The organism is Halalkalicoccus sp. CG83 (genome assembly GCF_037081715.1).
GTDB classification, from domain to species: domain Archaea; phylum Halobacteriota; class Halobacteria; order Halobacteriales; family Halalkalicoccaceae; genus Halalkalicoccus; species Halalkalicoccus ordinarius.
Genome location: NZ_JAZDDH010000001.1, coordinates 1 through 56,433, shown reverse-complemented (window position 1 = coordinate 56,433; position 56,433 = coordinate 1). Strand labels below are relative to the sequence as shown.

48 protein-coding genes, 3 tRNA genes and 3 rRNA genes (1 of these 54 only partly in view) are annotated in these 56,433 nt (G+C 66.4%); 31 read left to right on the top strand and 23 right to left on the bottom strand.

What is annotated here, in order from left to right; all coding sequences use genetic code 11:
• The 4 genes in view from V0Z78_RS00270 to V0Z78_RS00255 are tightly spaced (at most 23 nt apart) and all read left to right on the top strand, a layout consistent with a single transcriptional unit that may run on beyond the window.
• On the top strand, positions 1-680 hold the 3' portion of the coding sequence (locus V0Z78_RS00270; protein ID WP_336342616.1) for an ABC transporter permease. Its footprint begins 154 nt before the window's first position; the window shows 680 of its 834 coding nt (coding positions 155-834); the start codon falls outside the window, past its left edge; the stop codon is at positions 678-680.
• A 23-nt stretch (positions 681-703) separates the two neighbouring features.
• Positions 704-1,558, top strand: a complete 855-nt coding sequence (locus V0Z78_RS00265) for an ABC transporter ATP-binding protein (RefSeq protein WP_336342615.1) — start codon at positions 704-706, stop codon at positions 1,556-1,558.
• Complete coding sequence (locus V0Z78_RS00260; protein WP_336342614.1) at positions 1,558-2,313, top strand: ABC transporter permease; 756 nt, start codon at positions 1,558-1,560, stop codon at positions 2,311-2,313. Before V0Z78_RS00265 ends, V0Z78_RS00260 begins: the two co-directional genes overlap by 1 nt.
• A complete protein-coding gene (locus V0Z78_RS00255) occupies positions 2,310-2,720 on the top strand; it encodes a hypothetical protein (RefSeq protein WP_336342613.1) in 411 nt (136 codons plus the stop codon). Before V0Z78_RS00260 ends, V0Z78_RS00255 begins: the two co-directional genes overlap by 4 nt.
• Before the next feature lie 11 nt (positions 2,721-2,731).
• Here V0Z78_RS00255 and treF read toward each other — a convergent pair whose 3' ends face one another.
• A complete protein-coding gene (treF, locus tag V0Z78_RS00250) occupies positions 2,732-4,228 on the bottom strand; it encodes an alpha,alpha-trehalase TreF (protein WP_336342612.1) in 1,497 nt (498 codons plus the stop codon).
• Between the two features lie 99 nt (positions 4,229-4,327).
• Positions 4,328-5,179: a prephenate dehydratase gene (locus tag V0Z78_RS00245; protein ID WP_336342611.1), complete on the bottom strand. Its 852-nt coding sequence runs from the start codon at positions 5,177-5,179 to the stop codon at positions 4,328-4,330.
• A gap of 161 nt (positions 5,180-5,340) precedes the next feature.
• Between V0Z78_RS00245 and V0Z78_RS00240 the strand changes: the two genes are divergently transcribed.
• Positions 5,341-5,625, top strand: coding sequence for a DUF7577 domain-containing protein (locus V0Z78_RS00240; RefSeq protein WP_336342610.1), 285 nt, complete (start codon positions 5,341-5,343; stop codon positions 5,623-5,625).
• Here the strand turns inward: V0Z78_RS00240 and lpdA are convergent.
• The 4 genes from lpdA to pdhA are packed head-to-tail and all read right to left on the bottom strand — an operon-like array spanning position 5,622 to position 10,733.
• Positions 5,622-7,046 (bottom strand): dihydrolipoyl dehydrogenase, encoded by a 1,425-nt coding sequence (lpdA, locus tag V0Z78_RS00235; protein WP_336342609.1) that lies wholly within the window; start codon positions 7,044-7,046, stop codon positions 5,622-5,624. The two genes, V0Z78_RS00240 and lpdA, sit on opposite strands and share 4 nt — an antisense overlap.
• 2 nt (positions 7,047-7,048) lie before the next feature.
• Complete coding sequence (locus V0Z78_RS00230; protein ID WP_336342608.1) at positions 7,049-8,614, bottom strand: dihydrolipoamide acetyltransferase family protein; 1,566 nt, start codon at positions 8,612-8,614, stop codon at positions 7,049-7,051.
• A gap of 2 nt (positions 8,615-8,616) precedes the next feature.
• Positions 8,617-9,621 carry an alpha-ketoacid dehydrogenase subunit beta gene (locus V0Z78_RS00225; RefSeq protein ID WP_336342607.1) on the bottom strand — a complete coding sequence of 335 codons (1,005 nt, stop codon included), beginning with the start codon at positions 9,619-9,621 and terminating at the stop codon, positions 8,617-8,619.
• Positions 9,621-10,733, bottom strand: coding sequence for a pyruvate dehydrogenase (acetyl-transferring) E1 component subunit alpha (gene pdhA, locus V0Z78_RS00220; RefSeq protein ID WP_336342606.1), 1,113 nt, complete (start codon positions 10,731-10,733; stop codon positions 9,621-9,623). The genes V0Z78_RS00225 and pdhA overlap by 1 nt, the downstream gene beginning before the upstream one ends.
• A gap of 272 nt (positions 10,734-11,005) precedes the next feature.
• Here pdhA and V0Z78_RS00215 point away from each other — a divergent pair, with 272 nt between their 5' ends.
• Together V0Z78_RS00215 and V0Z78_RS00210 are read left to right on the top strand one after the other, a co-directional pair.
• Positions 11,006-11,431 (top strand): hypothetical protein, encoded by a 426-nt coding sequence (locus V0Z78_RS00215; protein WP_336342605.1) that lies wholly within the window; start codon positions 11,006-11,008, stop codon positions 11,429-11,431.
• Between the two features lie 219 nt (positions 11,432-11,650).
• Complete coding sequence (locus V0Z78_RS00210; RefSeq protein ID WP_336342604.1) at positions 11,651-13,837, top strand: alkaline phosphatase PhoX; 2,187 nt, start codon at positions 11,651-11,653, stop codon at positions 13,835-13,837.
• Positions 13,838-13,858: 21 nt separating this feature from the next.
• On the opposite strand, the gene lipA is transcribed toward V0Z78_RS00210, so the two are convergent.
• Positions 13,859-14,794 (bottom strand): lipoyl synthase, encoded by a 936-nt coding sequence (lipA, locus tag V0Z78_RS00205; protein WP_336342603.1) that lies wholly within the window; start codon positions 14,792-14,794, stop codon positions 13,859-13,861.
• A gap of 101 nt (positions 14,795-14,895) precedes the next feature.
• Between lipA and V0Z78_RS00200 the strand changes: the two genes are divergently transcribed.
• Together V0Z78_RS00200 and V0Z78_RS00195 are read left to right on the top strand one after the other, a co-directional pair.
• Complete coding sequence (locus tag V0Z78_RS00200; RefSeq protein WP_336342602.1) at positions 14,896-16,521, top strand: TrkH family potassium uptake protein; 1,626 nt, start codon at positions 14,896-14,898, stop codon at positions 16,519-16,521.
• Between the two features lie 36 nt (positions 16,522-16,557).
• Entirely contained in the window at positions 16,558-18,894 is a 2,337-nt protein-coding gene (locus V0Z78_RS00195; RefSeq protein WP_336342601.1) for a DEAD/DEAH box helicase, read from the top strand.
• Between the two features lie 18 nt (positions 18,895-18,912).
• Here V0Z78_RS00195 and V0Z78_RS00190 read toward each other — a convergent pair whose 3' ends face one another.
• Positions 18,913-19,563, bottom strand: coding sequence for an HAD family hydrolase (locus V0Z78_RS00190; RefSeq protein WP_336342600.1), 651 nt, complete (start codon positions 19,561-19,563; stop codon positions 18,913-18,915).
• 90 nt (positions 19,564-19,653) lie between these two features.
• On the opposite strand from V0Z78_RS00190, the gene V0Z78_RS00185 reads away from it, so the two are divergent.
• The 3 genes from V0Z78_RS00185 (at position 19,654) to V0Z78_RS00175 (ending at position 23,153) form a co-directional block, all read left to right on the top strand.
• Positions 19,654-20,382: a DUF91 domain-containing protein gene (locus V0Z78_RS00185; protein ID WP_336342599.1), complete on the top strand. Its 729-nt coding sequence runs from the start codon at positions 19,654-19,656 to the stop codon at positions 20,380-20,382.
• A 30-nt stretch (positions 20,383-20,412) separates the two neighbouring features.
• A complete protein-coding gene (endA, locus tag V0Z78_RS00180) occupies positions 20,413-21,450 on the top strand; it encodes a tRNA-intron lyase (RefSeq protein WP_336342598.1) in 1,038 nt (345 codons plus the stop codon).
• A 110-nt stretch (positions 21,451-21,560) separates the two neighbouring features.
• Positions 21,561-23,153 carry a tryptophan--tRNA ligase gene (locus V0Z78_RS00175; RefSeq protein ID WP_336342597.1) on the top strand — a complete coding sequence of 531 codons (1,593 nt, stop codon included), beginning with the start codon at positions 21,561-21,563 and terminating at the stop codon, positions 23,151-23,153.
• Here the strand turns inward: V0Z78_RS00175 and V0Z78_RS00170 are convergent, their stop codons facing one another.
• Together V0Z78_RS00170 and V0Z78_RS00165 are read right to left on the bottom strand one after the other, a co-directional pair.
• A complete protein-coding gene (locus tag V0Z78_RS00170) occupies positions 23,154-24,212 on the bottom strand; it encodes a quinone-dependent dihydroorotate dehydrogenase (protein ID WP_336342596.1) in 1,059 nt (352 codons plus the stop codon).
• A 27-nt stretch (positions 24,213-24,239) separates the two neighbouring features.
• Entirely contained in the window at positions 24,240-24,437 is a 198-nt protein-coding gene (locus V0Z78_RS00165) for a hypothetical protein (RefSeq protein ID WP_008419196.1), read from the bottom strand.
• Between the two features lie 173 nt (positions 24,438-24,610).
• On the opposite strand from V0Z78_RS00165, the gene V0Z78_RS00160 reads away from it, so the two are divergent.
• The 6 genes from V0Z78_RS00160 to V0Z78_RS00135 all read left to right on the top strand — a co-directional run bounded on the left by V0Z78_RS00160 (position 24,611) and on the right by V0Z78_RS00135 (position 31,175).
• Positions 24,611-24,919 (top strand): non-histone chromosomal MC1 family protein, encoded by a 309-nt coding sequence (locus V0Z78_RS00160; RefSeq protein WP_336342595.1) that lies wholly within the window; start codon positions 24,611-24,613, stop codon positions 24,917-24,919.
• Positions 24,920-25,824: 905 nt separating this feature from the next.
• Positions 25,825-27,298 (top strand): 16S ribosomal RNA (locus tag V0Z78_RS00155).
• A gap of 124 nt (positions 27,299-27,422) precedes the next feature.
• Positions 27,423-27,494 (top strand) — tRNA-Ala (locus V0Z78_RS00150).
• 204 nt (positions 27,495-27,698) lie between these two features.
• A 23S ribosomal RNA gene (locus V0Z78_RS00145) occupies positions 27,699-30,618 on the top strand.
• A 131-nt stretch (positions 30,619-30,749) separates the two neighbouring features.
• Positions 30,750-30,868 (top strand): 5S ribosomal RNA (gene rrf, locus V0Z78_RS00140).
• The 16S, 23S and 5S rRNA genes sit together here with 2 tRNA genes alongside, the layout of an rRNA operon.
• 231 nt (positions 30,869-31,099) lie before the next feature.
• Positions 31,100-31,175: transfer RNA gene (locus V0Z78_RS00135), tRNA-Cys, on the top strand.
• 283 nt (positions 31,176-31,458) lie between these two features.
• Here the strand turns inward: V0Z78_RS00135 and V0Z78_RS00130 are convergent.
• A complete protein-coding gene (locus V0Z78_RS00130) occupies positions 31,459-33,516 on the bottom strand; it encodes a carboxypeptidase-like regulatory domain-containing protein (protein ID WP_336342594.1) in 2,058 nt (685 codons plus the stop codon).
• Positions 33,517-33,905: 389 nt separating this feature from the next.
• On the opposite strand from V0Z78_RS00130, the gene V0Z78_RS00125 reads away from it, so the two are divergent.
• On the top strand, positions 33,906-35,303 hold the full coding sequence (locus tag V0Z78_RS00125; protein ID WP_409338705.1) for an arylsulfotransferase family protein: 1,398 nt from the start codon (positions 33,906-33,908) through the stop codon (positions 35,301-35,303).
• 86 nt (positions 35,304-35,389) lie between these two features.
• Here V0Z78_RS00125 and V0Z78_RS00120 read toward each other — a convergent pair whose 3' ends face one another.
• Together V0Z78_RS00120 and V0Z78_RS00115 are read right to left on the bottom strand one after the other, a co-directional pair.
• Positions 35,390-35,911, bottom strand: a complete 522-nt coding sequence (locus V0Z78_RS00120; protein ID WP_336342592.1) for a DedA family protein — start codon at positions 35,909-35,911, stop codon at positions 35,390-35,392.
• Positions 35,912-36,030: 119 nt separating this feature from the next.
• Positions 36,031-37,050: a lysylphosphatidylglycerol synthase transmembrane domain-containing protein gene (locus V0Z78_RS00115; protein WP_336342591.1), complete on the bottom strand. Its 1,020-nt coding sequence runs from the start codon at positions 37,048-37,050 to the stop codon at positions 36,031-36,033.
• Between the two features lie 107 nt (positions 37,051-37,157).
• Between V0Z78_RS00115 and V0Z78_RS00110 the strand changes: the two genes are divergently transcribed.
• From V0Z78_RS00110 to V0Z78_RS00090, 5 genes are all read left to right on the top strand, one after another.
• A complete protein-coding gene (locus tag V0Z78_RS00110) occupies positions 37,158-38,714 on the top strand; it encodes a sulfatase (protein WP_336345147.1) in 1,557 nt (518 codons plus the stop codon).
• 144 nt (positions 38,715-38,858) lie between these two features.
• Entirely contained in the window at positions 38,859-39,719 is an 861-nt protein-coding gene (locus tag V0Z78_RS00105; RefSeq protein ID WP_336342590.1) for a hypothetical protein, read from the top strand.
• Positions 39,720-39,850: 131 nt separating this feature from the next.
• On the top strand, positions 39,851-40,822 hold the full coding sequence (locus V0Z78_RS00100) for a glycosyltransferase family 4 protein (protein WP_336342589.1): 972 nt from the start codon (positions 39,851-39,853) through the stop codon (positions 40,820-40,822).
• Positions 40,823-41,923, top strand: coding sequence for a glycosyltransferase (locus V0Z78_RS00095; RefSeq protein WP_336342588.1), 1,101 nt, complete (start codon positions 40,823-40,825; stop codon positions 41,921-41,923).
• Between the two features lie 232 nt (positions 41,924-42,155).
• On the top strand, positions 42,156-43,436 hold the full coding sequence (locus V0Z78_RS00090; RefSeq protein ID WP_336342587.1) for a hypothetical protein: 1,281 nt from the start codon (positions 42,156-42,158) through the stop codon (positions 43,434-43,436).
• Positions 43,437-43,515: 79 nt separating this feature from the next.
• On the opposite strand, the gene V0Z78_RS00085 is transcribed toward V0Z78_RS00090, so the two are convergent.
• Complete coding sequence (locus V0Z78_RS00085) at positions 43,516-44,298, bottom strand: alpha/beta hydrolase (RefSeq protein WP_336342586.1); 783 nt, start codon at positions 44,296-44,298, stop codon at positions 43,516-43,518.
• 166 nt (positions 44,299-44,464) lie between these two features.
• Between V0Z78_RS00085 and V0Z78_RS00080 the strand changes: the two genes are divergently transcribed.
• The gene (locus V0Z78_RS00080; RefSeq protein ID WP_336342585.1) at positions 44,465-44,644 is read left to right on the top strand and encodes a hypothetical protein; all 180 of its coding nucleotides are present in this window, start codon (positions 44,465-44,467) and stop codon (positions 44,642-44,644) included.
• A gap of 280 nt (positions 44,645-44,924) precedes the next feature.
• Here the strand turns inward: V0Z78_RS00080 and V0Z78_RS00075 are convergent.
• A tRNA-Lys gene (locus V0Z78_RS00075) sits at positions 44,925-44,998 on the bottom strand.
• 85 nt (positions 44,999-45,083) lie between these two features.
• On the opposite strand from V0Z78_RS00075, the gene V0Z78_RS00070 reads away from it, so the two are divergent.
• Complete coding sequence (locus V0Z78_RS00070; protein WP_336342584.1) at positions 45,084-46,337, top strand: ArgE/DapE family deacylase; 1,254 nt, start codon at positions 45,084-45,086, stop codon at positions 46,335-46,337.
• Here V0Z78_RS00070 and V0Z78_RS00065 read toward each other — a convergent pair.
• Positions 46,318-46,986 carry a DUF7119 family protein gene (locus tag V0Z78_RS00065; RefSeq protein ID WP_336342583.1) on the bottom strand — a complete coding sequence of 223 codons (669 nt, stop codon included), beginning with the start codon at positions 46,984-46,986 and terminating at the stop codon, positions 46,318-46,320. The genes V0Z78_RS00070 and V0Z78_RS00065 overlap by 20 nt on opposite strands.
• 38 nt (positions 46,987-47,024) lie before the next feature.
• A complete protein-coding gene (locus tag V0Z78_RS00060) occupies positions 47,025-47,147 on the bottom strand; it encodes a hypothetical protein (protein WP_336342582.1) in 123 nt (40 codons plus the stop codon).
• 297 nt (positions 47,148-47,444) lie between these two features.
• On the opposite strand from V0Z78_RS00060, the gene V0Z78_RS00055 reads away from it, so the two are divergent.
• Both V0Z78_RS00055 and V0Z78_RS00050 read left to right on the top strand, forming a co-directional pair.
• Positions 47,445-47,753, top strand: coding sequence for a hypothetical protein (locus V0Z78_RS00055; RefSeq protein ID WP_409338704.1), 309 nt, complete (start codon positions 47,445-47,447; stop codon positions 47,751-47,753).
• An 89-nt stretch (positions 47,754-47,842) separates the two neighbouring features.
• Positions 47,843-49,618: a nitrite/sulfite reductase gene (locus V0Z78_RS00050; protein WP_336342580.1), complete on the top strand. Its 1,776-nt coding sequence runs from the start codon at positions 47,843-47,845 to the stop codon at positions 49,616-49,618.
• Positions 49,619-49,631: 13 nt separating this feature from the next.
• Here the strand turns inward: V0Z78_RS00050 and arsM are convergent, their stop codons facing one another.
• On the bottom strand, positions 49,632-50,417 hold the full coding sequence (gene arsM / locus V0Z78_RS00045) for an arsenite methyltransferase (RefSeq protein ID WP_336342579.1): 786 nt from the start codon (positions 50,415-50,417) through the stop codon (positions 49,632-49,634).
• Positions 50,418-50,419: 2 nt separating this feature from the next.
• Positions 50,420-50,758, bottom strand: coding sequence for an ArsR/SmtB family transcription factor (locus V0Z78_RS00040; protein ID WP_336342578.1), 339 nt, complete (start codon positions 50,756-50,758; stop codon positions 50,420-50,422).
• Between the two features lie 131 nt (positions 50,759-50,889).
• Here V0Z78_RS00040 and V0Z78_RS00035 point away from each other — a divergent pair, with 131 nt between their 5' ends.
• Both V0Z78_RS00035 and V0Z78_RS00030 read left to right on the top strand, forming a co-directional pair.
• Complete coding sequence (locus tag V0Z78_RS00035) at positions 50,890-51,177, top strand: DUF6360 family protein (protein WP_336342577.1); 288 nt, start codon at positions 50,890-50,892, stop codon at positions 51,175-51,177.
• 128 nt (positions 51,178-51,305) lie between these two features.
• Positions 51,306-51,935: a DUF502 domain-containing protein gene (locus V0Z78_RS00030; RefSeq protein ID WP_336342576.1), complete on the top strand. Its 630-nt coding sequence runs from the start codon at positions 51,306-51,308 to the stop codon at positions 51,933-51,935.
• Here V0Z78_RS00030 and V0Z78_RS00025 read toward each other — a convergent pair.
• From V0Z78_RS00025 to V0Z78_RS00015, 3 genes are all read right to left on the bottom strand, one after another.
• Positions 51,932-52,777: a fumarylacetoacetate hydrolase family protein gene (locus tag V0Z78_RS00025; RefSeq protein ID WP_336342575.1), complete on the bottom strand. Its 846-nt coding sequence runs from the start codon at positions 52,775-52,777 to the stop codon at positions 51,932-51,934. The genes V0Z78_RS00030 and V0Z78_RS00025 overlap by 4 nt on opposite strands.
• Positions 52,774-53,118: a cupin domain-containing protein gene (locus tag V0Z78_RS00020; protein WP_336342574.1), complete on the bottom strand. Its 345-nt coding sequence runs from the start codon at positions 53,116-53,118 to the stop codon at positions 52,774-52,776. Before V0Z78_RS00020 ends, V0Z78_RS00025 begins: the two co-directional genes overlap by 4 nt.
• Before the next feature lie 590 nt (positions 53,119-53,708).
• Positions 53,709-54,500: an SDR family oxidoreductase gene (locus tag V0Z78_RS00015; protein ID WP_336342573.1), complete on the bottom strand. Its 792-nt coding sequence runs from the start codon at positions 54,498-54,500 to the stop codon at positions 53,709-53,711.
• A gap of 82 nt (positions 54,501-54,582) precedes the next feature.
• On the opposite strand from V0Z78_RS00015, the gene V0Z78_RS00010 reads away from it, so the two are divergent.
• A complete protein-coding gene (locus V0Z78_RS00010) occupies positions 54,583-54,957 on the top strand; it encodes a DUF7522 family protein (RefSeq protein ID WP_336342572.1) in 375 nt (124 codons plus the stop codon).
• A gap of 36 nt (positions 54,958-54,993) precedes the next feature.
• On the opposite strand, the gene trpB is transcribed toward V0Z78_RS00010, so the two are convergent.
• Positions 54,994-56,145, bottom strand: a complete 1,152-nt coding sequence (trpB, locus tag V0Z78_RS00005; protein ID WP_336342571.1) for a tryptophan synthase subunit beta — start codon at positions 56,143-56,145, stop codon at positions 54,994-54,996.
• Between the last annotated feature and the right edge of the window lie 288 nt (positions 56,146-56,433).

The window sequence follows — 56,433 nt, the reverse complement described above, 5'->3', positions numbered from 1 at the left end:
TCGTCGGCCCCGAGGTGGCGCTCGCGGCGCTGTTCGAGGCGCTCGGCGGCGCGCCGATGACCGAGAGCGGGGAGACGATCTACGAACACGCCGCGTTCTCGGCGCTTCGGGTCGTCGTCGCGATCACCCTCGCGATGGCGATCGCCATCCCGCTGGGGCTGACGATCGGAACGAGCCGGCCCTGGGAGGACGCCCTGTTCCCGGCGCTCGAGGTCTTTCGACCGGTGCCGCCGGTCGCCTGGGTACCGATCGCCCTGCTGCTGATGCCGACGTTCCGAAGCGGCGTGATCTTCGTCGTGTTCGTCGGGGCGTTCTTCCCGATCCTGATCAACACGATCGAGGGCGTCAAGGGCGTCGAGGAGGAATACGTCCAGGCGGCATCGAGCCTGGGCGCCGAGTCCCGACAGATCTTCCGCCACGTGATCATCCCGGCGACGATGCCCTCGATCATCACTGGCGTCTCGCTAGGTGTCGGCCTGGCGTGGATCACCGTCGTCGCCGCCGAGATGATCGCCGGCGGCGTCGGCATCGGCTACATCATCTTCCAGGCCTACCGGCTGCTCGACACCCCGACCGTCGCCGTCGGCATGATCGCGATCGGCGTCCTCGGCTACGTCTCGGCGTCGCTGGTCCACCGGATCGGACACCGTCTCACCCGCTGGCAGGACGTCTCGGGCTGACGACCAAACCACCCACCCTACTCATGAGCAAACCAGACTCTCTCACGAACGAAGCGACGACGAACGAAGCGACGACGGACGAATCGACGGCCGGAAAGACCGGCGAGATAGACATCAACGACCTCACGAAGATCTACGACCCCGAGGGCGAGCACGTCCTCGCCGTCGACGACATGGACCTCCACATCGAGGCCGAGGAGTTCGTCGCGCTGCTCGGCCCCTCCGGCTGCGGGAAGAGCACCGTCATGGACTGCATTGCCGGCTATCTCGAGCCGACCGAGGGCGACGTGATCGTCGACGGAGAACGGGTCACCGGTCCCGATCCCAAGCGCGGCGTCGTCTTCCAGGAGAACCGCCTGTTCCCCTGGAAGACGATACAGGAGAACGTCGAGTTCGGCCCACAGATGCGCGACGGCGTCGAGGAGGGTCGCGCCCAGAGCATCCTCGGCGAGATGGGACTCGAGGGGTTCGAGGACGCCTACCCCTCGGGGCTCTCCGGCGGGATGCAACAGCGCGCCGAGCTCGCCCGACTGCTCGCGAACGACCCGGACATCATGCTGATGGACGAGCCGTTCAGCGCGCTCGACGCGCTGACCAAGGAGATCATGCAGGAGAAGCTGATCGAGGTGTGGGAACGCGACAACCGGACGGTGCTGTTCATCACCCACGACGTCGAGGAGGCGATCTTCCTCGCGGACCGCGTCGTCATCATGACCGCCCGTCCCGGCGGGGTCAAGGACGTCATCGACGTCGACATCGAACGGCCGCGTAGCTCCGAGGTCCTCACCACGGACCGGTTCACCGAGCTGCGCGAACGCGCGCTCTCGGTCATCCGGGAGGAGGCCCAGCGCGCGCTCGAACAGGAGGAAGGCGCCTGATGGAGTCGCGCCGGCGCCTCGTTCGAATCGGCTCGATCCTCGCGGTACCGCTGCTGTGGCTCCTCGTGAGCCGGCTCGGCATCGCTCCCGGACTGCCGACTCCGGTGGAGGTCGCGACCGCGCTGGTCGCCGAACTCTACCGCGAGGACTTCTGGATCTCGACGGTCCAGAGCACGATCCGCGTGCTGGGTTCGTTCGTGATCGCGGCGGCGGTCGGCATCCCGCTGGGACTGTTGATCGGCCGGTACACCGTCTTCGCCGACCTGACGTTTCCCGCCCTCGAGATGCTGCGGCCGATCCCGCCGATCGCGTGGATCCCCTTCACGATCCTCGTCCTCCCGGCAGCGGAGCTCTCGATCATGTTCATCACCTTCCTCGGCGCGTTCTTCCCCATCCTGCTCAACACGATCCAGGGCGCACGCGGCGTCGAGGTCGAGTACTCGCGGGCCGCCCAGTCGCTCGGTGCGACCTCGTTCCAGACGTTCCGTCACGTCATCTACCCGAGCGCGCTGCCGGCGATCCACGCCGGCATGATCGTCGGCATGGGGCTCGCGTGGGTCAACCTGATCGCCGCAGAGATGGTCGCCGGTGGCACCGGCCTCGGATTCCTCACCTGGTCGGCCTACACGAGCGGCTCCTACCCGGCCATCATCGTCGGGATCATCGTCATCGGCCTGCTCGGCGCCGCCTCCTCGACGCTGGTTCGCTGGTTCGCGAACTGGCAGATCGGGTGGCAGGAGGTCGAGGCCGCGTGAGCTACGCCCGGGATCGATCGCTTCCGCACCCCCCGACGAGAGCGCTCGCGCCGCTGGCATCGATCACGGGATTCCTCGTCGGCACCGCGCTGTTGCTCTGGGCGACTCCCGTCGGCGGTCCGACGTTCGAACCCGCGTTGTTCCCCAGCCGTATTCCGCTCGAGGTCGCCGGAGCCGACCCGTTCGTCGCCGTCGCCTCGATCGGTATCGGCCAGAGCCGGCTCTACGTGACGGGGGTCTCCGCCCTGTTGCTTCTCTCCGGAGCGATCGCCGCGCTCGTCGGTTCGCGCGGCGGCGCGCTCCTCGGTGCCGGACTCGGCGCCGGGGCCGCCGGAACCCTGGTACGGGTCTCGGGCTGTCACTGCGGTGCCGGTTCGACCTCCTACCTTCTAGAACTCGCCGTCTGAGCGCCGCGCGGTCAGTAGAACTGCTGGGGGAGCGCGAGCGCGATGCCGTTGGTCCAGCCGAAGCCGAACTGGAGCGGGTACTCGCCGCCGCTGCCCACGCCCCCGCCGGTGACGTCGTACTTCTCGAGCATTCGCCCCGTCTCGTCGAACACGTCGCGGTTGAGGTCGAGCCACCGGCCCGCGATCTCGCGAGCGAGCTCCTCGTGGCCGTAGCGCTGGAGCCCGACGACCGCCATCCAGTGGAGCGGCGCCCAGCCGTTGGGTGCGTCCCACTGCTCGCCCGACTCGGTGAGCGTGGTCACCAGGCCGCCGGACCGGAGAAAACGCTTCTCGAGGGTCTCGGCGACGCGCGCCGCCTGCTCGTCGCTCGCCGCCCCGCTGAAGAGGGGGACCACCGCAGCGAGCGTCCAGGAGTCCGTTGGCTCCCCGCGTTCTCGCGAGTGGTCGAAGTAGAACTCCCGTTTCTCGTCCCAACAGTAGCGATCGATCGACGCCCGGCGGGCCGTTGCGGCGTCGCGGTACCCCTCCGCGGCCTCGGCGTCGCCGACGTAATCGTGCCATCGTGCGAGCGACCGTTCGGTGCCGTACAGCAGCGCGTTGAGGTCGATCGGGATCCGGTCGGTCGTCCGGATCGTCTCGATCCCCTCGCCGTCGAACCACCGGCTGCTGAAGTCCCAGCCCGACTCGCAGGCCGCACGGACGTCGCGGTAGACCGCCGAGGGATCGCGATCGATCCGGCCCGCGAGTTCGACGTCCTCGCGGTAGGACTCCGCGCGCGGCTGGGCCTGGTCGTCCCAGTAGCGGTTGAGCACGGCCTCGTCCTCGTCGAGACGGACGGTTCGACGATGGGCCTCGCCGGGTCCGATCTCGTCCGCGCCGTCCATCCAGAACCCGTACTCGCGATCGAGGTGCGGGAGGTACTCCTGGGCGACGTCGGGGCCACGTTCGGCGGCCAACAGGTCGAGTATGCGGTTGAACACCGGCGGATTCGATCGAGTCGTGTAGTAGACGCGCGCGCCGTTGGGGACGAACCCGTACCGGTCGATCAGCGAGGCGAAGTTCTCGACGACGTCCTCGATGACGTCGACTCGCCCGTCCACGGCGAGCCCCTCCGCGACGAAGTAGCTGTCCCAGTAGTAGCTCTCGCGGAATCGCCCGCCGGGGATGACGCTCCGGTTGGGGAGGGGGATGGCGGTCTCGCCCTGTCGCTGATCGACGGGGTCGCGAATCAGGTGGGGCCAGAGCCCGTCGATGTACCACTCCATCGACTCCGTCGGGGGATTCGCCGCCGTCACCGGGTCCTCCGGCACGGTGAAGTGGTCGTGGACGAACCGTTCGAGATCGACGTTCTCGACTTCCTGTTCGTCCTCGAACCTGGACTGGATCGTTTCCGGCTCCTCCGCGGGAACGCAGTCGACGAACGTCTTCGAGTCCGAGAACACGCCGTTCTCCTGGGCCGTCTCGAAGAGCCGTCCGATGAGTTGGGGGTACGCGGAGGGAGAAGGCATGTTCAACGATAGGTGCCGGAGACACTTTGTCCTTGTCGACATCGAGCCGGCACGCGGCGATCGAGCGCCGCGTCTCCGCGAGCGACGTGACGGGGTCGATCAGTAGAGGACATGTTCGGTGTCGTAGGAGCCGAGCCAACGAACCCAGCCCTTCTCGGCGATCGACTCCACCCGATCGAGCGCCCGCTCGGTACGCTGCTCGTACATGCCCGCCTCGATGTCGATGTGGAAGAGGTAGTCGCCGAGGCGGTCGCCGCTCGGGCGGGACTCGACCCGCGAGAGGTTGATGTTCTCCTCGGCGAACGCCTCGAGCAGCTCGAGCAGTAGTCCAGGATAGTTCATGTTGGGATAGACCACGATCGTCGACTTCCCGCCCGCCGCCGAGCGCTCCGCGACGGGGGCGACCACCAGAAAGCGCGTCGCGTTCGAGCTCCGGTCCTGGATGTCCTCGGCGAGCACGCGAAGCTCGTCGCCCGCGTCGTCGGACTCCGTCCGACTGCCTGTAGGACGTGGTCCTGCAGCGTTCTCGGGGTGTCCGATCGCCGCGATCTGTGGGTTCTCGCGGGCGCGCTCGACCCCGCGGGCGGTGCTGGCGACGGCCTCGTGGGTGGCGTCGGGGTGTTCGCTCTCGAGGTACTTCCGACACTGCGCGAGCGCCTGCGAGTGGCTCGCGACCGTCGAGAAGTCGGTTCCCTGTGCGAGCAGCGCGTGTCTGATCGGCGTGACGATCTCCTTCACCACCGCGACGTCGTACTCCGAGAGCGAGTCGAGGCTCTCGGTGACGCTGCCCTCGATGCTGTTCTCGATCGGGATCACCCCCCGGTCGTACTCGCCGACGGCGATCGCCTCGACGATCGCCGTGACCGACTCGCGAAACTCCACCTCCTCGGCGACCGCGTTCGCCGCCCGGTGTGAGTACGTCCCCGCCGGGCCCAGCGTGACTGCCCTCATCGCCCGCCGGTTTCGCAGACAGCGTCAAAAGCCCTCGGGTCCGTCGACGGCCTGCGTCGGCGGATCGCTTCGGTCCGGGTCCCAATCGAGGGGCGGCTCATGGCTCGTGTCAACTCGGCACAACCGCTAAGTGCGTTCGTCACCGAGTTCCCGATAGGCCCATGCTCGAGACACCGGTTCTCGAGATCGTGATCGCGCTCGTCGGGATCCAACTGGTCGCCCTGCTCTATCTCTACTACCGCGCCGACGGTGAATCCTCGGCCACGGCGACCACGGCGGAACCGACGGACGACCCCGCGAATCCGCCCGACGGAGTCGTCGAGTGTGGCGACTGCGGGGCGAAGAACGACCCGAGCTACCGCTACTGCAGGCGATGTGTCGCCGATCTCGCGGGGGACGGCGTCCCCGGCTCCCGGGATCGATCTCCCCAGGGACGGCTGTTTTAACGGTTCAGCGTGTGGATCGCGTGGCCGAGCGCGTTCTCCGCGGCCTCCTGGACGGCCTCCGAGAGCGTCGGATGGGTGTGGATCGTCGCCGCGACGTCCTCCAGGGTGGCGCCGAGTTCGATCGCGAGTCCCACTTCGGCGACGAGTTCGGAGGCGTCGGGGCCGACGATCTGGCCGCCGAGGACGAACCCGCTCTCCTCGTCGGCGACGATCCGGACGAACCCGTCGGTGTGGCCCGTCGTCAGCGCGCGCCCGCTGGCCTGGAACGGCATCTGTCCCGTCACGGGCGAGAACCCGGCCTCCTCGGCCTCGGCCTCGGTCATTCCCACCGTTCCTATCTCGGGCTCGGTGAACACCGCCGCGGGGACGGCCTGGTAGTCGAGGGCGCTCGGCTCGCCCGCGATCACCTCGGCGGCGACTCGGCCCTCCTTCATTCCCTTGTGTGCGAGCAGCGGCTCGCCGGCGACGTCGCCGACGGCGTAGACGTGACTCACGTCGGTCCGTGCGCGGTCGTCGGTCGCGAGGAAGCCGTCCTCGTCGGGCTCGAGCCCCACGCTCTCGAGGTTCAGCGTGTCGGTGACGGGTTCGCGCCCGACCGCGACGAGCACCTTCTCCGCGTCGAACGTCGACTCCTCGCCGTCGGCGTTCTCGGTCGCGACCTCGATCCCGTCGTTGGTCTCCTCCCAGCCCTGGGCGGCCTCGCCGAGGTGGAGTTCGACGCCGAGCTCCTCGATGTTGTCGACGACGGGCGCCGCGAGGTCGTCGGTGTAGCCCGCGAGCGCCTCGTCGAGCATCTCGACGATCGTCACGTCGGTGCCCGCCTTCGCGTAGACGCCCGCGAGCTCCATACCGATGTAGCCCGCGCCGACGATCACCAGCGAGTCCGGCGCGGAGTCGGGCGAGAGGGCGTGGCGCGAACTCAGCACGTGCTCGCCATCGAACTCGAAGCCGGGGATCTCGATCGGTCGCGAGCCGGTGGCGACGATCGCGTGTTCGAACTCGATCGACTCGCTGCCCTGGCCCTGCCCGTCGTGGGCGACGCGGGCCTTGTGGCTGCCCGCGAACTCCGCGGTCCCCTCGACGAGGTTGACGCCGTTCGCCTTACAGAGCTTCTCGACGCCGCCCGTGAGCCGGTCGACGATGCCTTCCTTCCACTCGACCATCCCGCCCATGTCGATCGCGGGGTCGGCGTGGATCCCCATCTCCTCGGCGTTCGCGGCCTCGTGGGCGACTCCCGTCGCCGTGATCAGCGCCTTCGAGGGGATACAGCCGTGGTTGAGACAGACGCCGCCGAACGCCTCGCGTTCGACCAGCGTCACGTCCAGATCGAGCTGTCCCGCGCGGATGGCGGCGACGTAGCCGCCCGGTCCCGCGCCGATCACCAGTACGTCCGTTCCGGTTGAGATGTCTCCGACGACCATGGTTATTCTAACAGCAGCAGGTTGGGGTTTTCCAGATATTCGATCAACGTGTTCGTGAACTCGGCGGCGACTGCCCCGTCGACGATCCGGTGATCGATCGACAGCGACAACGGCAGCGTGTGGGCTGCTCGCACTTCACCGTCCTCCGCGATCGGTCGCTCGTCGAGCTCCCCGAGCCCCAGGATCGCGACCTCGGGGTGGTTGATGATCGGGGTGGCGAACTCGCCGCCGATCGCCCCGAAGTTCGTGATCGTGAACGTCCCGCCCTGCATCTCCTCCCTGCTGATCGAGCGTTCGCGCGCCTTCTGGGCGAGTTCGTTCACCTCCGAGGCCAGTTGGAGGACTCCCTTCTCGTCGACGTCGCGTACGACGGGCACCATCAGCCCCGCGTCGGTGGCGACGGCGATCCCGACGTCGTAGTAGTTCTTCACGACGACCTCCTCGCTCTCCTCGTCGAGCGAGCTGTTGAGGTAGGGGTGCTGTTTCAGCGCGGCGACGACCGCCTTCATCACGAACGGCATATACGTCAGACGGACGCCGCGCTCCTCGGCGATCGCCTTCAGCTCTCCCCGGGTCTCGACCAGCCGCTCCACCTCCGCCGTGTCGTGGTGGGTGACGTGTGGAGCGGTGTACTTCGACTGGGCCATCTGTCGGCCGATGGTCCGTCGGATCCCGCGGTACGGTTCGCGCTCCTCGCGCTCGCGTGGACCCGTCTCCGTCTCGGCCGTTGCCTCGGCCGCGTCGGTCGGAGCCGCCCGCCGGGCCTCCGTGTACTCGCGGACCGCCTCGGGCGTGACGAACGCCTCGCCGTCGCGGGTCTCGTCGGTCGGGACGGCGTTCAGGTCGACGCCCTGCTCCTCGGCGAGCCGGCGGGTCGCGGGCGCCGCGAGCGTGCGCTCGCGGTCCGCGGCCTCCGGTGGCTGGGAGTCACCTTCCTGGGAGGAGACCGCCGACGAGAGCTCCTCGTCGAGCCCCGACGGACCCTCCTCGGATCCCGCGGACTCCTCGGACTCCGCCCCGTCCCGGTCTCCCTCCGCGGCCGAACGAACGTCGCCCTCCGAGATCCGTCCGCCCGGGCCCGAACCCTCGACGCTCGCGACGTCGACGCCGAGTTCGCGTGCCAGCCGGCGGACGTTCGGCGGCGCGAACACCCGTTTGGAGGCGGTCGGCGCCTCCTCGTCCTCGGTTCCGGCGGCTCTCCTGTCCTCGCCGGCGTCCGCCTTCGTGACGGCGGGCCTCCCCTCGACCTTCGTGGGTTCGCGTTTCCCTTCCCCGCTGCTCGGCTCCGCAGCCTCCGGTCCGGACTCCTCCTCTTCGGCCGGCTCCTCGCCCTCCACGTTGAACGTGATGATCACGTCGCCGACGGGGACCACCTCGCCCTCCTCGGCGAGCAGCTCCTTCACGCTCCCGTCGACCGGCGAGGGGACCTCGACGACGGCCTTGTCCGTCTCGACCTCCGCGACGGGCTGGTCCTCGCTCACCTCGTCGCCCGGCTCGACGAGCCACCTGACGATCTCCCCCTCGGCGACGCCCTCGCCGACGTCGGGGAGCTTGAACTCGCGTACCATGCTCAGAACTCGACGGCCTCCCTGATCCCTTCTTCGATGCGGGCGGGCTCGGGCAGGTAGTAGTCCTCGAGCGCGTACAGCGGGAACGGTACGTCGAAGCCGGTGACGCGCTGGATCGGCGCCTCCTGGTAGAGCAGCGACTCCTCCTGGATGGTGGCGGCGATCTCCGCGCCTAACCCCGCCGTCTTCGGCGCCTCGTGGACCACGGCCGCCCGGCCGGTCTTCTCGAAGGAGTCGACGATCGCCCCCTCGTCGAGCGGCGAGAGCGTTCGGAGGTCGACCACCTCCGCGCTTATCTCGCCGTCGAGGTTCTCGGCGGCCTCGAGGGTGGGACGGGTCATCGCGCCCCAGGTGAACACGGAGACGTCGCTGCCCTCCCGACGGACGGCGGCCTCGCCCAACGGTATCTCGTAGGGCTCGTCGGGCACCTCCTCGCGGAACGCTCGGTAGATCAGTTTGGGCTCGAGGAACACGACGGGGTCGGGATCGCGGATCGAACTCGCGAGCAGGCCCTTCGCCTCGTGGGGCGTGCTCGGGACGACGACCTTCAGTCCCGGCTCGTGGACGTAGAACGCCTCCTTCGACTCGGAGTGGTGCTCGGGCGCGCGGATCCCCCCGCCGTAGGGCGCCCGCAGCGTCATCGGGCAGGTGAACCGCCCGCGAGAGCGCGTTCGAATGCGTGCGGCGTGACTGACGATCTGGTCGAACGCGGGGTACATGAAGCCCGAGAACTGGATCTCGGGCACCGGCCGAAGGCCGTAGGCGGCCATCCCGATCGCCGTGCCGACGATGCCCGACTCCGCGAGCGGCGTGTCGATCACGCGCTCGTCGCCGAACTCGTCGTACAACCCCTCGGTCGCGCGGAAGACGCCGCCGTTCTTGCCGACGTCCTCTCCCATGACGATCACGTCGTCGTCGCGCGCCATCTCGTCTCGCAGTCCGTCCCGTACCGCCTGTACCAGCGTGAGGTTCTGCGTGCTCGTGGTCTCGGTCTCTGTTTCGCTCATCAGTGTCCTCCCAGTAGTGAATCGTCGCCGTGTTGCTCGCGGATCGATTCGAACCACTCCAACTGCCGTTCCAGCCGGTTGGGCATCTCCGCGTAGACGCTCGCGAACATCTCTGCGGGCTCGGGGCGCTCGACCGACTCGGCCGCGTCGATCGCCGCCGCGACCTCCTCCTCGACCCCGCTCTCGATCGCCTCGACCCGTTCCTCGTCGAGGTAGCCCCGATCGAGCAGGAACGACTCCAGGCGCGGAATGGGGTCCTTTCGCTTCCACTCCTCGACCTCCTCCTCCTGGCGGTAGATCGAAGGGTCGTCCGCCGTCGTGTGTGCGCCGAAGCGGTACTGGACGGCCTCGATCAGCGTCGGCCGCCGCTCGTCGTCACCGGGATCCTTCGCCTTCTCGAGGGCCTCGCGGGTGACCTTGTACACCGCCAACGGGTCCATGCCGTCGACCTGAACGCCCTCGAAGCCGTAGGCGACGGCCTTCTGAGCGAGCGTCTCGCTCGCGGTCTGGCGCTCTCTGGGCACGGAGATCGCCCACTGGTTGTTGTTGCAGAAGAAGACGTTGGGGGTGTCGAAGACGCCCGCGAAGTTGAGCGCCTCGTGGAAGTCGCCCTCGCTCGTCGCCCCGTCCCCGAAGTAACAGACGAACGCCCTCTCCTCGTCCTTCAGCCGCGAGGCCCAGGCCGCCCCGACGGCGTGGGGGAGTTGTGTGGCGATCGGGACGGCGACGGTGAAGACGTTCTTCCCCTCGGGGATCGCGTTGCCCGCCTCGTGGCCCATCCAGTAGAGCAGCGTCCGTTTCAACGATACCCCGCGTAGCATCGCCACGCCGTGCTCGCGGTAGCTGGGGAAGACCCAGTCGTCGTCCTCGAGGGCATAGGCGCTCGCGATCTGGGCGCCCTCCTGGCCCGACAGCGGCGGGTAGGTCCCCATCCGCCCCTGGCGCTGGAGGCTCACCGCGCGCTGGTCGAACCGACGGGCGAGGCGCATCCCCCGATAGATCTCGACCATCGACTCCTCGTCGAGGTCGGGGAGGGCCTCCTCGTCGACCACCGATCCGTCCTCGTCGAGACAGCGGACGCGCGTTCGAGGATCGCGCTGTAACGTACTCACGACTGGAGACACCTCGGCATACCCGAACGGTCTTTCGCTCGGGTTATAGGATTTTCGTAAAAAGGTTTACTATAGGGGGAGATATTGCCGACCGGCCGACCGATCGGCGGGCGACCCCGGCGGGTCCCTACCGAGGCCGCGACACCCGTTTCCCGTCGCTCGGGAGCACGTACCGAAACCGACGATGGGTTTATGGGGTGATCGAGCGAGGATCTACCCACCTGAGCTGGTTTCGCTCGCGAACCCACGCGGCTGCCAGCCGAGAAAGAGCCATGTCACGATCCGAAAACCCCACCGGCGTCGAGGACGAGAAGTCGGTCTACAGGGAGTACGTACTGGACGTCAGAATCGTCGAGGAACGCCGGCCGGACGGCGACCCTCGGTATCGGTTCGAGGCGCCCCAGCACGAGGGGATCAGGTTCGACGATCCCGAGCGTGCGGAGCTGTACGCCGACGTCTACTTCGACGTCAACGGGTTCCAGGAGGCGGGAACGGGCGACCGGGGCGTCCCCCCCGAGATCATCCAGGCCGGACAGGACACGCTCGCCGCGTACTTCCTCACCCAGCCCGGGATCGACGAGAACTGGGTGGCGTCGTTCTACGGGATAAAGAACACCAAGGTCGATCGATACGCCTCCTGGGTCCACCAGCGCGCCGAGGAGATCCGCGAGGGGGTCGAGGAACGCGACGTGGAGTAGCCTCCCTCCACGGCGCGTTGTTCCGTACTCTCACCGCGAACCCCGTCGAGCGAGACCCTTCTCGATCCGTCGGTCGGTCGCCGACGTCCCTCGTTCGACGCCCGCTCCTCGAGCCGTCCGGAGCCGCTATACACTGCTCATTACCGGTACTATCGGATATGATTCCTCTCTAGAACTATTATAAAATTTCTTCTACCAGGCCGCTAGCTAGTCGCTCGCATGGTCGAGTTCACCCGACGAAAGCTGATGGCGACGTCCGTGGCGGCGGGGCTCGGTGCGAGTGTTCCAGCCACGGCGGCCGCCCAGGAGGACGACGAGGAGGACGAGGACACGCCACACGCCCCCTACGTCCAGGGGGAGATCGAGCGGTTCGCGACGACCGCGTTCGGCGCGGAGGTCACCGGGCCGTTCGTCACGCAGGGCGGGACGCTGATCTTCAGCCTCCAGCACCCGAGTCGACAGAACCCTGCCCCCTTCGACAGGGGCGGGGTGGGGTACGTGAAGGGCTTCGAGTTCGATACGGGCGGCGACGGCGGCGACGAGTTCGACGAACTCGGTATTCCGACGACGAAGGACGAGCAGGGCCGGGTCCGGGCCGCGGGCGGCGAGTACGAACTGCTCGCCCAGGAGGACGACAACGTCGGGGACGGCGAGGACCTCGGCATTCCCGTCACGCCCGGCGGGCTGCGGATCGACGAGTTCGCCGGCTCGCGGTATACGAACATGGGCCACGACCCCGACATGAACCACCTCGTCGAAACGAACGACGAGGGCACCGAGGGGGTCCTGTTCACCAACTGGGAGCAGAGCCCCGGCAACGTCAGCCGGATGCCGATCCGTCGCGAGGACGACGGAAGCTGGAGCGCCGACCTGGAGAACACGAGCAACCTCGCGAACACCGAGGAGCTCCGCGAGCTCGGGGGCACCCGGATCAACTGCTACGGCGACCTCAGCCCGTGGAACACGCCGTTGTCGGCCGAGGAGGAGTACGCCCATACGCGCGTTTCGCTGACCTCGACGGTGAGCGACATCGTCGAGGAGGGCACCGGCGTCGGCCGCCGTGGTGCGGCCTCGTTCTGGAACCGGCCCAACGCGGGCGAGACCCAGGAGGCGATCGACGAGCTCTACGGCGACGACTCCTGGACGCTCCAAGGCAACTGGGCGCTCAGCGGGCTCGAGCTCCACGCGTACTACCTCGGCGCCGAACCGGTCGATCAGGACGGCGACGAGAACACCCTTACGCCGATCGACGACGTCTATCCCAACCCCTACCGGACCGGCTACATCGTCGATTTCCGTGAGCCCGAATCCGACGAGCCCACCCCGATCAAGTACTGGGTGTGCGGCCGGGCCGCCTGGGAGTGTCCGGACGTCCAGAGCGACGAACGGACGGTCTATCTCAGCTCCGACGGCGAGAACAAGGGCTTCTACAAGTTCGTCGCCGACGAACCGATCCCGAGCTACGAGGACCCCGACGACGTCGAGGGTACCCTCCACGCGGCGACGGTCACCAATCAGGACGCCGCCGCACGGAAGCCGCCGGCGGAGGTCGACCTCGAACTCGAGTGGATCGAACTGGGCCACGCCTCCAACCACGAGGTGGAGTCCTGGATCGCCGAGTACGACGACGTCACGCAGGTCGACTACCTCGAACACGCCGAGACTGACTGGGAGGAGGACCTCGAGACGGCGCTCGAGGAGGCCGATCGCGAGGTCGCCGAGAACGGCAACCGGGACTACGTCACCGACGAGGAGATCGTCGAGTGGGCCGACCAGTGGGAGGAACACGGACCCGACGGCGTCGACGAGCACCTCCGTCGAGTGCCGTTCATCGAGACCCGTGCCGCCGCGAAGGAGACCGGCGCGACCGTCGAGTTCCGGAAGAGCGAGGGTATCGACAGCGCCACCGACGCGGGGCCCGGCGACTACGTCTACGTCGGCATCTCCGAGGTCAACGACGGCATGAGCGACGACGAGGGCGAGATCCAGGTCGACCGCGTCGACGGCGGGCTGGTCTACCGGGCGGAGATCGAGGAGGACTGCGACATCTCGACGCTCGAGCCGGTCATCGTCGGCCCCGACGGCTCGGACCCCGCGGAGGTCGCGGACGAGGCGCTGCTCAACGTCGACAACGTCTACGTGATGGACGACGGTCGGGTGCTCTGTTGTGAGGACGCCGCCCAGTACGGTCGTTCGTACCCCAACGACTGCATGTACGTCTACACGCCCGACGAGGACGACTCGGTTCCGGGCGACGACGAACGGAGCGAGAACGGAGATGCGAGAGCGGGAGAACCCGTCGAGGAGGACGAGCGGGAGACGGACGCCGAGGAGGACGAGAAGGACGCCGAGGAGGACGAACCGGGAACCGAAGACGACGCCGACGCCGAGTACGACGGAGAGTAGGTCCCTCGCTTTCCCCTTCGCTCAGTCGTTCGCACGCGCCGTACGGCGCGCGGCCTCGACGTTCTTTCCCTCTCGCAGGACGCTCTCGACGAACAGCTCGCCGGCCTTGTACGACGAACGGACCATCGGCCCCGAGGCGCAGTAGAGGAAGTCGAGTTCCTCCTCGGCGACCCGCCGCCAGGTGTCGAACTCGTGGGGGTGGACGTAGCGAGAGACGTCGAGATGCGAGCGCGAGGGCTGGAGGTACTGCCCGAGGGTCACGACGTCGACGTCGATCTCGCGCAGGTCCGAGAGCGCCTGGTAGATCTCGTGGGCGTGCTCGCCGACGCCGAGCATCAGGCTCGTCTTGGTGTAGATCTCCGACTCGCGGCTCACCTGCCGGAGCACGGAGAGGCTCTGGTCGTAGCCCGCGCGCTTGTCGCGGACTGGCCACTGGAGGCGTTCGACCGTCTCGACGTTGTGGGCGATGACGTCGGGCTCGGCGTCGATGATCTCTCTCACTAGCTCGGGTTCGCCTCGGAAGTCGGGAATCAGCACCTCGACGAGGATGCCCGGGTGGCGCTCCTTGATCTCGCGGATCGTCTCGGCGAAGTGGCCCGCGCCCTGGTCGGGCAGGTCGTCGCGATCCACGCTCGTGAGCACGACGTAGTCGAGGCCGATCTCGGCGATCGCGCTCGCGACGTTCGCGGGCTCGTCGGGATCGAGCGGCTCCATTCCGCCCGTCTCGACGTCACAGAAGTTACAGCCCCGCGAGCAGCGATCGCCCATCAGCATGAACGTCGCGGTACCCCCTTCGCCGGAGGCGCCGCCGCTCCAGCACTCGCCCAGGTTCGGACAGTTCGCCTCCTCACAGACGGTGTGGAGGTCGTGATCGCGCAGGGTGCGTCTGATCCCGGCGAACTCCTGGCCCGACGGCGGTCGGGTCTTCAGCCAGTCGGGCTTGCGCGAGAGGCTCATTGGACGTACTGGGGACCGATCGGGCAAAAGCCTACGGGAACCGCTCGTCCCCGTCGAACGCAAGGCGAAGCTTCTGCAGGAGGGCGACTCGAGACCCCCCAATGTGGGACGACGCGAGGACGATCGGGGGTGACCTCGGTACCCTGTTCGTGCTCCTCGGCGGACTGATGGCGGGATCGACGCTGGTGGCGGCGGTCTGGCGCGAGTGGTACGCGATCCCCGGTTTCCTCCTCTCGGCCGCACTCACCGCCGGGCTCGGCGCCGTCCTGAACCGCTGGGGGACCGACTCCCCGGACACCGATCCCGCCCACGGGCTCGTCACCGCCGCGCTCGCGTGGCTGTTCAGCGGCGTGCTCTGTGGCCTGCCGATTCTCTTCGTCGCCTGGACGGTCGCGCTCGACCCCTCCCGGTTCGCGACCCCCGAACTCGACCGGACGCTCGTCGTCTTCCTCTCGCCGACGAACGCGGCGTTCGAGGGGATGAGCGGCGTCACCGGAACCGGACTGACGATGGCACTCGACGAGTCGGTGCTCCCGGCGACGATCCAGTGGTGGCGTTCGCTGGTCCAGTGGATCGGCGGCGTCGGCGTCGTCGTGCTCGCGGCGGCTGTCGTGCTCACCGGCGAGAGCGGCGCGTTCAGGGAGCTCTACGAGGAGAAGGCCGCCGTCGAGACGATCGGCGAGAGCACCGAGGAGACGCTGCGGGCGATCTGGTGGGTGTTCGTCGCGCTCACCGCCGGCTCCGTGCTCGCGCTGTGGGCCGCGGGCATGCCGGCCTGGCAGGCGATCAACCACGGGATGACCGGCATCTCCACCGGCGGGTTCACGGTCACCCCCGACGGGATCGCGAGCTACGACGACCCGGTCATCGAGGCCGTCCTGCTGCCGGTCATGGCGCTCGGAGCGATCTCCTTCGCCGTCCACTACTACGCCCTGCGGGGTGACGTCCACGCGCTCTACGCCGACCGACAGACGCGCTGGCTGCTCGGGATCCTCGGCGCCGGCGTCCTCCTCGTCGGGCTGTTCCTCTTCGCCGGGCCGTTCGTGAGTCCCGGCGACGCCGTCCGGTTCGGCGCGTTCCAGTTCGTGTCGGCGCTCACCTGCACGGGCTTCCAGACCGACACCGCCCTGGGAACGGTCTGGTCGCTCGAGGCACAGCTGTTGCTCGTCGGCGCGATGACCGTCGGCGGCGCGTCGGGCTCGACCGCGGGCGGGATCAAGGTCATCCGCTTCATGTCGCTGACCAAGGGCTCGTACTACCGGATGACCGAGGCGTTCTTCCCCGATGTCCAGCGTACCCCCCAGATCGCCGAGGCGGAGGGCGAGGCCACCGTCGATCACTCCTCCTCGGAGTTCGATCAGGCCGCCGCGGTCGGCCTGCTCTGGATCTTTCTGCTTCTCTTCGGCGTGATCTGCCTGCTGCTCGTGCTCGACCTGCCGCTCGAGGTCGTCCTCTTCGAGGTGGCGAGCGCCCAGGGCAACGTCGGCCTCTCGGCGGGGCCCACCGGTCCGACGATGCCCGACGCGGCGAAGGGGATCCTGATGACGAACATGTGGATCGGCCGCCTCGAGATCATCCCGGTCGCCGCGCTGGCGCGGGCGCTGCTCAAGGGGTTCGGCGCCGACCTCGACGAGGTCGACGTCGACGAGGACGACGTCGGCGAGGCCGAAGGAGGGGAGGACGAGGACGGCACAGAGGACGCCGACGCGGGCGACGGTGGCGACTAGAAACGCCTTTCCTCTCCGGGGCCCCCTACCCGACAGATGCAGGTCGCCGAAGCGCTGCCCGAGTTCGCGGAGGCGTTTCCCTTCGAGGAGTTCAACGCGATGCAGCGCGAGGCGCTCCCGGCGCTGCTCGACGAGGAGGTCAACGTCGTCGCGAGCGCGCCCACCGCCTCCGGCAAGACGGCGCTCGCGGAGCTCGCCATCTGTCGGACCCTCCGGGAAGGGGGCACCGCGCTGTTCATCGCGCCCATGCGTGCGCTCACGAACGAGAAGGAGGGCGAGTGGGAGCGCTTCGAGTCGCTGGGCTACTCGGTCTACGTCGTCACCGGCGAGCGCGATCTGAACCCCCGTCGGGCTCGCCGCGCGGACATCCTCGTGATGACCCCCGAGAAGGCCGACTCGGCGACGAGAAAACACGACGGTCGCCGTTACGACTTCATTACCGGCGTGGACTGCTGCGTGATCGACGAGGTCCACCTCCTCGATTCCGAGAAGCGCGGATCGGTGCTTGAGGCGACGGTCTCCCGGCTGCGGCGGCTCTGTGACGTCCGGATCGTCGCGCTCTCGGCGACGATGCCCAACGTCGAGGACGTCGCCGACTGGCTCGACGCGCCGCCCGAGGCGACGTTCTCCTTCGGCGACGACTACCGACCGGTGGAACTCCACGCCGACGTGAAGACCTACTCCCACGGCGAGAACTCCTTTGCCGATAAGTACCGTCGGCTGTATCGTGCGCTCGATCTCGCCGAACCCCACGTCCGCGAGGACGGCCAGGCGCTGGTGTTCGTCTCCTCGCGCCAGGACACCGTCCAGGCGGCGAAGAAGTCGCGCGACGAGCTCGCACAGCGCGACGTGCCCGTCGGCGCGCGCGGCGACTACGACTTCCACACCGAGACCCAACAGTTGGAGAACGACACGCTCCGCCAGTCGGCGCTCGACGGCGTCGGCTTCCACCACGCGGGACTCTCGAAGAACGACCGCGACCTGATCGAGGGCTGGTTCAAGGAGGGGAAGATCCAGCTGCTGTTCTCGACCTCGACGCTCGCGTGGGGGGTGAACCTTCCCGCACGATGCGTGGTGATCCGCGACACCAAGCTCCACGACCCCCTCGAGGGCGAGGTCGACATGAGCCCGCTGGACGTCCTCCAGATGCTCGGGCGCGCGGGCCGGCCGGGCTACGACGACGTGGGCTACGGCTGGGTGATCTGCGACCGCTCGGAGGCGGATAAGTACCGCCGGTTGCTGCGGGAGGGAAAGGAGATCGAGTCCCGGCTCGCCGAGGACCTCGACGCCCATCTCAACGCCGAGATCGCGCTCGGGACCATCCGGGACCTCGAGGACGTGATGACGTGGATCGAGACCACCTTCTACTACGTGCGCGCCCGGAGCAAACCCGAGAAGTACGGTTTCGACACGCTACGCGAGCGCGTGCGCGCGACGCTCGATTCGTTGGTCGATCGCGGATTCGTCTCGCTCGGAGAGGAGCTCTCGATCGAGGCCACCCCGTTGGGGGTGCTCGCCTCGCAGTACTACCTCCGGCTCTCGACCGCCGAGCGCTTTCACGCGCTCGCGGACGGCGAGACGATCGGGACTGATCCGATCCTGCGGACGGTCGCGCAGGCGACGGAGTTCGACAGCGTCAGCGCACGCAAGGCCGAGCGCGATGCGATACGCGCGGCGCTCGGGGGCTCCGACTCGGACCTCGACGCGGGCGAGCGGAAGGTGCTCGCCGTCCTCCGGGGGGCGATGAACGGCACCACTCCCTCGGAGCTCTCGGGCGACGCCTGGGTGATCCGGCAGAACGCCCTCAGGCTGCTCGCTGCGCTCCACGCCTTCTGCGAACGATTCGCCGGACCCGCCGACGCGACCCTCGTTCGCCGGCTGGAGGCCCGCATCGAGTACGGCGTGAGCGACGACGCGGTCGGGCTGACCGCGATCGACGGCGTCGGACCGGGTCGGGCGAGCAAGCTCGCCGCCGAGGGGATCACCGCTCCGGGAGAGGTCCGGGCGGCCGGCGTCGAGGGGCTCGTCGAGGCGGGGCTCACGGAGAGCGTCGCCGAGAGAATCCACGCGAACGCGGGCGGGCTGCCCGCCGTGTCGATCGACTGGGGGGCGTTTCCCGAGGAGATCGCCCGCGGCGAGAACGAGCTCCGTGAAGTGGGCGTCGCCTCGACCGAGGGCGGGGGGCGCGCGGCGATCCGCGTCGTCGTCAATGGAGACGTCGAGATGACCGCGACCACCGCCTATCTCGGTTCGACGACCGTTCCAGTGGGGGTTTTCGGTGCCGACGACGACCTCACCTATACGGTCGAGGTGGCCTTTCCCGACCTGCCGATCGCGCCCGTCTCCGAGAGTCGATCGGTCCGCGTCGTGTAAGCGACGGCCGAACGTCGACTACTCGGTCCGCGCCAGTATCGCCTCGCGCAACTCGTCCGGATCGTCAGCGACGGCGTCCGCCGGCGAGAGGTCGATGTCGCCGTGGGCGTCGATCCGGTAGGCGACGACGGTCGTCCCCGCCCGGGCGGCCGCCTCGACGCCGTTCTCCGAGTCCTCGACCGCGACGCACCGATCCGCCGAGACGCCCAGCTCGCCGGCCGCGTGCTCGAAGATGGCGGGCTCTGGCTTCCCGGGCCCGTCGATGTCCTCGGCGCTCACCACCGCGTCGAACTCCCCTTCGAGGTCGAAGCGCTCGAGCACGATGTCGATCCAGTCGTGGGGCGAGGAGGAGACGAGCGCGGTCCGGACGTCCCGCTCGTGGAGCTCCTCGAGCAGCTCGTGAAGGCCCTCGAGCAGAGAGACGCGCTCGCCGTAGAGCTCCTCGGCGGTGTCCTCAAAGATCCCGACGAACTCCTCGCGCGTGAGCGCGGTCCCGTACTCCTCATCGAGGTAGTCGTAGATCTCGCGGTAGTTCATCCCGGTGACCTCCTCGACCTCGACGTCCTCGCCGGGGACGGTCTGCGGGAGGATCTCCTCGCGTTGGAGTTCGGTCCAGTAGTCCTCCGAGTCGACCATCACGCCGTCCATATCGAACAGCACGCAGTCCATACCGGTCGGTCGAGCGCGTCCGGTAAACTCCCCCCGCTTTCGACTGCAACGGACGGAGGTTTATCGCCGATGGCGGAGCCAACCCGGGCCATGACGGAACCCGATGCCATCCACGTTCTCGCCGGCGACTGTCGCGTCCAGGCCGACGAGGTGGCCCACCGCGGCGAGGTGGTCGTCCTGATCAAACCCGACAACACCGTGCTCGTCCACGACGTCGACGGCTACCAGCCCGTCGCGTGGCTCACCCGCGCCGACACCGTCTCCCACGCCAGCAACGGGGGCTTCTCCGTCACCGCGACCGCCGGCGACCGAACCCTGCGGGTCGAGTCGAAGAGTGCCTACGGCTTCGGGCGCTATCCCGGTTCGAGGGCGGGGATTCCGGTGGGGGACTGTCCCGATTGTTCGCGCGTGCTCGTCCGGGCCGGCGGTCGCGTCTCGTGTCCCGGCTGCACGGCGGAGTACGGTCTGCCCGACGGCGCGAGCGTGCTCGAGGAGAGCTGTGAGTGCGGTCTGCCGCGAATGGCCGTCTCCCGGGGCGAGACGTTCGAGCTCTGTCTCGATCGTGCCTGTGAGTCGCTCGACGACGCCGTCCGCGATCGCTTCGACGGCGCGTGGGACTGTCCGGACTGCGGCGGCGTCCTCCGGATCATCCGTCGCGGCGGGCTGCTCGCCGGCTGCGAGAGCTACCCCGACTGTGAGATCGGTTACGTGGTTCCGGACGGCGTCGTCGACGGCGACTGTCCCTGCGGACTGCCGATCTTCGAGACGCCGCGAGGGCGGCGTTGTCTCGACGCGACCTGCAGCGCGGTCGACCGGTGAGCCTTTGGCCCGCGGGCCGAACCCCCGGACATGGATGGACCACGGGGTAGACTCGTCGACGGCGACGTCCGCGTCGGCGGCGACGCCCGCCAGCGCTACTACGACTCGCGGGGCTACGGCCGGCCGCTCGAGGGGAACGACCTCCTCCTCTCGCCGGTCGAGGCCGCCCACCTGCTCCATCGGGGGGATCTCGGTGCCGTCGAGGTCGACGGCACGGAACGGGAGTTCGCGGCGTTCGTCACCGGGATCGAGGACCCGGGCTTCGCCGTCCGTTTCCTCGTCTATGCCGACCTCCGCGAACGGGGGTTCTATCTCTCGCCCGCGCGCGAGGACTGGGTCGACGACCCGCCCGCGGCCGCCGACTTCGCGGTCTACGAACGTGGCTCGGGTCCCTGGGACGACGAGCCGTACTCGACGGTTCGCGTCGTCGGCGAGCGCGCCGACGTTCGCGCGGCTGCGCTCGAGACCGGGGTTCTGGCCGTCGTCGACGAGGAGAGCGAGGTGACCTACTTCGAGGTCGAGCGTCCGGGGATCGAGGGCGACTCGGCGACGCTCGGGGACGGGACGATCGAGGGGGAGCTGATCGCCGACCGGGTGATCGTCTGGGACGCCCCCGAGCGCCTGTTCGGCGAGTGTTTCTACGGCCAGCCGCTCGCGGGCAGACGGAGCGACCGGGGCATCGTTCAGCTCTCGCTGGTCGAGGCGGCCTACCTCGCGCGCCGCGGCACCCTCGACGTCGACGGGGCGGTGCTCGATCGAGGCCGGACGGTCGAGGGCGCGCGCTTTGACCGTCGGCTCGCCGTCTACGCCGACCTTCGCGAGCGCGGGACCGTCCCCAAGACCGGCTTCAAGTTCGGCGCCGACTTCCGCGTCTACGGCGACGTCGAGTCGGTCGACGAGCTGGGCCATTCCGAACGCCTCGTTCGCGTGCTCCCGTCTGATCACGTCTTCTCACCGCGGGATCTCGCGCTCGACGTTCGCCTCGCCCACGGCGTCCGAAAGGAGATGACGTTCGCGCTCGCCGGCGACGCGATCGAGTGGTTCACGGTCGGACGGATCACGCCGTAGCCCGGCTACGCACCTCCGCCGTCCGATGGACGGTGGGGTAAGCGAACCCTTTTTGCGCCGTCCCGGCCGACCGTGAGGTAGACCTGGGTTCTCTGCGGGTCGATCTGACAATGACACGCGATACGGATGCCCCCGGAACGGCGGAACCGGACGACGATCGACGATCAGACGCACGTGCCAAGAGCGTGCTTCCCGACGGCGGCGCGGCTAGTGACGACGTCGCGCTCGACCCGTGGGGCTCCTCGGCCATCTCCGACTACCGGAAGCTCTTCGAACAGTTCGGCATCGAGGAGTTCGACGAGGTCCTGCCCGAGGTGCCGAGCCCGCACTACCTGATGCGCCGCGGCGTGATCTTCGGCCACCGCGACTACCGGCCCGTCCTCGAGGCGATGTGCGAGGACGAGCCGTTCGCCGCGCTCTCGGGATTCATGCCCACTGGCGACCCCCATATCGGCCACAAGCTCGTCTTCGACGAGCTGATCTGGCACCAGGAGCGCGGCGGGGACGCCTACGGACTGATCGCCGACCTCGAGGCCCACAGCGCCCGCGGCCTCTCGTGGGACGAGATCGACGAACACGCGCGCGACTACCTCCTGAGCCTGCTCGCGCTCGGGTTCGATCCCGACGAGGGCGAGCTCTACCGTCAGTCGGCGAACCGCGACGTGCAGGACCTCGCGTTCGAACTCGGTGCGGAGGCCAACTTCTCCGAGCTCCAGGCGATCTACGGCTTCGACGGCGAGACCGACGTCTCGCACATGCAGTCGGTCGTAACGCAGATGGCCGACATCCTCTACCCCCAGATCGACGAGCCGAAGCCGACCGTCATCCCGGTGGGGCCGGACCAGGACCCCCACGTCCGGTTCGCGCGCGACCTCGCGGCCAGGACGCGATACTTCGGCGTCACCCAGGCGTACGCGAGCTTCGAGGCGACGCCGGCCGAGCGTGCCCTGCTCGGTCGGGCCTACGAGACGCTCGACGGGGAAGTCGAGGACGGGACGGTACGCTGCGTGAACGCCGCCGAGTGGTTGGAGGAGGCGGACGTCGACGATCCGGTTGACGCGCTCGAGGGAGCCCTCGAGAAGCTCCACGCCGCCGGCAAGGAGCCGCTTCGTCCCCGAACCCGGTTTCTGGATCGTAACGCGACCGACGAGGCGTTCGAGGCGCTCATCGAGGCCGTCGAGGGCGAGAAGCGCGTCTACGATGCCCACATCGACAGCTTCGAGCTCTCCCGGGAGGAGGCCGAGGAGCTCGCTCGCGAGGTCGAACTCGCCCACGGCGGCTACGGCTTCCGCGCGCCCTCGTCGATCTACCACCGCTTCATGACCGGGCTCACCGGCGGGAAGATGTCCTCCTCGATCCCCGCGAGCCACATCAGCCTGCTCGACGATCCCGAGACGGGCTACGATAAGGTCAACTCCGCGACGACGGCCGGTCGAGAGACCGCGGAGCTCCAGCGCGAGCTCGGCGGCGAGGCCGACAAGTGTCCGGTCTACGAGCTCTACGCCTACCTGCTCGCGGGCGACGACGACGGGTTCGCAAAGGAGGTCTACGACGAGTGCGTCGGCGGTGAGCGCCTCTGTGGCGACTGTAAGGAGCAGGCCGCCCGGCTCATGCGCGAGTTCCTCGAGGAACACCAGGAGAAGCGCGCCGAGGCCGAGACGCTGCTCGAGGAGCTCGACTTCGAACTCGAGTCCGAACGGTAGTCAGTCGAGATCGGCACCCACGGCGTCCTCCACGGCGTCGAACCCGTCGCGCTCCAACAGCGCGAGCAGTCCCTCGTTGATCTCGTGGGCGATCGAGGGCCCGCGGTAGACCAGCCCCGTGTAGAGCTGGACCAGGCTCGCGCCTGCCCGGATCTTCCGGTAGGCGTCCGCCGCGTCGAAGACGCCGCCGACGCCGACGATCGGAACCTCCGTTCGCTCGGCGATGAACCGTATCGTCCCGGTCGAGCGTGCCTCGATCGGTCGACCCGATAGCCCGCCCTCCTCGTCGCGATGACGACCGCGCAGCGTCTCCGGCCGGTCGGTGGTCGTGTTGGTCGCGACGACCCCGTCGAGTCCGAGCTCCTCGACGACGCCGATCGCGTCCTCGATCGCCTCCGGCGCGAGATCCGGTGAGAGCTTCACCAGTAGCGGACTCGCACCGGCGGCTTGGAGTGTCGTCAGAATCCCCCGAAGTCGCGTTTCGCCCTGGAGATCGCGAAGCCCCGGCGTGTTGGGGCTCGAGACGTTGACGACGAAGAAGTCGCCGTGGTCGGCGACGCGCCGGTAGGTGTAGCGGTAGTCCTCGGGTGCACGCTCCGGCGGCGTTGCCTTCGATTTGCCGATGTTGATCCCGATCGGGACGTCGGGTAGGGGTTCGTTCGCGAGCCGACTGCCGATCCGGTCGGCCCCGTCGTTGTTGAATCCCATTCGGTTGACGATCGCCTCGTCCTCGGGCAGCCGGAACATTCGGGGGCGTGGGTTGCCCGACTGGGGATCGGCCGTGACGCCGCCGATCTCGACGTGGCCGAAGCCCAGCGCCGCCAGCGCGAGCGGGAACCGACCGTTCTTGTCGAAGCCGGCGGCGACCCCGACCGGGTTGGGAAACCGCCGGTCGAGGACGTCGACCGAGAGCCGGTCGTCCTCGACTCGATACCGCTTCTCGAGTCGGTTCGCGACCACGTCCCGCTGGCCGACCGAGAGCGCCGTCTGTGCGATCGAGTGTGCGGTCTCGGCCGGGAGACGAAACAGTGCCGGCCGGAGACGCTCATAGAAGGTCATTCCTGTCGAATCCCGGCGGTACCGGCCTCAGAAATCGTGTTCGACCTCGTCCTTGTCGGCCTTCTGGATGATGATCTTGTCCTCGCGGACCCGGACGAACACCTCGTCGCCGATGTCCATCCCCGCGACGGCTAGCTCGTCCTCGTGAAGATTGAGGTGTACGTTGTGGTACTGGCCCTGGTCGTCCTTGGCACCACTCGGGCTCAGCTTCTTTTTCCGGACCATCGAGATGCTCTACCGCTTGGTTTTCCCTACGCCATACATAAGTGTTTTCTCCCCACCGACCGGCGCGATCCCTCGATCGCGTGCTCTCCCGACCGCCGATCCGTATGCAGTCGGCCGGTTTCGGGGGATATATTTATAATGTGGGATGTGTTCCACTGACACGGAGTCAATCCATGGTACGTGAAGACGGTAAACGCAACTTTGCACTGCGCGAGGACAGCGGCGACGAGGAGAGCGTCTTCTCGGGTAACACCCCCCGACAGGCCGCCCTGAAGGCCGCACGGCGGCTCGAACCCGCGTCCAGCGAGGAGTCGGCGGATCGAACGACGATCCAGCTGCGCGAGAAGGGGACCGACAAGGTCCACATCTACGAGGGCTGGGCGTGGCGGGAGACGGCTCCCGACGACAGCCCTGACTGGATGCCGGACGACATCACCGAGGCCAACGTCTCGAAACAGGGAATCGAACACCTCGACGAGTAGCCGAACGCGCCGTGGGGTAGGGGCTCCGGCAGCGACAGCGTACTTCGACATAGTTACCGTCTTCGCGAGCGCACGGGCACGTGCGCGGGATCACTCGAGGCGACCGTCGGCACCACGCCGGGGATGACTCCTCGACCTCCACCCGCGCGACACGCGCGACGGAGTTCCGTGATATCGATGGACGAAGCGTCGATGGAACGACGTGCTTATCAGTTCCCCTGCCATCGGAATGAATGCGAACGATGGCCGGGGCGACTCCCGGCGGGACGGTTTCCGACTCCGTCGGAAATCGCTCCGAGTCCGACGCCCTTATCAGTATCAGGGCGTTCGGATCATACGCAACGAAGGCGGCGCCGGGACGCGATTCCGGCGACGACCTGCATCCGACGCCCTTAAGTGGTTAAGGGCACTCGGATGTGATGCGAAGCAAGACGGAATGGGACTGGACGAGGCCCGCGATCCTCAACGGGATCGATGGGTTTATCCTCGATCCCGTCCTACTGCCAGATCCGCAGGAGGCCACGCCGGGACGCGATTCCGGCGACGACCTGCATCCGACGCCCTTAAGTGGTTAAGGGCACTCGGATGTGATGCGGAGAAAGAAACACAGTGATCGCGGGACGCTCACCGCGTCTCGCAGTCGCGGACCTGATGGCATGGGGGCACGACCTCGAAGCCGACCGGGCTTCGAAGGGTTTATACACCCTCCTCGCCAACAATCAGGTCCGAAGGAAATGAGGATTCCACCCCTGCGGTCCGCCGTACAGATGGGATCTGATGTTAGCCTTGGTAGTTCGGTGACATCCGATCGGTCCACGATCTGATCACCGAACTACGGACCATGCAATGTGTACACCACGTCACGTGGTGTGCCCGCCTATTTCCTGAGCCTCGTGCTCAGGAGCATTCCGGTTGATCCTGCCGGAGGCCATTGCTATTGGAGTCCGATTTAGCCATGCTAGTCGCACGGGTTCAGACCCGTGGCGAATAGCTCCGTAACACGTGGCCAAACTACCCTATGGATCGGAATAACCTCGGGAAACTGAGGCTAATACCGAATACCGCTCTCATCCTGGAACTGGAGAGAGCACGAAACGCTCCGGCGCCATAGGATGTGGCTGCGGCCGATTAGGTAGACGGTGGGGTAACGGCCCACCGTGCCGATAATCGGTACGGGTTGTGAGAGCAAGAGCCCGGAGACGGTATCTGAGACAAGATACCGGGCCCTACGGGGCGCAGCAGGCGCGAAACCTTTACACTGCACGAACGTGCGATAAGGGGACTCCAAGTGCGAGGGCATACAGTCCTCGCTTTTCTGTACCGTAAGGTGGTACAGGAATAAGAGCTGGGCAAGACCGGTGCCAGCCGCCGCGGTAATACCGGCAGCTCGAGTGATGGCCAATATTATTGGGCCTAAAGCGTCCGTAGCTGGCCGAACAGGTCCGTCGGGAAATCCGCTCGCTCAACGAGCGGACGTCCGGCGGAAACCAGTCGGCTTGGGACCGGAAGACCCGAGGGGTACGGCCGGGGTAGGAGTGAAATCCTGTAATCCTGGCCGGACCACCGGTGGCGAAAGCGCCTCGGGAAGACGGATCCGACAGTGAGGGACGAAAGCTAGGGTCACGAACCGGATTAGATACCCGGGTAGTCCTAGCTGTAAACGATGCTCGCTAGGTGTGGCACTGGCTACGAGCCAGTGCTGTGCCGTAGGGAAGCCGAGAAGCGAGCCGCCTGGGAAGTACGTCCGCAAGGATGAAACTTAAAGGAATTGGCGGGGGAGCACTACAACCGGAGGAGCCTGCGGTTTAATTGGACTCAACGCCGGACATCTCACCAGCACCGACAGTGTGCGATGAAGGTCAGTGTGATGAGCTTACTGGAGCCACTGAGAGGAGGTGCATGGCCGCCGTCAGCTCGTACCGTGAGGCGTCCTGTTAAGTCAGGCAACGAGCGAGACCCGCATCCTTAATTGCCAGCAGTACCCTTGTGGTAGCTGGGTACATTAGGGAGACTGCCGTGGCCAACACGGAGGAAGGAGCGGGCAACGGTAGGTCAGTATGCCCCGAATGTGCTGGGCGACACGCGGGCTACAATGGTCGAGACAGTGGGACGCCACTCCGAGAGGAGGCGCTAATCTCCTAAACTCGATCGTAGTTCGGATTGCGGGCTGAAACTCGCCCGCATGAAGCTGGATTCGGTAGTAATCGCGTCTCAGAAGGGCGCGGTGAATACGTCCCTGCTCCTTGCACACACCGCCCGTCAAAGCACCCGAGTGAGGTCCGGATGAGGCCGTCGCACGACGGTCGAATCTGGGCTTCGCAAGGGGGCTTAAGTCGTAACAAGGTAGCCGTAGGGGAATCTGCGGCTGGATCACCTCCTACTGATCGGGATCGGGGCGACGCCCCGACCCACCTTAGGCAACGCGGTCCGTAGTTCGACGATCGTCTCGTGAACCGGTCGGACACCTTTGAACTACCAAGGCTAACACCCTCCCGAGAGGGACGGGCCCATAGCTCAGCGGTAGAGTGCCTCCTTTGCAAGGAGGATGCCCTGGGTTCGAATCCCAGTGGGTCCATGTCCGGATTAGATCGAAACCGTGTCCCTTAAGTGGGAGACGGCCCTTCGATCTAATCCGAACGACCGATGCACCACCCCGTGCAAACGCGGGTGGGAAGGGTTGATGCACGCACCGTAGAACCTGCGGGCGTGCGGATGACGCCGTATGTACGTGCGATTCAGACGTCCACTGGATCCGTTTACCGGGTCACAGTGACGAATTCCAGCGTGGCTACTGTGCCAGCTGGTGAATGGCTCGGCTCGAGTGCCGACGAAGGACGTGCCAAGCTGCGATAAGCCCTGGGGAGCCGCATGGAGGCTAAGAACCAGGGATCTCCGAATAGGAATCCTCTCGCAATTGCCTTGCGCAATGGGGAACGCCGAGAACTGAAACATCTCAGTACCGGCAGGAAGAGAAACCGAACGGGATATCGTGAGTAACGGCGAGTGAAAGCGACCCAGTCCAAACCGAAGCCCTCACGGGCAATGTGGTGTTCGGACTGACTCCCATCGTCCGACCGTCTGTGTGAAGTCTCCTGGAACGGAGCGCGATACAGGGTGACAGCCCCGTAACACAGACCAGTACGACGTGCGTCAGCTCCAGAGTATCGGGGGTTGGATTTCCCTCGTGAATATGGCCGGCATCTACGGCCAAGACTAAACACTACTCGAGACCGATAGCGAACAAGTAGCGTGAGCGAACGCTGAAAAGCACCCTCAGAAGGGAGCTGAAATAGAGCCTGAAATCAGTTGGCGATAGAACGACGGGGCTTGAAAGGCCTCTCGAATAACGAACCGGGCGCGAGCCCGCAGTAGGACTCGAGAGGAGCCGAAGTTCCGTCGTACGTTTTGAAAAACGAACCAGGGAGTGTGTCTGTTTGGCGAGTCTAACCCGAGAACCGGGGAAGGCGTAGGGAAACCAACATGGCCGCAGCGCTTTGCGCGAGGGCCGCCGTATTCAAGTGCGGGGAGTCAGACCGACACGACCCGAAACCGGACGATCTATGCGCGGACAAGGTGAAGCATGGCGAAAGCCATGTGGAAGCCTGTTAGGGTTGGTGTCTTACAATACCCTCCCGTGATCTGCGTATAGGGGTGAAAGGCCCATCGAGTCCGGAAACAGCTGGTTCCAGTCGAAACATGTCGAAGCATGACCTCTCCCGAGGTAGTTCGTGGGGTAGAGCGACCGATTGGGGGACCGCACTCCGAGAGGAGTGCGCCCCCCTGTCAAACTCCGAACCTACGGACGCCGTCGACGGAGGGAATCCGGTGTGCGGGGTAAGCCTGTATACCGTGAGGGAGACAACCCAGAGCCGGGTTAAGGTCCCCAAGTGTGAACTAAGTGCGATTGAAGGTGGTTCCGAGCCCTAGACAGCCGGGAGGTGAGCTTAGAAGCAGCTACCCTCTAAGAAAAGCGTAACAGCTTACCGGCCGAGGTTCGGAGCGCCGAAAATGATCGGGGCTCAAGTTCACCACCGAGACCTGGCCGTGCGCCTCACAGCGTAATCGTGTAGACTGGCACTCCGATTGGGTGGAAGCTCGGGCGAGAGCTCGCGTGGACCGATCGGTGACGAAAATCCTGGTCATAGTAGCAGCGTTAGTCGGGTGAGAACCCCGACGGCCGAATGAGTAAGGGTTCCTCGGCAATGCTGATCAGCCGAGGGTTAGTCGATCCTAAGTCCCCCCGTAGTTCGAAGGGGACAAACGGGAAACTGGTTAATATTCCAGTACCGTCGTACACCCAAAGGTGACGCTTCGGGGCCGACCAAGCCGGGCACTCGCCCGGTCGAACCGTCAAAATCCGTGGAAGCCGTAATGGCACGAAGCGGATGAACGGCGGGACAGCGAAAGTTGGTCCAACCTGGAGCCCGTGAAAAACCGAGTACGACGATCGTACCGAGATCCGACACAGGTACTCATGGCGGCGAAAGCCAAGGCCTGTCGGGAGCAACCGACGTTAGGGAATTCGGCAAGTTAGTCCCGTAAGTTCGCGATAAGGGATGCCTGCCCTGTGGAGGGGCAGGTCGCAGTGACTCGGGCGCTCCGACTGTTTAGTAAAAACATAGGTGACCGCAAATCCGAAAGGACTCGTACGGTCACTGAATCCTGCCCAGTGCGGGTATCTGAACACCCAGTACAATGGGACGAAGGACCCGTTAACGGCGGGGGTAACTATGACCCTCTTAAGGTAGCGTAGTACCTTGCCGCTTTAGTAGCGGCTTGCATGAATGGATGAACGAGAGCGCCACTGTCCCAACGTTGGGCCCGGTGAACTGTACGTTCCAGTGCGGAGTCTGGAGACCCCCAAGGGGAAGCGAAGACCCTATAGAGCTTTACTGCAGGCTGTCGCTGGGACGTGGTCGCCATTGTGCAGCATAGGTAGGAGCCGCTACACAGGTGCGCGCGCCAGCGCGTCGCCGAGGCATCATTGAAATACTACCCGATGGTGACTGCGACCCTCACTCCGGGAGGAGGACACCGGTAGCCGGGCAGTTTGACTGGGGCGGTACGCGCTCGAAAAGATATCGAGCGCGCCCCAAGGTTTCCTCATCCGGGTCAGACACCCGGAAAAGAGCGTAAGAGCATAAGGAAGCCTGACAGTGTCCTTCATAACACGGGACGCTGACACGAAAGTGTGGTCTAGCGAACCAATCAGCCTGCTTGATGCGGGCGATTGCTGACAGAAAAGCTACCTTAGGGATAACAGAGTCGTCACCCGCAAGAGCACATATCGACCGGGTGGCTTGCTACCTCGATGTCGGTTCCCTCCATCCTGCCCGTGCAGAAGCGGGCAAGGGTGAGGTTGTTCGCCTATTAAAGGAGGTCGTGAGCTGGGTTTAGACCGTCGTGAGACAGGTCGGCTGCTATCTATTGGGGGTGTTTTGGTACCTGACAGGAACGATCGTATAGTACGAGAGGAACTACGATTGGTCACCACTGGTGTACCGGTTGTCCGAGAGGGCACGTGCCGGGCAGCTACGTGACACGGGGTAAGAGCTGAAAGCATCTAAGCTCGAAACCCACCTGGAAAAGAGGTACCGTTGAGGCCACTCGTAGAAGACGAGTTCGATAGACTCGGGGTGTGCGCGCCGAGGCAACGAGGCGTTAAGCCCGCGAGCACTAACAGGTCGAAGCCACACAGTCATACCGCATGAATCCGTCACCACACCAGGTAAACGGATCCAGGCGTAAACTGAATCGCACGTACACAACGGCAGATCCGATCGGTCACACCGATGTCGGCGTACGACGGTTCGATTCCGTCGATCGGCATTAAGGCGGCCATAGCGGCGGGGCAACTCCCGTACCCATCCCGAACACGGCAGATAAGCCCGCCAGCGTTCCAGCGAGTACTGGAGTGCGCGAGCCTCTGGGAAAACTGCCTCGCAAGAGGGGCCAAGTACGAGCCCAGGACTGCAATCGGAAGTACACGCAGGGTCCGTCCCGGTGGAACCCGAGACCAGTCCGTTACAACGGCTCGCAACTGGTGGTTCGCCGCCTACCATTCATACCTCATAACCCTCGACAGCATCCGCTGTCGGGGGTTTTCTTCATGTAGAACGGATAGCCACAGCTATCGCGGACCGCTATCCTTATGACCGCAAATCGAATAGTGACGACCGTGCCAAGGTGGCAGAGTCCGGCCTAACGCAGCGGCCTGCAGAGCCGCCCATCGCCGGTTCAAATCCGGCCCTTGGCTTACAGGAAACCCTCAGAATCCAACCTTCTACCTGCTGTTTTCGGTGTTTGAGTTCATCCCCATCCGAACTCGGTACCGGTCGGACCGTTGCGACTGAGTCACGCGAGCATGATCAACAAGCCGACAGCGCCTGCCAACACCAGTAACACCAGCATCCAGCCAAGCACCCTCGACAGCGGCGACCGCGCTGGTTTCGGGAGCTCGAAGTACATGTGTGAACGTTTGTCTCGAATCTCATTGAGTGCAATGGTTAATCAGGTTGTATAACACACCGCGTTTAGATTCAGGTCACGACCGCAGCGAGGCTCGTCCGCGAGTCCCGTGCGACCGCCGTCATCGCAGTCACCTCGACGATGTTGCTCTCCTTCTCGAGCGTCGCACCTCTCTCAATGGCGACCGTCATCGTCGTTTCCTCATCCTGCACGACTACCGTGATCCCTTTGCTACCCGTATTCTCGTGGCCGAGCGCGTTTACGCCCAGTCGGTACTGTTCTTCGCCACCGTCCTGCTCGGGCGTCAGTTCGACGGTGACGGTCTCCTCCGTGGGAACGTTGATATCCGCGTGGGCGTCCTCGTAGCCGTCCGCTGAGATCCGGACGCCAGTGCACCAGGCGGGCGTCACGTCAGCGTGGGCCTGGGCGACACCGTCCTCGTCGGTCGTGCCGGTAATGGGTACTTCTCCAGTGCTGTAGTTCAGGTGGCAGATTCCGCCGATCTCGGCGCCCGCGATCGGATCGCCGGTCTCCGCATCAGTGACTTTGACCGGAACGGTCGCACCGGACTCGTTTTGCAGTGTGATTTCAATATCTTTCGTCACGTCGACCGGGGCCAGCGTCCCGACGTAGCCCTCAGCATCGGCGTAGTAATGGCCGGGTTCACGCTCGAACGTCGCCTGACCGTTCTCGCTTTCCTTCGTCACGCGGTTGGAATCCCCGTCGCCCGATACCGCGCGCCATACTTCGATCTCGACGCCGTCTACGTCATCATTCGCGAGGTTGACCGTCAACGTGTTCGTCTCGTCATCGTTGTCGGCCTGGACGGTCAGCGTGATCGACTGATCGCTGCCGTCCATGGTGATCTCCTCCTCGGATGAGTCGGCGTATTCGGTACCGTCCGTGGAGACGTAGTACGTGTACTTCCCGTCGCTCAGATCGAACGTCGCCTGGCCGTTCGCGTCAGTGGTGGCGGAGTGGATTTCACCCTCCGGGCCGATCCCGATGACTTCGACGCCCTCGACGGTCTCGCCGTCGCTGTCCTCGACCGTGGCTGTCAGCGTGCCGTAGGGTGCGTCATCGTCGCCGGCGTCACCGTCACCGCCGTCGTCGCCCGGCGGTGATACGAGCTTCATCGTATACTCCGTATCCTCAGTGACGGCGACGGGATGGGTACCGTTGTCCGTATACTCGGAGTCCGAGACGTCAGGGACGAGCTCGTAGTCACCCGGCTCGACCTCGAACGTCACCTGCCCGTTCTCGTCGGTCGTCGCTGTCGCGACTGGCTCGCCCTCATTGTAGGTGGTGAGATCGACGGACAGCCCCTCGACCGGGTCGCCATCGGGGTTCAGGACCGTAACCGTCAGCGGGTGGGTCTCCTTGCCGGAATCCTCGTCGGGACTCGTATCGATCGTGATCGTCGCCTCCGTATCGCCGTCGACGATGACCGTCTTCTCGTCCGTCGTGGTGCCGTCATGCTGGGCTTCTACGCCATACTCGCCGTCGTAGGCCGTCAGCGTGGCGATGCCGTCAACGTTCGTTTCGCCGGCCGGTTCGTGAGCGACGCCGTTCGAGAGGACCGGCCCGGTTGCGTGGACCGACGCGCCTTCAATCGGGTCGCCGTCTTCGTCGACGACCGTTACCTTCAGCGTGCGCTCGGTCTCTTCAACGGTGTCCTCGTACTCGTTGCCCTGGTCGGTGTCCCCGTCTCCGGTGCCACTGTCGCTGTCGCCGCTATCGCTATCGCCGTCCGTATCGGTGCTGGAATCAGAGTCACCGTCCTCCGTTGAACCGGTTTCATTAGCGCTCTCATCCTCCCCTCCGCTGGCCGCGTCAGAACCCTCGTCAGTAGTGTCGGTGTTCGCCTCGGTATCTCCAGAATCGGTGCCCGTATCGCTCGAACTCGAATCCCGGGAACCATCTCCATCGCTAGCGGTAGCGCCACCACTGGAACCGTCACTCCCGTTCCCTCCATCGGCCTGTCCCTCCCCATCCGCATCCTCTAACTCGTCACCGTTGCCCTGATCCTGATCATCCGCCGGACTGTCGGTGCCCCAGCCCGCACAGCCCGCGGCCGTGACCATGATCAGGGTAAGGGTGATCGCCAGGAGCCGCTCACGCGTTACCATACCGTCAATTATTGCCTGAACAATCATTATAATTTCTTCACTCGTCTGTCGTTTCTACCGAGGCCGATACACACGACCCACAACCTCGTGATCCTGCCATACCGAGGACTCGGCCCCTGTATTCCTCGATCACGTCTCGTCAACGCCCCCCCCCGACGCTCGGCTTGCTCACTGAGGTCGTTGATCAGTTCGCCAGTGAGCACGTACTCCGTAATCACTCGTCCCGTCGATGGCCGACATATCGGTGGCTTCAGTGCTGAGTCGTGGAACCCGTCCGCCGACGATCGGTCGTGGATCGCGAAGAGAAAGCGCTAATGCCCGGACCTCTGAAGGCGTCGTATGAGGAGACGAGAGGCCGACAGGACGAACCCGACGCCGAACGAACCGTGATGGACCAGCCGTCTCGCGCCGCCCGCCGAACGCGGTCGTTGATCACGCGCAACCGACTCCGCCTGGTCTTCGTAGTGATCGTCGTCCTCTCGGCGGCCGTCGTCGTCCACGGGGCGTCCGGCGGCGGCCTCTCGACGGCGACCGAGGAGGACGTTCCGCGTGCGGAACCGAGCGACGGCCACACGGTCGTTACCGAGTCGGGGCGCGCCGGGACGATCACCGCCTACGCTCCCGACGGAAGCGTCCTCTACTACGACAACTCGCACACCAAGTACTTCGACGTCGACCCGGTCGAGGGCGAGGAGCTGACCGTCGAGTACGCGGCGACCGACACCATCCACTCGGAGGGCCCGACCTGCGAGGCTCCGCCCTGTACCCGGAACGTGATCGAACGCACGGATCTCTCGACGGGAGAGACCGAGGTGATCTACGAACGCTACGACCACCGAGAGATCGCCGCCGAGTGGCACGACGTCGACCGTATCGACGACGAGCGCGTCCTGGTCGCCGACATCGTCGCGGATCAGGTGTTCGTCGTGAACACCGAGACGGAGGTCGTCGAGTGGCTCTGGGACGCCCAGAGCGAGTTCCCCGTCGAGGGAGGCGGTCCCTACCCGTCCGACTGGGCGCACATCAACGACGTCGAGTACATCGAGGAGGGCGAGCTTGCAGGCCACGTCATGGTCAGCCTCCGCAACCAGGACCAGGTCGTGTTCGTCGATCCCGAGACGGGGATGAACGACGAGTGGACGCTCGGCGCCGAGGACGACTACGACGTGATGTACGAGCAGCACAACCCGGACTACATCCCCGAGTCCGAGGGCGGGCCGGCGGTCGTCGTCTCCGACTCCGAGAACGGGCGCGTCCAGGAGTTCCAGCGCGAGGACGGCGAGTGGACCCGGAGCTGGGAGTGGTCCGACGAGCGGATGCAGTGGCCTCGAGACGCCGACCGACTCCCCAGCGGCAACACGCTCGTCACCGATACCCACGGCAACCGCGTCATGGAGGTGACGCCCGACGGCGAGATCGAGTGGGAGGTCGAGTCGACGCTCCCCTACGAGGCCGAGCGCCTCGAGACCGGCGACGAGAGTACCGACGGGCAGAGCGCGCGCGAACTCGGACTCGAGTCACGGGTCGCCGAGGACGACGGCGAGAGCGAGAGCGGGTTCGACGTGCTCGGCGGCCTCGCCGACGTCGTCGAGTCGATCGTCCCACACCGCCTCTACAACGGGCTCCTCTTCGTCAGCCCGGTGTGGATGGGACGCTCCGAGTTCGCCGCCGTCGCCGTGATCGTCCTGACGGGGCTCTCGTGGACGGGGATCGAACTCGCGTGGCGTCTCCGCGACTCGGGCGTCCGGATCAGGTCCCCGGTGTATCGTGACGACTCGGAGGAGTAGCGACGAGGGACGTCCAACGGGACGATCCGAACGGCGGTTCTCGAGCCCTCGTCCGTTCGCCGTACGGCGGTTCGACCCTCGGCGCGCTAGACGAGGAGGCGGCCGCCGAGGAGGTACACCGCGGAGATGATCGACTGAAATGAGAGCGATCCCAGCGCTGAGAGGACGACGAACGTTCGACCGTCCATGTCCGAGAGCCCGGCGGGGATCGTGAGGAGTCCCCGAACGAAGAGCATCGTGTTGCTCGCCGGGATCGCGACGACCCCCCAGCGTTCGAACCAGCCGTCGACCCGATCGAGTCTCGACTCGTTCACCGGAAACCAGCGCTTGCGAAGGACGTAGTTCCGGCCGCCCCGGCGGACCAGCCGAAACAGGAGGAACTGGCCGAGGGTCGTCCCGATCACGGTGACGGCGATGACCACGACCACGTCGGAGGCCGACGATCCGATGAGCGCCAGCGCGCTCGGGGCGACGAGCTCGCTCGGCATGAACCGGAGGAGCATCGCCCCCTCCAGAACGCTGATGGCGAGCAACACGGCGAAGGCGAGCTCGGAGGTGAGCATCGACTCGAGCCACGCGGGCGTCTGCTCGAGCTGCATCGGCTGCATTGGCGGGACTACTCGGGAACGAGATTAAGCGTTACTGGTTTCGTCCGTCCACGCCCGTCGCGACCGGCCGCGAAGCTCCACCACGGGATTCGGCGGTCGACTCGAACCGGGCGTGGCCGTCACGCGATCGTTCGAACGCCGAACGCCGCCATCGATCCGCCCCCGATCAGCACCGGGAGCCAGTAGATCGTCCCTCGATAGATCAGGACGGCCGCGGTGACGGCGGGCGCGGCGACCCCCGTCGTCGGGACGAGGAGCGCGACGAACGCGGCCTCGATCCCGCCGAGTCCGCCCGGCAGCGGCGTCGCCCCGGCGAGGTTCCCGAGCGGGATCACGAACAGCGCGACGTAGACCGGAACGGCGTGTCCCAGCGCGGCGAACGCCGTGAGCAGCGCCGCCGTCTGGAAGAGCCAGCCCAGCAGCGACAGTCCGAGCACGACCAGGAGCCGCTCCCGGCTGGTCGCCACCCGCTCGACGCGATCGAAGAAGCGGTGTAGCCGCTCGGCGACGTCCCTCTCGACGCTGGCGGGATCGGTGTCCTCCATCGGGAGGTAGCCTATGGCGAACGCGGTCGTGCCGGAGGCCCGTTCGACGATCCGGTCCCGATACCGCCACACGAGCACCATGAGGGCGCCGATCGCGACGATCAGGACGAGCGCCGAACCGACCGCGGTCTCGATCCGTTCGCCGACTCGCGCGGTCGTCGCGTAGTAGCCGACGCCGACCAGGATCATCGCGAGCGACGAGACGACGTTGAGGACGTCGACGGTCGCGATCCCGGCGAGCCCCGTCTCGTAGCGGGCGGCCGAGACCTTTGAGATGAGCAACGCGGCGACCGGCTCGCCGCCGGCCTGCCCGAACGGGGTGACGTTGTTCGCGAAGACGGCGCTGGCGTAGACGAGAAACGACTTGCCGACGGGGATCCCCACGCCCAGCGTCGCGAGGACGTTCCGGAGCATCAGGCTCCAGGCGGCGAGCCAGCACAGCGCGAAGGCGAGCGTCGCGACCACGAGGGTCGGATCGGCGGAGGCCAGCGACTCGAGAACTCGTTCTACGCCGACGAGGAGCGACAGCCCGACCAGCAGCGCGATCGCCCCGGAGAACCCGATGAGAAGCGCACGCCGATCTCGGCCGTCCATGCCGAGTGGAGGGGGGAGTCGGACTTGAAACATCTGATCCCCGCCGGCGAGGTGGTGCGAACCCAATGTCGACCGATTTATCGACGCGGAGCACCGACATCGCGAAAATGGGCAACGAACGTCCGTCGAACGTCCTCTTCGTCGTCCTGGACACGGTCAGAAAGGACCGGCTCACCCCGTACGGCTACGATCGCCCGACGACGCCGGCACTGGCGACGTTCGCCGAGGAGGCCACGACGTTCGAGTCGGCCGTCGCGCCGGCGCCGTGGACCCTCCCGGTTCACGCGTCGATGTTCACCGGCCTCTATCCGAGCCAGCACGGCGCCGACCAGGGCAGTCCGTATCTGGAGGGCGCGACCACCCTCGCGTCGACCCTGTCGGCGGCCGGCTACGACACGGCGTGTTACTCGTCGAACGCCTGGATCACCCCCTATACCAACCTCACCGACGGCTTCGACGACCACGACTCCTTCTTCGAGGTCATGCCTCGGGACCTCCTCTCGGGGCCGCTGGCTCGGGCCTGGCAACTGGTCAACGACGACGACCGTCTCCGAGAGCTCGCCTCCCGGATCGTTCGGATCGGCGCAAGGGCACACGAACGCCTTGCGAGCGGCGACGGCGCGGACTCGAAGACGCCGGCGGTCGTCGACCGAACGAGGGAGTTCATCGAGGGAAGCGACGGCGACCGGGGCTGGTTCGCGTTCGTCAACCTGATGGATGCCCACCTCCCCTATCATCCGCCGAGCGAACAGCGAGAGCGGTTCGCCCCCGACGCCGACCCTGCGTCGGTCTGTCAGAACTCGAAGGAGTACAACTCGGGTACTCGCGACATCGGGCCCGAGGAGTGGCGAGCGATCCGCGGGCTCTACGACGCGGAGATCGCCCATATCGACGCCGAACTCGGCCGCCTGTTCGAGTGGCTGCGCGAGACCGGCCGGTGGGAGGAGACGACCGTCGTCGTCTGTGCCGACCACGGCGAACTACACGGCGAGCACGACCTCTACGGCCACGAGTTCGCCCTGTACGACGAACTGATCAACGTGCCGCTGCTGGTGAAACACCCCTCGCTCGAGGCGGATCGACGTACCGACCTCGTCGAACTGCTCGATCTCTATCACACGACGCTCGACGCCCTCGACGTTCCCGATCACGGTAGGGGAACGGACGACGCGGTCGACTACGATCCCACCCGGTCGCTTCTCTCGGACGAGTATCGGGAGTTCGAGGCCGCCGCCGAGCCCGACCCCGGACAGCGTGCCGTCCTCGAATCCGAACCCGATACGGACTACGCGTTCGTCGAGTACGCCCAGCCGGTCATCGAGCTCCACCACCTCGAGGAGAAGGCGGCCGAGGCGGGGATCGACCTCCCGGAGGACCACCGAGCCTACTCCCGGATGCGTGCCGCCCGCGGACTCGACGCGAAGTACGTCCGAGCGGATCGGATCCCCGACGAGGGGTTCAGGCTCGACGCCGACCCGGACGAACGGTCACCGATCGAGTCCGACGACGCCGTCGACGCCGCCGAACGAGCGCTTGCGCTGTTCGAGCGGGAGACCGGGGGCGCCTGGACCGACCCGGACGGGGACGGAGTCGACGGGGCGGCACTGGACGGGGCCGACGAGGAGACCAGAGAGCGCCTCCGGGAGCTGGGATACCTCGAGTAAGCGACGAGCGGGGAGTCGGGCACTTGCCACGCGCGGTCCGGACGGTCCGACCCACGAACGCCGAACCGCCACGACGTGGCGTCGACGCTACCGTCTCGGAATCAACAGCGATACATAGATGACTCCCGAAGCGTACTTCAACCGATGCGAAACCAGCAGTTTCTCGAATCCGACTGGGACTACTGTCTGGTGCTGGACGCGTGTCGATACGACGTCTTCGAAGACGTCTACGACGAGTATCTCGACGGAACGCTCGAGAAACGCCGCAGCAACGGCTCCTCGACGCCCGAATGGGCCTATCGGACGTTCACCGGCAACCACGACATCGCGTACTTCTCCGGAAACCCGTTCATCAACAGCCTCGGCATCCCCCTGAACGAGCTCAAATGGGGCGCCAGCTGTGATTACGAGTGGACCGCCATCGATCACCTGAGCGACGTCATCGACGTCTGGAAGCACGGCTGGGACGAGGAGCTCGGAACGGTGCCCCCCGCCAGCCTGGAGTCATCGCTCCGGGACCACTCCGACGCCGTCGATCGGGCGGAGCGGACGGTCCTCCACTTCATGCAGCCACACGCGCCCTACCTCTCGCGCGGGCAGGGGAGGAAGCTCGAGCAGATCCGCAGCGGCATCCGTCGACAGGGAGAATCCGACGGCGCGAGCAGCCCGCTGCTCGCGCCGGTGACCGATGCGATCCGGCCGCGGATCGAGCGCGTCCTCGAGCGAAGCGAACTGGCAATGAAGGCGGGACTGTGGCTCGAACTCGACCCTCGGCGGCTCGTCCGCGACGGGACGCGGGAGACCGTCATGAAGTACTACGAGGAGAACCTCCGAATCGTGCTCGAGGCCGCCGCCGACCTGATCGAGGAGCTCGATGGGCGCGTCGTCGTCACCGCCGATCACGGGGAGGCCTTCGGCGAACAGGGCGTCTGGGAGCACCACATCGAGACGCCGATCCCCCCGCTCGTCGAGGTCCCCTGGCTCGAGGTCGACCGCCCCTCGTAGAGCCCGACAGCGGAAGGCAAAGCGCCGAAACGGGACGAGAGGACGAGCACCCGGTCAGGCCCGGGTTGAATGCATCGATACGCCTGCAGAAGATTGACGTAAGCACTTTCGAAGACATCAACCATGGTCGCATGAACGTTAGCCACTATCTCGAGTTCGAGGACGTGGTGACCGGTGGGATACGCGAGTCGGTCAGGAACCAGCGGAAGATGCTGGCCGAACTGGACATCGAGTACGCACAGACGCCGCGACTCGACGCCGACGTCCTCCATCTCAACCTCATGGGGCCGCGATCGATCTACTACGCGAAGCGGGCGCGAAGACGCGGAATCCCGGTCGTGATCCACACCCACGTCACCGCGGAGGACTTCGGGGACAGCTTCCGGTTCACTAACGTCCTCTCGAAGCCGCTTCGACCGTATCTCGAGGCAGCATACGAACTCGGCGACGTACTCGTCTGTCCCTCGGAGTACAACCGGCGGTTGATCGAGACGTACGTCGAGACCGAGACGACCGTCATCACGAACGGCGTCGACCGGGAGAAGCTCGAGGGGTTCGAGACGCTGCGATCCGAGTACCTCCGTCGATACGACCTGACGCCACCGGTCGTCTTCCTCGTCGGCCACGTCATCAAGCGCAAGGGGCTCCGAACGTTCGTCGAGACGGCCCGCCGGATGCCCGGGCTCGATTTCGCCTGGTTCGGGCCGCTCGACCGCTCGCTCAAGGGCCGATCGACGAGGAGACTGATCGAGCGGTCGCCCGAGAACTGCACGTTCACCGGCTACGTCGACGACATCCGAGGCGCGTACGCGGCGGGAGACGTCTTCTTCTTCCCGACCCACGAGGAGAACGAGGGGATCGCGCTCCTGGAGGCGATGAGCGCCGGCAAGCCGGTTCTCGTGCGCGACATCGAGACGTTCTCGTGGCTCGAGGACGGACACGACTGTCTGAAGTCCGACGGACCGTTCGAGGAGGACCTCGAGCGACTGAACGACCCGAAGCTCCGCGAACGGCTCGGGGAGAACGCGATCCGGACCAGCGAGGCGTTCACCCTTCCGAACACGGCCCGGCGGCTGCGGACGCTGTACGAGGAGGTGGCCTGAATGAGGATCGGGTTCTTCACCGACAGCTACTTTCCGGAACTCGACGGGGTGACGTACACGATCGACCTCTGGAAGCGGGAACTGGAGCGGGCGGGACACGAGGTGTACGTCGTCTATCCCGACGGCGACTACGAACCCGGCGAGCGGGAGATTCCCGTTACCTCGGTTCCGAACCCGTTCTACCCCGGCTACCGGATCCCGCTGTTCAAGCGTCCCTCGACGCTGCCCGAACTGGACGTCGTCCACTGCCACGGACCGGCGCCGATCGGACTCCTCGGACGGTACTACGCACGGAAACACGACCTCCCGTCGATCTACACCCACCACACGCCCATCGAGGAGTACTTCCACCAGAACGTCAAGTTCGAGTCGATTGCGGCCCTGCTCGCGAGGGCATACCTCCCGTGGGAGAACACGTTCCTCGAGAGCTTCGACGTCGTGACCGCCTCGACGGAACGGATCGAGCGCGACGTCGAACACGTGAAGCTCCCGGTGGGAATCGACATGGAGTTCTTCGAGCCGACCGACGAGCGCTGGTACCCCGATCGGACGGTGATCGGCTACAGTGGCCGGCTCAGCCCGGAGAAGAACGTCAGCGAGATCCTGCGAGTCGCCGAGCGGTTACCCGAGTACGATTTCGTCATCGTCGGCGAGGGGCCCTTCCGGGATCGACTCGAGGAGCGTGCCCCGAGGAACGTCGAGATCTGGGACTTCCTCCCGCGGGAGGAGCTACCGGGCTTCTACTCCTCCATCGACGTCTTCGTGACGGCCTCGACCGCCGACACGCTGGGTCTGTCGACCCTCGAGGCGAACGCCTGCGGGACGCCGGTCGCGGCCGCCGACGTCCTCCCGTTCACCCGGACGATCGGCCCCGACAACGGACGCCGATTCGAGTACGGAAACCTCGAGTCGATGCTCGAGACGATCGAGACGTGTCTGCGAACCGATCTGGACTCCAGAGCCGCCGTCGAACGATACTCCGTCCGATCCAATACGCTCCCCCTCCTCGAGACGCTCTATCGGAACGTCACGCCTCCGAGCGACGAGCACTACTCCGAGACCACCCATCGGGAGCGTCTCTCGAGTGGGGAGTACCGATGAGCACATGCCGGTCGTTCCACAGTGGCCGACCCATCGGACTCCTTCCAGTCTCCCCGTAGAGCCAGCCTCCTCCGAGAGTTGTCGTCATCGGGTCGTGCCATCGGCAGCCAGGCCGAAGTAGGCTCCGTGTCGGTAATATTTCACTTCCGCCCACTAAATTCATAGTAAGAAGTCAATAATTAAAAGCAACGCTCAAGTGTCGTCATATCATCTCCCGAGCAACGGACTCCCGATGAACCGGCGTCAGTTGCTCCTCGTTGGACTCCTGGTGCTCGCCGTCAGTTATCTAGTGGCAAGCGGGGTCGTCGACGTGGCGAGCGACTCGACGGACTACGAGGCACCCGCCTCCGATCGGCTCGTCCAGCCCGAAGAGGGAGGAAGCTACCTCTGGCCGTACACCAGCCACGGCCGATCGCCCGACGACCGGACCCTCGCGATCAACCTGATCATCCACGGCTCCGACGAACGAGTCCAGCAGGCGCTCGTCGACCGGACGGAACTCGAGTGGGAGGAGACCGATCCCGAGGAGGAAGCACAGGAGGAGACCTACGAGGTCACCGGGGAGGACGAGACGATCGAGTGGGACGACGCCCACGGCTCGACGCGCTACACCTACATCGACACCTCGCCACACGGCGGCGAGGGCGTCTGGGTCACCGAGAGCTACCAGCTCCACACGGGGTCGTACCTGGGAAGCCGCCACCACATCCGCGCGTACACGCCGACGACCGACGACTGGACAGCGATCCAGATCCACCAGGAGTACTGGGACTGGTTCCGTCTCCGTCACACCGTAACCGACATCCAGGACTCCCAGAGCACGCTCGAGACGGAGTTCCTCGACCAGCCGTACGTCGAGGAGGTCAGACGGGAGTACCACGGCACGAACGGGCCTCGACACGACGGCTGGCTGTCGGTGATCGAGTTGGCGACCGTCGGTCTCGTCGGCGCCCTCGGGTTGCTCGAGAGGGAGACCCTCCGGACGGTCCGGCGCGAGACGTCGGATCTCCTCGTCTGGATCCGCGCGAACGTTCGCGGCTTCGTCCTGGCCGCGGCGCTCGCGAGTCTGTTCCTCGGCGTCCGGACCGCCGGCCTCGTTCTAGAGGCGACGCTGAGCGGTATCAATCCGAAGGCGTTCGTCGCCGTTCTCTACCCGATCCTGGCGTTCGGGCTCCCGCTGGTGACGATCGTCCTGACCCAGCCTCTGGAAGCGGCCTCCCGCTTCCTGCATTTCCACCGCGGTGCGAGCTGGCTGGGTCGGCCGCCCGAGCCACAGCCGGCGCTCGTCTTCACCGTCGCCGGTCTGGGTAGCGCGTTCGTGTTCGACTTCGCGGGTCTGGGGATCTCCGCGCTGCCGATGGCGCTGTTCCTCCATCGGCTGGGACTGTTGTTCGCCCTCGGACTGCTCGCGGCCGGGGCCGCCCGCACCGACAGGAGGGGGAGCCTCCTCTTCGTCGCCGGCCTCTCCGGTTGGGCCGTCGGGCTCGCGATGCCGTTGCTGGGCTACGTGTAGCCTCGGTAGGTCGGAGTTCCCACGCTCGGTCCGTGCCGCGAGCGTCGAGATCCCTCCCCTTACGGTCCGCCGGTCGCCCCTATCCCTCCTCGCACGCGGCGTCCACGAGTGCCAGTATTCGTCCTAGGAGGTCCCCGCCGTGTTCCGTCTCGAAGAGTCCCTGTCCGTGTTCGTCTCCCGAGTAGGTCCGCAGCTCCTTCGGCTCCGGAGCCTGCTCGTGGAGCTTCTCGGTCGTCCGCACGAAGCGCTCGTCGTCGTCCTCGGCCACTACGAACAGCTTTCGGCCCCGTAGGTCGGCCGGCCGATCCGCACCGCCGCCCGGCGAGATGGCGACCACCCCGGCGACGGCGTCCGTCTCCGCCCGTGCGTTGGCGACCACCGATGCCTCGCCGCCGCTGCTGGCGCCGACCAACACGATCCGCTCCGTTCCGCGTTCCTCCGTCAGATGGCGGACGGCACCCAGGATCGACCCCGGGCGGTCGTCCTCGTCCTCGTCGATCGCCAGTGCCGAGTACCCCTCGTCGGCCAGCCGGCGTGCTTGTTCGCTCCAGCTCTCCCGGTCGAGATTGATCTGGGGTGTGAGGACGATGCCACAGCGTCCCTCCCCGTGGATCGTGCCCTCGAGTTCCGTCCCCGCCGTCGACTCGAACGTCACGTCCTCCGGTTCGGACGCGCCCGTTCGATCGGATTCGTTCGCGGATCCCGACGCGTCGGTCGAGTTCTCGTCCGACCCCTCGGACGACCCCTCCGGTGAGTCCGCGGAGTCGGACGAATCCGACGAGTCGAGACAACCCGCGAGCGTGAGTGAGAGCGAGAGTCCCGCCGTTCCCAGAAACCCGCGCCGGGAGTGCGTTTCCTTCACGCTCGAAGGAGCGGATCGGGAGCAGGTACGTCTTTCGGTGGCACCGACCGAGCGCGATCCCGACCACGGTTCCGTCGGCATCGAGTCCCCTCTCCGAACGCCGTTCGACGGCGACGACCACGCCGAAAGGTAACCTCTATACGCCCGGGGCGACATCCCCGGACACATGCAACGACGCGCAGCGGCAGTGTATGCGGCGTTCTTCGCCCTCGTCGCGATCGGTGCGTGGTCTCTCGGAGCGCTCGGTCTCGTCCCCGACCGAACGGGGCTGCGGTGGATCAGCGTGCTGAGCGGGATAACAGTCTTCCTGCTGATCTCGATGTCGTACCTCCCGACCCGGGCTTGAAAGTCCGCTCCCCGCCGGTCGTTCCCGTCGCTCGCGATGAGACGACCGGTCCGGACGTGATCTGACTACCCGGTCGCTCCGCTCGCTCACGCTCGTTCCGTCTTCTGTCCCCAATCGGTCGGTTCCGTTGCCGTCAGCTCACGAGGTCGTTCGCCGACAGCAAGCGGGCCGGGCGCGATTTGAACACCCAGTCACTCCACTCGCTCACGCTCGTTTCGCTCCCTGCGTCCAAATCGTTTCGTGGCTGCTTCGCTCCTCACAGTAGTGTTCGGAGCGAAAGCGGGCCGGGCGCGATTTGAACACGCGACCGTCTGATTAAGAGTCAGACGCTCTGCCGGACTGAGCTACCGGCCCTCGTATCACGTTCGCCGGTCCACGGTGATAAGCGTTCAGGATTCGAGCCGAACGCTTTAGGCTCCCCCCAGACGACCCCTGGTTCATGTCCGACTTATCCGACGCCGACCGCCGCGAGTTCGTCGAGCGCCTGCTCGCGTTCGACACCACCGACGGCAACGAGGCCCCCGCCCAGGAGTGGCTCGAGACCCGCCTCGAGGAGTGGGGGTTCGAGACCTACCGCTGGGAGGCAGATCCCGCGGCACTCGCATCCCATCCCTCCTTCCCGGACGATCCCGGGGAGATCGACGCGGACGGCCGGCCGAGCGTCGCCGGCGTCCTCGAACTCGGATCGGGGGAGGGACCGACGCTCGTGCTCAACGGCCACGTCGACGTCGTCCCCGCCGAGGCCGAGGGATGGGAGGGAGACCCGTTCGAGCCGCGGTGGGATCCCGAGACGGACGACCGTCTGACCGCCCGCGGCGCGGCCGACATGAAGGTCGGGCTCGCGACCTGCGTCTTCGCCGCCCGACGGCTCGCCGACGCGGATCTCGACGGTCGGATCGTCGTCGAGAGCGTTGCGGGCGAGGAGGACGGCGGGATCGGCACGGCGGCCGCGGCACTCTCGAACCCGTACCCGTTCGAACGGGATGCGGCGATCATCGCCGAACCGACCGAACTGACGCCCGTGATCGCCACCGAGGGCACCCTGATGAAGCGGCTCACGGTCACCGGCCGATCGGCCCACGCGGCGACGCCGTGGAACGGCGAGGACGTGCTTCCACGCTTCGAGCGGATCCGTCGCGCGCTCGCGGCTCTCGAGGACGAGCGCTCGCGAACGGTCACCCATCCGCTGTACGCCGAGTTTCCGCGACCGTGGCCGATCGTCGCCGGCCGGGTCACGGCGGGATCGTGGGCCTCCTCCGTTCCGGCACGGCTCGAGGCGGAGTTCCGGATCGGCGTCGCCCCCGGTGAGACCGTCTCGGAGGTGGAGCGTAGCGTCGACGAGCGGCTCTCGGGGATCGCCCGCGACGACGAGTGGCTCTCCGCGAACCCGCCGTCGTTCGAGCGCTTCTCGGTGCAGTTCGAGCCCGCCGAGATCGACGCCGACGAGCCGGTCGTCGAGGCGGTCGGGGAGGTGCTCGAGCGTGACGGCCTCGATCCGACTCCACGAGGGGCGACCTACGGCACCGACGCGCGCCACTACATCGAGGCCGGGATCCCGACGGTCGTCTTCGGTCCGGGATCGGTCGACCAGGCCCACTTTCCCGACGAGACGATCGACTGGTCGGAGGTGCTCGCGGCGGAGCGGCTGCTGGTCGACGCCGCGAAGACGTATCTCAGTCGAGGTACTCGCTGAGCGCGTCGGCGACGACGTCGCCGGCGCGAACGCCCTCGTAGGCCGCCTCGCGGCGTAGTTCGCGGTATATCTCGGGCGGCAGTTGTAGTGTGAGTTCGCCGAGGGTGATGCCGTAGGTCGCGAGCGCCTCCTCCACGGACGCGCCGTTGCTCACGTCGCTCGCGATCGCGCGCACCTCCCGAACGGTGAGGTCGTTGTCGACCGTCGCCCACGCGAGTTGGAACCGGGCGTCACCGGCCACGCGGGCGATGTGTTTCGCCGCCGTCGGCGCGATGTGGCCCATGGCCACGTGACGCCTCACCGCCTGTGGGAGGTCGTGCACCCGGGCCCACTTCCGGATGAAGGAGACGCTCGCGCCGCCGCCGGCGCGTTCCGCGGCCGCCTTGTACGACCCCTCGCCGCGGACGAGTGCGGCGCAGGCGGCGGCACCGCGCAGCATGTAGACGTTGTCCTCGCCGCCGATCGTCTCGTCGGCGAACTGGCGGACGGTTTCGGCGGCCTCGGCGAGACTGGCGGGGTCGTGGGGATCGAACTGGACGGCCTCGCGGGCCCGTTCGCCAGTGACGGCGGCGTCGCCCCTGACGACCGGCTTTCCGACCGGGGATCGCCGCTCGCTGGGCGGCGTCCGTCCTGGTCGTTCCTCTGTCATTACGGTGACGTTGGCCCCCTCCGGCAAAAACCCCGTCGCTAGTCGCCGCGTCCTTCGGCCGCCTCGCGCTCGCGTTTCTCGGAGAGGTGTTCCCAGATCTCGGTGCAGCCAGCCCCCTCCTCGATGTCCTTCAGGTGTTCGTCGTCGTGGTCGTCGCTCATCGTCCGTCCTCCTCGTGGAGTTCGGGAGCCACGTCAGCCGACGTATGCTGGCGTTGCTCGTCGCGGTTTCGGGTCATCATTCCTCCGTTGGGGCGGCCAACGCAAAAGGTCGCCCCCGTGGACAAACCCTTCCCCGACTCCCGTGTAGGGGTGATTCTTTCCCCTATCTCCGTCGACAACGAACGGGGTTCCCGTCGCCGTTGCGCGGTTCGCCCGTTCGAACCACACACCGGTAAGGCTTGCACGCGACGACGGGTGCTTAGCCCGTCGTCCCGTCGATCACACATGGACATGGAGATGGACGTTCCCGTTCGGGTGCTCGACGACGGCGCCTGGATCAGCATCGGCGACTCGCGCGAGGTCGGCGTCAGCGAGATGTGGCGGATCGACGACCACGAGTTCTGCGGCTGTGAGACCGCCGACGTACTCCTCGAGGCGTTCTTCGACTCCCGGGTGCGCGAGGGTAGCGTCGAGGCCCGGCCGATCGGCCGGTGTATCACCTGCAGCACGCACGGGCCGCTCGGGTGGCTCCCGATCGGTCGCCTGGAGGACGGGGAGTTCGTGGCGGTCGACCCCGACGCGGGCCACGCGACGATGCCCGCCTGATCTCGCAATATTCTCCGGTACCCCCGAGCACCGGGGACCCTTGACGGGAGGGCGGGGGGTTTACGCGCAGGGGCGATAGTAACGGATACATGCCTAGTGACGTCGAGGGCTGGAAGGACGATGTCTACGGAACGGACATCCGCCAGCATATGGAGCGGTTCGCGGAGGAGGGCTGGGACGCGATCCCGGAGGACGAACACGACGCCTGGTTCGAGCGCTTCAAGTGGTACGGGCTGTACCACCAGCGCGCCGGCCAGGAGAGCTACTTCATGATGCGGGTCGGCCCGCCCAACGGCGTGCTCGAACCGGGTATGCTCCGGACGATCGGCGAGATCGCGAAGAAGTACTCGACCGGCCCCGCGGAGAACCCCGAGTTCGGCAACGGGTGGGCCGACTTCACCACTCGCCAGGCGATCCAGTACCACTGGATCAACATCGAGGACGTCCCCGACGTCTGGGACGAACTCGAGGAGGCAGGGCTCTCGACGCTGCAGGCCTGCGGTGACTCCTGGCGAAACATCGTCGGCTGTCCGGTCGCCGGCAAGGACAAGAACGAGCACGTCGACGCCCTCGATACGATCCACGAGCTCCACGACACGTTCAAGGGCAACGACGATCACTCGAACCTCCCGCGGAAGTGGAAGGTCAGCGTGACGGGCTGTGACGAGGGCTGCGGCCAGGGCGACATCAACGACCTGGGCCTCGAGCCCGCGGAGAAGGAGATCGACGGCGAGACCGTCGAGGGGTTCAACGTACGGGTCGGCGGCGGCCTCGCACGAAACGAGCCTCGGTTCGCGAAGAACATCGACGTGTTCGTCACGCCCGAGCAGGCCGCCGACGTCGCCGGCGGGCTCAGTGCGCTGTTCCGCGATCACGGCGACCGCGAGAACCGCTACAACGCCCGGATCAAGTTCCTCGTCGACGAGTGGGGTCCCGAGAAGGTCCGAGACGTCCTCCAGGATGAGTACGTCGACTTCGAGATGCACACCGCCGGCGAGGACCTCCGCGAGAGCTACTCGTACAACGCCGGAACGACCGACGGTCACGCGGATCACGTCGGCGTTCACGAGCAGAACGACGGCAACTACTACGTCGGTCTGAACGTCCTCGTCGGACGGATGGGTGCCGACGAGGTGATCGAGCTCGCCGACATCGCCGACGAGTACGGTTCCGGCGAGGCCCGCATCACCCAGCGCCAGAACCTCATCCTCACGGACGTCCCCGAGGAGAACCTCGACGAGCTGCTCGCGGAGCCGCTGCTCGAGGAGTACAGCCCCGACCCACACCCGTTCCAGCGCGGCTCGATCGCCTGTACGGGGACGGAGTTCTGCTCGCTGTCGATCGTCGAGACCAAGAACAGGCAGGTGCGCTACTCGCGCTGGCTCAAGGAGAACGTCGAACTCCCCGAGGACGTCGAGGACTTCCACATCCACCTCTCGGGCTGTACGGCCTCCTGCGCCCAGCCCCAGATCGCGGACGTCTCGCTGCGGGGCATGAAGACGCGAAAGGACGGCGAGCCGGTCGAGGCGCTCGACATCGGCCTGGGCGGCGGGCTGGGCGAGAACCCCAACTTCGCCGACTGGGTCACCCAGCGCGTGCCCGCCGACGAGGTCCCCGGCGCGATCGCGAACCTGATCGAGGGCTACGCCGCCGATCGCGAGGAGGGCGAGACGTTCCGCGAGTTCGTCGTCGACCGCGACGAGGAGACGCTCTCCGAACTCGTCGAACCCGAGGAGACCTCCTACGAGGACCCCTACATGCACAACACCAAGCAGACCTGGTACCCCTACGCCGAGGACGATGACCTCGACTTCAGCCCCGCGCCCGCCTATCCCGACGACACGCCGATGTCGGCGGACGACTAGGCGTCCCTCTCCTCTAGCGTGCTTCTGCGGCCGGTTTTCTCCCCTCGATCCGCGCCGAGACGAGCACGTCCGAGAGGTCGTACTCGTCGGACCACTCGCGGATGACCGTCTCGCTCCCTTCTTCCGGCTCGATCCGTATCGCCTCGAACCCCGCCGATCCGAGCATCGTCTCTAGCTCGCCGATCGTCGCCGCACCCGAGACACAGCCGGTGAGGCGCTCGGGATCGTTACGTAGCGTTTCGGGTACGTCGGCCGTCAGGACGACGTCGCTGATCGCGAGCCGGCCACCCGGCCGGAGGACGCGAAACGCCTCCTCGAAGACTCGCTCCTCGTCGGCCGAGAGGTTGATCACGCAGTTCGAGAGGATCACGTCGATCGTTCCGTCGGCGACCGGCAGGTGTTCGATCTCGCCCAGCCGGAACTCGACGTTCGTCGCGTCGTCGTTCGCCGCGTTCTCGCGGGCACGTTCGACCATCTCCGGCGTCATGTCGACGCCGATGACCCGTCCGGCATCGCCGACCTCGCGCGCCGCGAGGAAGCAGTCGAACCCGCCGCCGGAGCCGAGGTCGAGGACGGTCTCTCCCTCCTCCAGCGAGGCGATCGCCGTCGGGTTGCCACAGCCGAGTCCGAGGTTCGCCTCGGGGACGACGTCGAGGTCGCTCGCGTCGTAGCCGAGCCGTTCCGCCCGCTTCCGGTCCGTCCCACAGCCGTCGTCACAGCAGTCGCCTCCGCCCTCGGCGATCGCGCCGTAGCGTTCGCGGACGGCGCGGCGCTGCTCGGCGGGGTCCAGTTCACTCATCGTTATCGTCCCTCTCGGATCGCGTCGAACGTCTCCAGCAGTCGCTCGGCCGCCTCGGCCGGCGCGTAGTAGCGCCACTGGCCCTCCTTGCGTCTGGTCGTCAGTCCGGCCTCGTACAGCGTCGAGAGTCCGCGGCTCACGGTGCTCTGGCTCGCGTCGACGCTGCCGACGAACTCGCAGGCACAGACCTCCCCGTCGGCGGCGACGAGCAGACGCAGCAGTTCGTATCTGGTCTCGTTCGCCAGCGCCGACGCCACCTCCACGTCGCGTTCGAGCACGGTCGTATCGACCTCAGGGGTCAGGGACGTACAACACCCGGTTAGTGGGTTCGTGTCGCTCATATTCATATTACTGCATATGTAGTATATCGGATATAGCTGTTTCGCCCGCTGAATTCGTTTCGACGGAGCCCTCGAACCCGGATACGGCCGACTTCGCGAGCGCTAAGTCCCTTCGACCGTTTACGACTCGTATGCCCGACCGCCTGATGAAGATCAACGCGTACACGACGTTCGACCTGCTGGACGGCGAGGCGAAGGGCCACGGCTGGACCGACGAGGCGCTCGCCGTGTTGAACGCCACCGCGCCCCGCGAGAACCCGGATCACGTCTCCCTCGAGCTCGAACTCGACAACACCGATCTGGAGAACGTGCCGGCTCACGTCGACCGCGTGACGCTCTCGGCCGAACAGGCCCGAACGCTCGCCGCCGAACTCGAGAAACACGCCGCACGCGTCGAGGCCGCGGAGGACGACGAGTAAGCCGACAGTCGATCTCCGCGCTTCGATTCTCGGCAGCCGAGAGATCTATGGGGTCGATCCGTCACGGACGCGACCCTAGTGGGGATCGGGGGACACGTTGATAACCGCACGCGGAGTACCCCGAAGACGTGTCGTACTGGAAACGGGACCTCGCCAGCGGGCTGATCATCCTGGTGCCCGTGCTCGTGAGCCTCTATGCCGTCTCCTGGCTGTTTCTGTTCATCGCCGGCCTCCCGCTGGTCGGCGTCATCGAGGATCCGCTGCTCCGCGTGGTCACGACTCTCGTCGTGTTCGCCGCGGCGGTGGTACTGGCGGGGATCGCGATGCGAACCGCGGCGGGCGCGCTGGTCACCGTACGGCTCGCCGACGTGATCAACCGCGTGCCGGGGCTTCGCGTCGTCTACAACGCCTCGCAGTTCGCCGTCGAGACCGCGGTGTCGGGCGACGCCGAACTCAGACAGCCAGTTCGGGTCCGAACGTGGAACGGGGTCTACATGACCGCCTTCAAGACCGGAAAACGCACCGACGACGGCAGGCTACAGCTGTTCATGCCGACGGCGCCGAACGTCACGAGCGGCTACGTGATCGAGGTCGAACCCGAGGCGGCGATCCCGACCGACGAGAGCGTCGAGGAGGCGATGACGCGGCTGCTCAGCGGCGGGTTCGGCGACCGGCGCGACCGGCGAACGTCGATCCCGGTCTACGAGGAGGGCGAGCGCGACGACGACCGGGAGGGACGGCCGGCGGCCGACGACTAGCGTCGCCCGACGACGTCCGCGACGACCGAACCGATCCCGTCCACCTCCGTTCGGACGTGGTCACCCGGCGAGATGACGCCTGCACCGGGCGTGCCGGTGCTGATCACGTCGCCGGGCTCGAGCGTCATCACCCCCGAGTGGAAGGCGACGAGTTCGCGCGGTGAGAACAGCATGTTCCTCGTCCGGTTCTCGGCGATGGCCTCGCCGTTGATGATCGTTCGAACCTCGCGATCGCCGAACTCGGGCGGCGAGTCGGGGACGGCGATGGCGGGACCGAGAACGAGGAAGCTGTCGAAGCTCTTCGCCCGCGTCAGAAAGCGCGGGTTCCGTTCCAGTACGTCCTCGGCGGTCATGTCGATCACCGGCAGGTAGCCCGCGACCACGTCGTCGACCTCCCCTTCTTCCAGATCGGAACAGTTCCGTCCGAGCACGACCGCGAGCTCCGCCTCGGCGGTGACGCGCCCGGTTCGCTCCTCGGGCGGGAGGCGGATCGGCCCGCCGGGGCCCGCCACAGCCGTCCGCGGCTTCATGAAGCTCGCGGGCTCCTCGGGGCGCTCCTCGTTGAGATCGCCCGCGTGTTCCTCGTAGTTCAGGCCGATCCCCCAGAGCTTTCCGAGCGACGAGCGCGGGATCGGAGGGCCGAACGCGATCTCCTCGGAGGGGACTCGCCGAGCGGTCGCGGCGGCCGGGTCGGGGAGTTCGCCCGCGGCCGCCGCGGGGAGGGCCGCCTCGACGCTCTCCAGTTCGGGGACGGCTGCCGCCAGCGGGACGAACCCGGTCTCGTCGCCGAGCAACGGCCTGCCGTCGACGCTCCGAGCGAGGTAGGTCGTGTTCGGGCTCATTCCCGGTCGGTCCAGAAGTCGAACGATCGACCGGGCGCGAACACGTCGAGTCCGACGGCCCGCTCGTCGCCCTCGTTCTCGACGCGGTGGGACTCCCAGGCGTCGAGCCATACCGAGTCGTACGCCGAGAGCGTTACCGAGTCGTCCTCGGTGTGGACCGTGAGCTCACCTTCGAGACAGAGACACACCTGCTCGTTCTCGTGGTCGTGCATCGGCGAGCTATGTCCGGACGGCTTCTCGAACCACTCGAAGGTAAATCGGTCGCTGCCAGCGAGAGCGCGGCGCGCCCAGCCCTCCTCGGGTTCGTACGTCTCGGCCTCGTCGAAGTCGACGGGTTCCATGTCCGAGGATCGACCACCGGCGGTAAATCGGTTTGGGAACCGGCGCCACGGCACCGTCGCTCGCGGTCTCGGTACGAACGAGGGGAACGAGTCAAGCAGACCCTCGCCGGACCCCGAAGCCGGCGTCGACGCCGGCTTCCGCGGAACGCCCGGGATTCCGGAGAGCAGGTACGGAAGCTCATCCACTCCCAGCGTGTTCGACGTCAGAGGCACCCCGGGCGGTCCGATGGAACGTGTGGGGGTCCATACTGGGATCACCCAGTGTTACGATCGACGAACTCCACCCGATTATAGTTACCCAAATGACAGAACTCGGGGAGAGAGCGGAAAACCCCCGAACGACGGATAGTTCCCATCCGGGAAGAGCGATCCGACGCGAGGGAAATGGATAAATGACGGACAATCTCAAACGGATGACGTATGTGGAAACGACAGGAATTTCACAGGGAAATTTCGGTTTATACGATTCACCGTAGTGCTTCCCAGCCCCGATGAACAGGGCAGATCCGCAACCGCTCGGTGGAGGAGTTGAACGAACGCGGCGGGGCTCGATCGATACCCGTCCTCGTGTCCGTTCGTCCGACCCCGTCTCAGAGGTTCGACGCGCCCGCGCCGCCGTCGATCGGCACCGAGACGCCGTTGACGAAGCTCGAGCGCGGCGAGGAGAGGAAGGCAACGACCTCGCCCAGCTCCATCGGATCGCCGATCCGCTCGAGGGGGATGCCCTCGCTCCAGTCCTCGAGTCCCTCCTCGTAGGAGTCGTAATCGCCGCGATCGACGGCCTGCTCGACGAGCTCTCGAATCCGGGCGGTCTCGTGTGGCCCGGGGAGGACGGCGTTCGCGCGAACCTCGGGTGCGAGCTCCGATGAGAGCGTCTTCTCGAGGCCGATGACGCTCATGCGCACCGAGTTCGAGAGCACGAGCGAGTCGATCGCCTCCTTCACGCTCCGGGAGGTGATCGTGACGAGCGTGCCGCCGTCGCCCTCGCGGAGGTGGGGCGCGGCCTCCTTCACCAGCCGAACGACGCTCATCACGAGCAGGTCGTATGCGTCGTACCAGTCCTCCTCGCTGGTCTCGAGGAACGGTCCCGAGGGCGGGCCGCCCGCGCTGGTGACCAGGTGGTCGAGACCGCCGAACTCCTCCACGGCGGTCTCGACGAGCGCCGTGATGTCGTCGGCGTCGGTCAGGTCGCCCGGCTGGGCGACGACCTCGCCCGTGGCGACCTCCTCGATCTCCTCGCGTGCCTCTTCCAGTCGGTCCTCGTCGCGGCCGTTGATCACGACGTTCGCCCCCTCACGGGCGAGCGCCGTCGCGGCGGCCTTGCCCAGACCGCTCGAGGAGGCGGTGACGAGCGCTACGTTGCCGTCGATCTGTAGATCCATGACATGGGGAGGCGCGCGAGCGATCGGCAAAAGACTTCGCGTGGCGGCAGGGTTTTATTGTGTCCGCGAGCGCCCCTCCGGTATGACCAGCGACCTGATCGATCCCACGACCAAGGAGCAGATCGTCCGTACCGCCCGAAGCGCCGTCGGCGACAGTCTCCGTTCGGTGACCTACTTCACCCGCGACGACTTCGAGCAGATCTACCTCCGCGACGACCTGGAGAAGGACGCCGACCTCTCGACGTTCATCGGCAACGAGTGGCGCGGCTTTCGCATCACGAAGGACGCCTACGAGAGCTCGGAGCTCGGAAACTACAACTACACCATCCGCGTGTTCGATCACGGCTTTCTCGTTCGGGTGACCTCCGACCGCGAGGGCGTGTTCGTCACCACCGACGGGCTGAGCATGCAGGACTTCGAGTCGCTCGCGACGGCCATCAGCGAGGTGCTCCGGTAGGCCGGTCCTCGAAGTTCGATCACGGGTCGATCCCGTTCAGAACCCGAAGTGCTCCGCTGCCGTCTCCATGTCCTTATCGCCACGGCCCGAGAGGTTGACGAGGATCGTCTCGTGTTCGTCCGCCTCGGCCAACTGGATCGCGCGTGCGATCGCGTGGCTCGATTCCAAGGCGGGGATGATCCCCTCCGTCTCGCTCAGTTCCCTGAACGCCGCCAACGCCTCCTCGTCGCTGATCCCGACGTACTCCGCCCGGCCGACCGCACGGAACATCGCGTGTTCGGGGCCGACGCCGGGGTAGTCGAGCCCCGCGGAGACCGAGTGCACCTCGACCTCCTCGTCGATCACCCGGGTGCGCATCCCGTGGATCACGTCGTCGCGTCCCTTTGCGAGCGGGGCGGCGTGGCGCGACGAGTCGCTGCCCTCGCCGCCGCCCTCCGCGCCGTAGAACGCGACGTCATCGTCGCGGAAGGCGTGAAACAGCCCGATGGCGTTCGAGCCGCCGCCGACACAGGCCACCGCCGCATCCGGGAGCGCGCCGGTTCGCTCGAGGAACTGCTCGCGTGCCTCCTCGCCGATCACCGACTGGAAATCGCGGACCATCCGCGGGAACGGATCGGGGCCGACCACCGAACCGACGAGGTAGTGGGTGTCCTCGACGTTTCCCGCGAAGTCCTCTAGAGCGGCGTCGACCGCGTCGGCCAGCCCCTTCGCGCCCCGGGTTACCTCGTTCACCTCGGCGCCCATCAGGCGCATCCGGAAGACGTTCATCTTCTGGCGCTCGACGTCCTTCTCGCCCATGTAGATCTCCGTGTCCAGCCCGAGGAGCGCGCCGACCATCGCCGTCGCGGTGCCGTGCTGTCCGGCGCCGGTCTCGGCGATGAGTCGCTTCTTGCCGGCCTTCCTCGCGAGCAGTCCCTGGCCGAGCGTGTTGTTGATCTTGTGTGCACCGCCGTGGAGCAGGTCCTCGCGCTTGAGGTAGATCTCGGCGTCGTAGCGCTCGCTCAGATTGCGCGCGTAGTAGAGCGGCGTCGGCCTCCCCGCGTACTCCTCGAGGAGATCACGGAGATCGTTTCGGAACTCGTCGGTGGCCGAGACCTCGTCGTACGCGTTCGCGAGCTGGTCGAGCGGTTCTCTGAGCGCGTCGGGGACGTGTCGTCCGCCGTAACCCTCGAAGTCGCCTTCGGACATTACTCGTTTCTCGCCTCGTCGATGCTTAAAGGGTGTTCCCCTGGAGCAGCGATACGGACGTGACCGAACGGAGAACATACCCGTCTCTCACGACGAACGCGGGTCGAAAAAGCGAGAAGAGTGAGCTCGGATCGGCGATTTCCGCCGAATGGATCAGCCCAGCGAACCTTCCATCTCGAGTTCGATGAGGCGGTTGAGCTCGACCGCGTACTCGATCGGCAGCTCCTCGGTCAGCGGCTCGATGAACCCGCTGACGATCATGCGTTTGGCGTCGTCGTCGTCCAGCCC

Coding starts and splice junctions, on each gene's coding strand:
- V0Z78_RS00265 (WP_336342615.1), top strand. CDS start 704: ATGAGCAAACCAGACTCTCTCACGAACGAAGCGACGACGAACGAAGCG.
- V0Z78_RS00260 (WP_336342614.1), top strand. CDS start 1,558: ATGGAGTCGCGCCGGCGCCTCGTTCGAATCGGCTCGATCCTCGCGGTA.
- treF (WP_336342612.1), bottom strand. CDS start 4,228: ATGCCTTCTCCCTCCGCGTACCCCCAACTCATCGGACGGCTCTTCGAG.
- V0Z78_RS00245 (WP_336342611.1), bottom strand. CDS start 5,179: ATGAGGGCAGTCACGCTGGGCCCGGCGGGGACGTACTCACACCGGGCG.
- V0Z78_RS00240 (WP_336342610.1), top strand. CDS start 5,341: ATGCTCGAGACACCGGTTCTCGAGATCGTGATCGCGCTCGTCGGGATC.
- lpdA (WP_336342609.1), bottom strand. CDS start 7,046: ATGGTCGTCGGAGACATCTCAACCGGAACGGACGTACTGGTGATCGGC.
- V0Z78_RS00230 (WP_336342608.1), bottom strand. CDS start 8,614: ATGGTACGCGAGTTCAAGCTCCCCGACGTCGGCGAGGGCGTCGCCGAG.
- V0Z78_RS00225 (WP_336342607.1), bottom strand. CDS start 9,621: ATGAGCGAAACAGAGACCGAGACCACGAGCACGCAGAACCTCACGCTG.
- V0Z78_RS00215 (WP_336342605.1), top strand. CDS start 11,006: ATGTCACGATCCGAAAACCCCACCGGCGTCGAGGACGAGAAGTCGGTC.
- V0Z78_RS00210 (WP_336342604.1), top strand. CDS start 11,651: ATGGTCGAGTTCACCCGACGAAAGCTGATGGCGACGTCCGTGGCGGCG.
- lipA (WP_336342603.1), bottom strand. CDS start 14,794: ATGAGCCTCTCGCGCAAGCCCGACTGGCTGAAGACCCGACCGCCGTCG.
- V0Z78_RS00200 (WP_336342602.1), top strand. CDS start 14,896: ATGTGGGACGACGCGAGGACGATCGGGGGTGACCTCGGTACCCTGTTC.
- V0Z78_RS00195 (WP_336342601.1), top strand. CDS start 16,558: ATGCAGGTCGCCGAAGCGCTGCCCGAGTTCGCGGAGGCGTTTCCCTTC.
- V0Z78_RS00190 (WP_336342600.1), bottom strand. CDS start 19,563: ATGGACTGCGTGCTGTTCGATATGGACGGCGTGATGGTCGACTCGGAG.
- V0Z78_RS00185 (WP_336342599.1), top strand. CDS start 19,654: ATGACGGAACCCGATGCCATCCACGTTCTCGCCGGCGACTGTCGCGTC.
- endA (WP_336342598.1), top strand. CDS start 20,413: ATGGATGGACCACGGGGTAGACTCGTCGACGGCGACGTCCGCGTCGGC.
- V0Z78_RS00175 (WP_336342597.1), top strand. CDS start 21,561: ATGACACGCGATACGGATGCCCCCGGAACGGCGGAACCGGACGACGAT.
- V0Z78_RS00170 (WP_336342596.1), bottom strand. CDS start 24,212: ATGACCTTCTATGAGCGTCTCCGGCCGGCACTGTTTCGTCTCCCGGCC.
- V0Z78_RS00165 (WP_008419196.1), bottom strand. CDS start 24,437: ATGGTCCGGAAAAAGAAGCTGAGCCCGAGTGGTGCCAAGGACGACCAG.
- V0Z78_RS00160 (WP_336342595.1), top strand. CDS start 24,611: ATGGTACGTGAAGACGGTAAACGCAACTTTGCACTGCGCGAGGACAGC.
- V0Z78_RS00130 (WP_336342594.1), bottom strand. CDS start 33,516: ATGGTAACGCGTGAGCGGCTCCTGGCGATCACCCTTACCCTGATCATG.
- V0Z78_RS00125 (WP_409338705.1), top strand. CDS start 33,906: ATGGACCAGCCGTCTCGCGCCGCCCGCCGAACGCGGTCGTTGATCACG.
- V0Z78_RS00120 (WP_336342592.1), bottom strand. CDS start 35,911: ATGCAGCCGATGCAGCTCGAGCAGACGCCCGCGTGGCTCGAGTCGATG.
- V0Z78_RS00115 (WP_336342591.1), bottom strand. CDS start 37,050: ATGGACGGCCGAGATCGGCGTGCGCTTCTCATCGGGTTCTCCGGGGCG.
- V0Z78_RS00110 (WP_336345147.1), top strand. CDS start 37,158: ATGGGCAACGAACGTCCGTCGAACGTCCTCTTCGTCGTCCTGGACACG.
- V0Z78_RS00105 (WP_336342590.1), top strand. CDS start 38,859: ATGCGAAACCAGCAGTTTCTCGAATCCGACTGGGACTACTGTCTGGTG.
- V0Z78_RS00100 (WP_336342589.1), top strand. CDS start 39,851: ATGAACGTTAGCCACTATCTCGAGTTCGAGGACGTGGTGACCGGTGGG.
- V0Z78_RS00095 (WP_336342588.1), top strand. CDS start 40,823: ATGAGGATCGGGTTCTTCACCGACAGCTACTTTCCGGAACTCGACGGG.
- V0Z78_RS00090 (WP_336342587.1), top strand. CDS start 42,156: ATGAACCGGCGTCAGTTGCTCCTCGTTGGACTCCTGGTGCTCGCCGTC.
- V0Z78_RS00080 (WP_336342585.1), top strand. CDS start 44,465: ATGCAACGACGCGCAGCGGCAGTGTATGCGGCGTTCTTCGCCCTCGTC.
- V0Z78_RS00070 (WP_336342584.1), top strand. CDS start 45,084: ATGTCCGACTTATCCGACGCCGACCGCCGCGAGTTCGTCGAGCGCCTG.
- V0Z78_RS00065 (WP_336342583.1), bottom strand. CDS start 46,986: ATGACAGAGGAACGACCAGGACGGACGCCGCCCAGCGAGCGGCGATCC.
- V0Z78_RS00060 (WP_336342582.1), bottom strand. CDS start 47,147: ATGAGCGACGACCACGACGACGAACACCTGAAGGACATCGAGGAGGGG.
- V0Z78_RS00055 (WP_409338704.1), top strand. CDS start 47,445: ATGGACGTTCCCGTTCGGGTGCTCGACGACGGCGCCTGGATCAGCATC.
- V0Z78_RS00050 (WP_336342580.1), top strand. CDS start 47,843: ATGCCTAGTGACGTCGAGGGCTGGAAGGACGATGTCTACGGAACGGAC.
- arsM (WP_336342579.1), bottom strand. CDS start 50,417: ATGAGTGAACTGGACCCCGCCGAGCAGCGCCGCGCCGTCCGCGAACGC.
- V0Z78_RS00040 (WP_336342578.1), bottom strand. CDS start 50,758: ATGAGCGACACGAACCCACTAACCGGGTGTTGTACGTCCCTGACCCCT.
- V0Z78_RS00035 (WP_336342577.1), top strand. CDS start 50,890: ATGCCCGACCGCCTGATGAAGATCAACGCGTACACGACGTTCGACCTG.
- V0Z78_RS00025 (WP_336342575.1), bottom strand. CDS start 52,777: ATGAGCCCGAACACGACCTACCTCGCTCGGAGCGTCGACGGCAGGCCG.
- V0Z78_RS00020 (WP_336342574.1), bottom strand. CDS start 53,118: ATGGAACCCGTCGACTTCGACGAGGCCGAGACGTACGAACCCGAGGAG.
- V0Z78_RS00015 (WP_336342573.1), bottom strand. CDS start 54,500: ATGGATCTACAGATCGACGGCAACGTAGCGCTCGTCACCGCCTCCTCG.
- V0Z78_RS00010 (WP_336342572.1), top strand. CDS start 54,583: ATGACCAGCGACCTGATCGATCCCACGACCAAGGAGCAGATCGTCCGT.
- trpB (WP_336342571.1), bottom strand. CDS start 56,145: ATGTCCGAAGGCGACTTCGAGGGTTACGGCGGACGACACGTCCCCGAC.